The 56,883-nt window shown below is 62.7% G+C and carries 53 protein-coding genes, 1 tRNA gene and 1 riboswitch (2 of these 55 only partly in view); of the genes, 19 read left to right on the top strand and 35 right to left on the bottom strand.

The window, feature by feature from the left end:
* Both PQR53_RS24790 and PQR53_RS24795 read right to left on the bottom strand, forming a co-directional pair.
* Positions 1–111, bottom strand: partial view of an FAD-linked oxidase C-terminal domain-containing protein gene (locus PQR53_RS24790; RefSeq protein ID WP_408459757.1) — the start only. Its footprint begins 1,383 nt before the window's first position; the window shows 111 of its 1,494 coding nt (coding positions 1–111); its start codon is at positions 109–111; its stop codon lies beyond the left edge, outside the window.
* Positions 112–250: 139 nt separating this feature from the next.
* The gene (locus PQR53_RS24795) at positions 251–1,666 is read right to left on the bottom strand and encodes an FAD-linked oxidase C-terminal domain-containing protein (RefSeq protein WP_408459760.1); all 1,416 of its coding nucleotides are present in this window, start codon (positions 1,664–1,666) and stop codon (positions 251–253) included.
* 284 nt (positions 1,667–1,950) lie between these two features.
* Between PQR53_RS24795 and PQR53_RS24800 the strand changes: the two genes are divergently transcribed.
* Both PQR53_RS24800 and hmpA read left to right on the top strand, forming a co-directional pair.
* The gene (locus tag PQR53_RS24800; protein ID WP_408459763.1) at positions 1,951–2,505 is read left to right on the top strand and encodes a cob(I)yrinic acid a,c-diamide adenosyltransferase; all 555 of its coding nucleotides are present in this window, start codon (positions 1,951–1,953) and stop codon (positions 2,503–2,505) included.
* Between the two features lie 98 nt (positions 2,506–2,603).
* On the top strand, positions 2,604–3,809 hold the full coding sequence (gene hmpA / locus PQR53_RS24805; RefSeq protein ID WP_408459766.1) for an NO-inducible flavohemoprotein: 1,206 nt from the start codon (positions 2,604–2,606) through the stop codon (positions 3,807–3,809).
* A gap of 51 nt (positions 3,810–3,860) precedes the next feature.
* Here the strand turns inward: hmpA and PQR53_RS24810 are convergent, their stop codons facing one another.
* From PQR53_RS24810 to PQR53_RS24835, 6 genes are all read right to left on the bottom strand, one after another.
* A complete protein-coding gene (locus PQR53_RS24810) occupies positions 3,861–4,193 on the bottom strand; it encodes a helix-turn-helix domain-containing protein (protein ID WP_408459769.1) in 333 nt (110 codons plus the stop codon).
* Between the two features lie 3 nt (positions 4,194–4,196).
* Positions 4,197–4,535: a type II toxin-antitoxin system RelE/ParE family toxin gene (locus PQR53_RS24815; RefSeq protein ID WP_408459771.1), complete on the bottom strand. Its 339-nt coding sequence runs from the start codon at positions 4,533–4,535 to the stop codon at positions 4,197–4,199.
* Between the two features lie 200 nt (positions 4,536–4,735).
* Entirely contained in the window at positions 4,736–5,809 is a 1,074-nt protein-coding gene (gene aroG / locus PQR53_RS24820; protein ID WP_179736235.1) for a 3-deoxy-7-phosphoheptulonate synthase AroG, read from the bottom strand.
* A gap of 405 nt (positions 5,810–6,214) precedes the next feature.
* Positions 6,215–7,681 carry a metalloprotease TldD gene (gene tldD, locus PQR53_RS24825; RefSeq protein WP_408459774.1) on the bottom strand — a complete coding sequence of 489 codons (1,467 nt, stop codon included), beginning with the start codon at positions 7,679–7,681 and terminating at the stop codon, positions 6,215–6,217.
* A 109-nt stretch (positions 7,682–7,790) separates the two neighbouring features.
* Positions 7,791–8,678 (bottom strand): carbon-nitrogen hydrolase family protein, encoded by an 888-nt coding sequence (locus PQR53_RS24830; protein ID WP_408459777.1) that lies wholly within the window; start codon positions 8,676–8,678, stop codon positions 7,791–7,793.
* Between the two features lie 145 nt (positions 8,679–8,823).
* The gene (locus tag PQR53_RS24835; protein WP_408459780.1) at positions 8,824–13,047 is read right to left on the bottom strand and encodes a YhdP family protein; all 4,224 of its coding nucleotides are present in this window, start codon (positions 13,045–13,047) and stop codon (positions 8,824–8,826) included.
* A gap of 187 nt (positions 13,048–13,234) precedes the next feature.
* Here PQR53_RS24835 and glnE point away from each other — a divergent pair, with 187 nt between their 5' ends.
* A complete protein-coding gene (glnE, locus tag PQR53_RS24840; protein WP_408459783.1) occupies positions 13,235–16,027 on the top strand; it encodes a bifunctional [glutamate--ammonia ligase]-adenylyl-L-tyrosine phosphorylase/[glutamate--ammonia-ligase] adenylyltransferase in 2,793 nt (930 codons plus the stop codon).
* Between the two features lie 100 nt (positions 16,028–16,127).
* Here glnE and recN read toward each other — a convergent pair whose 3' ends face one another.
* Both recN and PQR53_RS24850 read right to left on the bottom strand, forming a co-directional pair.
* On the bottom strand, positions 16,128–17,798 hold the full coding sequence (gene recN, locus PQR53_RS24845; protein WP_408459785.1) for a DNA repair protein RecN: 1,671 nt from the start codon (positions 17,796–17,798) through the stop codon (positions 16,128–16,130).
* Between the two features lie 159 nt (positions 17,799–17,957).
* The gene (locus PQR53_RS24850) at positions 17,958–18,860 is read right to left on the bottom strand and encodes an NAD kinase (protein ID WP_408459788.1); all 903 of its coding nucleotides are present in this window, start codon (positions 18,858–18,860) and stop codon (positions 17,958–17,960) included.
* Positions 18,861–19,163: 303 nt separating this feature from the next.
* On the opposite strand from PQR53_RS24850, the gene hrcA reads away from it, so the two are divergent.
* The 3 genes from hrcA to PQR53_RS24865 all read left to right on the top strand — a co-directional run bounded on the left by hrcA (position 19,164) and on the right by PQR53_RS24865 (position 21,846).
* Positions 19,164–20,183, top strand: a complete 1,020-nt coding sequence (gene hrcA, locus PQR53_RS24855) for a heat-inducible transcriptional repressor HrcA (protein WP_408459791.1) — start codon at positions 19,164–19,166, stop codon at positions 20,181–20,183.
* A 176-nt stretch (positions 20,184–20,359) separates the two neighbouring features.
* Positions 20,360–21,430 (top strand): ferrochelatase, encoded by a 1,071-nt coding sequence (gene hemH / locus PQR53_RS24860; protein ID WP_408459793.1) that lies wholly within the window; start codon positions 20,360–20,362, stop codon positions 21,428–21,430.
* Between the two features lie 8 nt (positions 21,431–21,438).
* A complete protein-coding gene (locus PQR53_RS24865) occupies positions 21,439–21,846 on the top strand; it encodes an RNA-binding S4 domain-containing protein (RefSeq protein ID WP_408459796.1) in 408 nt (135 codons plus the stop codon).
* Here the strand turns inward: PQR53_RS24865 and PQR53_RS24870 are convergent.
* Entirely contained in the window at positions 21,818–21,979 is a 162-nt protein-coding gene (locus PQR53_RS24870) for a hypothetical protein (protein WP_012431795.1), read from the bottom strand. The genes PQR53_RS24865 and PQR53_RS24870 overlap by 29 nt on opposite strands.
* 377 nt (positions 21,980–22,356) lie before the next feature.
* On the opposite strand from PQR53_RS24870, the gene grpE reads away from it, so the two are divergent.
* Positions 22,357–22,941 carry a nucleotide exchange factor GrpE gene (gene grpE, locus PQR53_RS24875; protein WP_408459798.1) on the top strand — a complete coding sequence of 195 codons (585 nt, stop codon included), beginning with the start codon at positions 22,357–22,359 and terminating at the stop codon, positions 22,939–22,941.
* Between the two features lie 41 nt (positions 22,942–22,982).
* Here the strand turns inward: grpE and PQR53_RS24880 are convergent, their stop codons facing one another.
* A complete protein-coding gene (locus PQR53_RS24880; RefSeq protein ID WP_408459801.1) occupies positions 22,983–23,117 on the bottom strand; it encodes a hypothetical protein in 135 nt (44 codons plus the stop codon).
* Between the two features lie 507 nt (positions 23,118–23,624).
* Here PQR53_RS24880 and dnaK point away from each other — a divergent pair.
* From dnaK to PQR53_RS24895, 3 genes are all read left to right on the top strand, one after another.
* A complete protein-coding gene (gene dnaK, locus PQR53_RS24885; RefSeq protein WP_408459804.1) occupies positions 23,625–25,577 on the top strand; it encodes a molecular chaperone DnaK in 1,953 nt (650 codons plus the stop codon).
* A gap of 269 nt (positions 25,578–25,846) precedes the next feature.
* Entirely contained in the window at positions 25,847–26,989 is a 1,143-nt protein-coding gene (gene dnaJ, locus PQR53_RS24890; RefSeq protein ID WP_408459807.1) for a molecular chaperone DnaJ, read from the top strand.
* A gap of 24 nt (positions 26,990–27,013) precedes the next feature.
* A complete protein-coding gene (locus PQR53_RS24895; protein WP_408459810.1) occupies positions 27,014–29,002 on the top strand; it encodes a chorismate-binding protein in 1,989 nt (662 codons plus the stop codon).
* 206 nt (positions 29,003–29,208) lie between these two features.
* Here PQR53_RS24895 and panB read toward each other — a convergent pair whose 3' ends face one another.
* From panB to PQR53_RS24930, 7 genes are all read right to left on the bottom strand, one after another.
* The gene (panB, locus tag PQR53_RS24900; RefSeq protein WP_408459813.1) at positions 29,209–30,024 is read right to left on the bottom strand and encodes a 3-methyl-2-oxobutanoate hydroxymethyltransferase; all 816 of its coding nucleotides are present in this window, start codon (positions 30,022–30,024) and stop codon (positions 29,209–29,211) included.
* A 36-nt stretch (positions 30,025–30,060) separates the two neighbouring features.
* The gene (locus tag PQR53_RS24905; RefSeq protein WP_408459815.1) at positions 30,061–30,741 is read right to left on the bottom strand and encodes a deoxynucleoside kinase; all 681 of its coding nucleotides are present in this window, start codon (positions 30,739–30,741) and stop codon (positions 30,061–30,063) included.
* Complete coding sequence (gene folK / locus PQR53_RS24910) at positions 30,738–31,286, bottom strand: 2-amino-4-hydroxy-6-hydroxymethyldihydropteridine diphosphokinase (protein ID WP_408459817.1); 549 nt, start codon at positions 31,284–31,286, stop codon at positions 30,738–30,740. Before folK ends, PQR53_RS24905 begins: the two co-directional genes overlap by 4 nt.
* Before the next feature lie 48 nt (positions 31,287–31,334).
* Entirely contained in the window at positions 31,335–32,918 is a 1,584-nt protein-coding gene (pcnB, locus tag PQR53_RS24915) for a polynucleotide adenylyltransferase PcnB (RefSeq protein WP_408459819.1), read from the bottom strand.
* Positions 32,915–33,601 carry a histidinol-phosphatase gene (locus PQR53_RS24920; protein ID WP_179736270.1) on the bottom strand — a complete coding sequence of 229 codons (687 nt, stop codon included), beginning with the start codon at positions 33,599–33,601 and terminating at the stop codon, positions 32,915–32,917. Before PQR53_RS24920 ends, pcnB begins: the two co-directional genes overlap by 4 nt.
* Positions 33,594–34,379: a DnaA regulatory inactivator Hda gene (gene hda / locus PQR53_RS24925; protein WP_408459822.1), complete on the bottom strand. Its 786-nt coding sequence runs from the start codon at positions 34,377–34,379 to the stop codon at positions 33,594–33,596. The genes PQR53_RS24920 and hda overlap by 8 nt, the downstream gene beginning before the upstream one ends.
* A gap of 86 nt (positions 34,380–34,465) precedes the next feature.
* A complete protein-coding gene (locus tag PQR53_RS24930) occupies positions 34,466–35,542 on the bottom strand; it encodes an AI-2E family transporter (protein ID WP_408459825.1) in 1,077 nt (358 codons plus the stop codon).
* A 159-nt stretch (positions 35,543–35,701) separates the two neighbouring features.
* On the opposite strand from PQR53_RS24930, the gene purM reads away from it, so the two are divergent.
* The gene (gene purM, locus PQR53_RS24935; RefSeq protein WP_408459828.1) at positions 35,702–36,769 is read left to right on the top strand and encodes a phosphoribosylformylglycinamidine cyclo-ligase; all 1,068 of its coding nucleotides are present in this window, start codon (positions 35,702–35,704) and stop codon (positions 36,767–36,769) included.
* 98 nt (positions 36,770–36,867) lie between these two features.
* On the opposite strand, the gene miaA is transcribed toward purM, so the two are convergent.
* Together miaA and mutL are read right to left on the bottom strand one after the other, a co-directional pair.
* Positions 36,868–37,815 (bottom strand): tRNA (adenosine(37)-N6)-dimethylallyltransferase MiaA, encoded by a 948-nt coding sequence (miaA, locus tag PQR53_RS24940; protein ID WP_408459830.1) that lies wholly within the window; start codon positions 37,813–37,815, stop codon positions 36,868–36,870.
* Between the two features lie 43 nt (positions 37,816–37,858).
* Positions 37,859–39,904: a DNA mismatch repair endonuclease MutL gene (gene mutL / locus PQR53_RS24945; protein ID WP_408459832.1), complete on the bottom strand. Its 2,046-nt coding sequence runs from the start codon at positions 39,902–39,904 to the stop codon at positions 37,859–37,861.
* 275 nt (positions 39,905–40,179) lie between these two features.
* Here mutL and PQR53_RS24950 point away from each other — a divergent pair, with 275 nt between their 5' ends.
* A complete protein-coding gene (locus PQR53_RS24950; protein WP_408459835.1) occupies positions 40,180–40,851 on the top strand; it encodes a DedA family protein in 672 nt (223 codons plus the stop codon).
* Positions 40,852–41,020: 169 nt separating this feature from the next.
* Here PQR53_RS24950 and PQR53_RS24955 read toward each other — a convergent pair whose 3' ends face one another.
* The 12 genes from PQR53_RS24955 to ydfG form a co-directional block, all read right to left on the bottom strand.
* Positions 41,021–41,833 carry a mechanosensitive ion channel family protein gene (locus PQR53_RS24955; RefSeq protein WP_408459838.1) on the bottom strand — a complete coding sequence of 271 codons (813 nt, stop codon included), beginning with the start codon at positions 41,831–41,833 and terminating at the stop codon, positions 41,021–41,023.
* A 193-nt stretch (positions 41,834–42,026) separates the two neighbouring features.
* Entirely contained in the window at positions 42,027–42,491 is a 465-nt protein-coding gene (locus tag PQR53_RS24960; protein ID WP_408459841.1) for a hypothetical protein, read from the bottom strand.
* A 266-nt stretch (positions 42,492–42,757) separates the two neighbouring features.
* The gene (locus PQR53_RS24965; protein WP_408459844.1) at positions 42,758–43,417 is read right to left on the bottom strand and encodes a hypothetical protein; all 660 of its coding nucleotides are present in this window, start codon (positions 43,415–43,417) and stop codon (positions 42,758–42,760) included.
* Positions 43,418–43,647: 230 nt separating this feature from the next.
* Positions 43,648–43,723 (bottom strand) — tRNA-Lys (locus PQR53_RS24970).
* A 232-nt stretch (positions 43,724–43,955) separates the two neighbouring features.
* Complete coding sequence (ybgF, locus tag PQR53_RS24975; RefSeq protein ID WP_408459847.1) at positions 43,956–44,705, bottom strand: tol-pal system protein YbgF; 750 nt, start codon at positions 44,703–44,705, stop codon at positions 43,956–43,958.
* Positions 44,706–44,724: 19 nt separating this feature from the next.
* Entirely contained in the window at positions 44,725–45,234 is a 510-nt protein-coding gene (gene pal, locus PQR53_RS24980; protein WP_408459850.1) for a peptidoglycan-associated lipoprotein Pal, read from the bottom strand.
* A gap of 32 nt (positions 45,235–45,266) precedes the next feature.
* Complete coding sequence (tolB, locus tag PQR53_RS24985) at positions 45,267–46,559, bottom strand: Tol-Pal system beta propeller repeat protein TolB (protein ID WP_169486215.1); 1,293 nt, start codon at positions 46,557–46,559, stop codon at positions 45,267–45,269.
* Between the two features lie 139 nt (positions 46,560–46,698).
* Positions 46,699–47,733 carry a cell envelope integrity protein TolA gene (gene tolA, locus PQR53_RS24990; protein WP_408459853.1) on the bottom strand — a complete coding sequence of 345 codons (1,035 nt, stop codon included), beginning with the start codon at positions 47,731–47,733 and terminating at the stop codon, positions 46,699–46,701.
* Complete coding sequence (tolR, locus tag PQR53_RS24995) at positions 47,730–48,173, bottom strand: protein TolR (RefSeq protein WP_323043750.1); 444 nt, start codon at positions 48,171–48,173, stop codon at positions 47,730–47,732. The genes tolA and tolR overlap by 4 nt, the downstream gene beginning before the upstream one ends.
* A 10-nt stretch (positions 48,174–48,183) precedes the next feature.
* Positions 48,184–48,861 (bottom strand): protein TolQ, encoded by a 678-nt coding sequence (tolQ, locus tag PQR53_RS25000; protein WP_012431821.1) that lies wholly within the window; start codon positions 48,859–48,861, stop codon positions 48,184–48,186.
* Between the two features lie 155 nt (positions 48,862–49,016).
* Entirely contained in the window at positions 49,017–49,496 is a 480-nt protein-coding gene (ybgC, locus tag PQR53_RS25005; protein WP_408459929.1) for a tol-pal system-associated acyl-CoA thioesterase, read from the bottom strand.
* Between the two features lie 104 nt (positions 49,497–49,600).
* Positions 49,601–50,347: a bifunctional NADP-dependent 3-hydroxy acid dehydrogenase/3-hydroxypropionate dehydrogenase YdfG gene (ydfG, locus tag PQR53_RS25010; RefSeq protein ID WP_408459857.1), complete on the bottom strand. Its 747-nt coding sequence runs from the start codon at positions 50,345–50,347 to the stop codon at positions 49,601–49,603.
* A 238-nt stretch (positions 50,348–50,585) separates the two neighbouring features.
* Positions 50,586–50,694, top strand: a riboswitch (ZMP/ZTP riboswitch).
* A gap of 166 nt (positions 50,695–50,860) precedes the next feature.
* Here ydfG and glyA point away from each other — a divergent pair.
* The 7 genes from glyA to PQR53_RS25045 all read left to right on the top strand — a co-directional run bounded on the left by glyA (position 50,861) and on the right by PQR53_RS25045 (position 55,926).
* Positions 50,861–52,108: a serine hydroxymethyltransferase gene (gene glyA / locus PQR53_RS25015; protein WP_408459860.1), complete on the top strand. Its 1,248-nt coding sequence runs from the start codon at positions 50,861–50,863 to the stop codon at positions 52,106–52,108.
* A 6-nt stretch (positions 52,109–52,114) separates the two neighbouring features.
* A complete protein-coding gene (gene nrdR, locus PQR53_RS25020; RefSeq protein ID WP_091796645.1) occupies positions 52,115–52,597 on the top strand; it encodes a transcriptional regulator NrdR in 483 nt (160 codons plus the stop codon).
* Positions 52,598–52,820: 223 nt separating this feature from the next.
* The gene (locus tag PQR53_RS25025) at positions 52,821–53,387 is read left to right on the top strand and encodes a GspH/FimT family pseudopilin (RefSeq protein ID WP_408459863.1); all 567 of its coding nucleotides are present in this window, start codon (positions 52,821–52,823) and stop codon (positions 53,385–53,387) included.
* 95 nt (positions 53,388–53,482) lie between these two features.
* Entirely contained in the window at positions 53,483–53,854 is a 372-nt protein-coding gene (locus tag PQR53_RS25030; protein ID WP_408459866.1) for a hypothetical protein, read from the top strand.
* On the top strand, positions 53,851–54,660 hold the full coding sequence (locus PQR53_RS25035) for a PilW family protein (RefSeq protein WP_408459869.1): 810 nt from the start codon (positions 53,851–53,853) through the stop codon (positions 54,658–54,660). The genes PQR53_RS25030 and PQR53_RS25035 overlap by 4 nt, the downstream gene beginning before the upstream one ends.
* Before the next feature lie 377 nt (positions 54,661–55,037).
* Entirely contained in the window at positions 55,038–55,484 is a 447-nt protein-coding gene (locus PQR53_RS25040) for a pilus assembly PilX family protein (RefSeq protein ID WP_408459872.1), read from the top strand.
* 10 nt (positions 55,485–55,494) lie between these two features.
* Entirely contained in the window at positions 55,495–55,926 is a 432-nt protein-coding gene (locus tag PQR53_RS25045) for a type IV pilin protein (protein ID WP_408459875.1), read from the top strand.
* A gap of 70 nt (positions 55,927–55,996) precedes the next feature.
* On the opposite strand, the gene PQR53_RS25050 is transcribed toward PQR53_RS25045, so the two are convergent.
* Together PQR53_RS25050 and PQR53_RS25055 are read right to left on the bottom strand one after the other, a co-directional pair.
* Complete coding sequence (locus tag PQR53_RS25050) at positions 55,997–56,494, bottom strand: DUF3318 domain-containing protein (protein ID WP_408459877.1); 498 nt, start codon at positions 56,492–56,494, stop codon at positions 55,997–55,999.
* Positions 56,495–56,620: 126 nt separating this feature from the next.
* Positions 56,621–56,883, bottom strand: partial view of a phage holin family protein gene (locus tag PQR53_RS25055; protein WP_179736340.1) — the 3' portion only. 124 nt of this gene lie beyond the right edge of the window; the window shows 263 of its 387 coding nt (coding positions 125–387); its start codon lies beyond the right edge, outside the window — the gene reads right to left on this strand; it ends in the stop codon at positions 56,621–56,623.

Below are 56,883 nucleotides of genomic sequence, written 5' to 3' on the forward strand. Positions count from 1 at the left end.
TTCTTCTCGATACAGCAGACAATGGGTCGGCAGCACGGCCATCAGCGCCTGCACGACTTCGCGCTGGCGCTGGGCGAGAACTTCGGCCGTCAGTTCGACGGGTGCGTTCATATGACTTGTCTCCTCGTGTCTTTCACGCTGCGTGCCCAGTCGAGCCTGGTTGTGCGGCAGCAGGCGTTGCCGTTGCCCGCTGTCCGCGGTTCATTGCCCGCCGCCCGCTGTTGTAACTGCGCTGAGCTTCGATGACGTCTTATGCCGCCCAGGAAAAGATCTTGCCCGGGTTCATCAGATTGCGCGGATCGAGCGCGTGTTTGATGGAGCGCATCGTATCGACGGCGACTTCGCCGTGTTCCTCGAGCAGGAAGTTCATCTTATGCAGACCGACGCCGTGCTCGCCTGTACAGGTGCCGTCCATACGCAGCGCGCGTTGCACGATGCGATGGTTCAGGCGCTCGGCTTCGGCGAGCTCTTCCGGCTTGTTCGGATCGATCAGGATCGCGACGTGAAAGTTGCCGTCGCCGACATGGCCGACGATCGGGCAGGGCAGCGGCGACGCGTTCAGATCCTGCTCCGTTTCAACCACGCATTCGGCGAGGCGCGAGATCGGCACGCAGACATCGGTTGTGACGGCCCGGCAGCCAGGCTTCAGTTGCAGCATCGCGAAATAGGCATTGTGGCGTGCGTTCCACAGGCGGCTGCGGTCTTCCGGGCGGGTCGCCCATTCGAAGCCTTCGCCGGCATTCTGCGCAGCGAGTTCCTGCACCAGTTCGGCTTGCTCTTTGACACCGGCCTCGGTGCCGTGGAATTCGAAAAAGAGCGTGGGCGCCTCACGCAACGTCAGATTCGAGTGCCGATTGATCGAGCGGATCGCGAGTGAGTCGACAAATTCGACACGCGCGATCGGCACGCCCATCTGGATCGTTTCGATGACCGCGCGCACCGCATCGCCCATTGACGGGAACGTGCACACCGCAGCCGAGACCGCTTCGGGCTGCGGATACAGACGCACGGTGATCTCGGTAATTACACCGAGCGTGCCCTCCGAGCCGACGAACAAACGCGTGAGGTCGTAACCCGCCGCCGACTTGCGCGCCCGCGTGCCCGTTTTGATCACACGGCCATCGGCGAGAACCACCGTCAGCCCGAGGACGTTTTCGCGCATCGTGCCGTAGCGCACGGCATTGGTGCCCGAGGCGCGCGTAGCCGACATGCCGCCGATGCTTGCGTCGGCACCCGGGTCGATCGGAAAAAACAGGCCGGTGTCGCGCAGCGCCTCGTTCAACTGCTTGCGCGAGATGCCGGGTTCGACCGTGACGGTCAGGTCTTCGGAATTGATCGACAACACACGGTTCATTTCCGACAGGTCGATCGACACACCACCTTGCACCGCCAGCAGATGCCCTTCGAGCGACGAGCCATTGCCATAAGGGATGATCGGCACGTCGTACTGGCCGCATAGCTTGACGATGGTTTGCACGTCTTCCGTATTGCGTGCGAATACGACGGCGTCGGGAAGTTGGGGGTCGAACGGCGATTCGTCGCGGCCGTGATGGGCACGCACGGCTTCTGCCGTGGACACGCGTTCGCCAAAAACGGCCTTGAGCGCAGTCAGCAACTCGGCGGGAAACGGTCGGCGCAGCGGGGCCGGCGGCACGGGATGGTTCACGCATGTCTCCTGATATTGGGGCGGAACTGTTCTACAGCACGTGCTTCATTTTACGCCGATCGCCTGCGGGTCGGCGTCGAGAACCGCTGCCACTCCTATAATGGCGGCGGTCTTACGATGCGCGCAATATGGATAAACGCGGTGGCTAACGCGGTGGCTAACGCGGTTGCCAATTCGGTGGCCTATCCGGTAGCCAACTTGCGGCTCGCTTACGGATTGGCCGGATGGATTCGCCGCAGCCGCCGACGCCTCGTCACTGAATGAATGAATGGATGGGAGACATCATGGGCAACCGCTTGAGCAAGATCGCCACCCGTACGGGCGACGACGGCACTACCGGCCTTGGCGACGGCCGCCGTGTACGCAAAGACAGCGCGCGCATTGCTGCAATCGGCGATGTCGATGAACTCAATTCGAATCTCGGCGTGTTGCTGTGCGAAACGCTGCCCGTCAACGTGCGAGCGGCGCTGGTCGCGATTCAACACGACCTGTTCGATCTTGGCGGTGAGCTTTGCATCCCCGGCCATACGATGATTACCGACAAACATCTCGGCCAACTCGACGACTGGCTGACCGACTACAACGCGACCTTGCCGCCATTGAAGGAATTTATTCTGCCGGGCGGCTCGCGCGCGGCGGCCCTTGCGCATGTGTGCCGCACGGTGTGCCGACGGGCCGAACGGTCAATCGTCGCGCTGGGCGAAGACGAGGCGGTCAACAAGGCACCGCGCCAGTATGTGAACCGGCTGTCCGACTTGCTGTTCGTGCTGGCGCGCGTGCTCAATCGCGCAGATGGCGGCAGCGACGTGTTATGGCAACACGATCGTAGCGTCGGCTAATACCCCGCTTTTTTCCTTTTGATCGCTGTGACAATCTGTCTCGGGCAAAACTTCTCCTTAAAGATGTATTGTAAATGCATCTTTAAGGAGAAGTAGTTATGACCACCCTCACCGCCGACCAGATCGCCCGCGTCAAAGCCACCGTTCCCGTGCTCGCCGCACACGGCACGACCATTACCAAACGCTTCTACAAGCGCATGTTCGAGCACCATCCTGAGTTGAAAAACGTGTTCAACCAGACGCACCAGAAGAGCGGCAGCCAGCCGGAATCACTGGCCAAGGCGGTGTACGCGTATGCCGCCAATATCGACAACCTCGGCGCGCTGGGCCCGACCGTCTCGCGAATCGCCCATAAGCACGCGAGCATGAACATCCGCCCGGAACAGTATCCGATCGTAGGACGCCACTTGCTGGGCGCGATCGTTGATGTGCTCGGCGACGCCGTCGATCAGGAGACGCTTGGCGCATGGCAAGTCGCTTATGGGCAGCTTGCGGATATCTTCGTCGGTACGGAGGCGAAGCTCTACGAAGGCGCGGCCTGGAGCGGCTTCCGGCCGTTCAAGGTTGCGCGCAAGGAAGTGGAGAGCGACGAGATCACGTCGTTCTATCTGACGCCTGCCGATGGTTCGCCGGTCTGCGGCTTCGAGCCCGGCCAGTATCTGAGCGTGAAGCGTTTCGTGGATGAACTCGGCGTCGATCAGCCGCGGCAATACAGTTTGTCGGATGCGCCGAATGGTAATTGGCTGCGTATTTCGGTGAAGCGCGAGGCTGGTCGCGAAGACACGGCGCCAGGCCATGTATCGAACCTCCTGCACGACGGCGTGGACGCGGGTGCGGTGGTGCATGTCAGCGCGCCAATGGGCGATTTCACGCTGGATCGCAAGAAGACGACACCGGTGGTGCTGATGAGCGGCGGCGTTGGCGTGACGCCAATGACCTCGATGCTCTCAACGTTGCTGGCCGACCAGACTGAGCGCAGCGTGAGCTTTGTGCATGCTTGCCGCAACGGCCGCGTGCACGCGTTCCGGCAGTGGCTTAGTGATACGGTCGCGGCGCATCCCAATGTCACGCGCGCAGTGTTTTACGAGGCCATTGAAGCGTGCGATCGCGCCGGTATCGACTACGATTTCGAAGGCCGCCTGGACCTCGCGAAAATCGCCGACAAGGTGATCGTTCCCGACGCGGATTACTACATCTGCGGGCCGGTACCGTTCATGCGCGCGCAATGCGAGGCATTGGCTGCGCTCGGTGTGGATGCGGCGCGGATTCACACGGAAGTGTTCGGTTCGGGCGTGGTGCAGTGAGGCGCAGGCGCATGGCAACCCGAGCGCGAAAGCACGCAGGGCCCATGCGCATTATCCAACCGCCAGCGTGACCGGCTTGCCAATCCGGCTCATCATTTCGACCAGGGTATCGATAGTGAACTTGGTGGTTTTCTTGTTGACCACGTCTGAGACGCGCGGACGCGACACCATCAGGATCTCGGCCGCCTCGGCCTGTTTCAGATGATGCTGTTCGATCCAGCTGGACAGCTCGGTCATCAATTGTTCCTTGAGAAGCCGCGTGTCGTTGATCTGTTTTTGCGACGCCGCATGCAAACGCTTTGCCTCTTCGGCGGAAAAGCCGAGATCGAGAAACAGGTTTGCGCCGGGTTTTGTTACGTGACGGATTTTCGTGTCGATCGTCATTTGCTAAGTTTTCCTATCATTGATGATGGCGCGGTACCGCGTCTCGGCAATCTTTCTATCGTGCGGGCTTAGCTTCTGCGTTTTCTTCTGGAAGCAATGCAGCACGTAGAGTGCTTCCACGAACTTGGTGATATACATCGCACGGTAAATGCCATCAGCTTCCCTGATGCGAATCTCGCGCGTTCCAGCGCCGATTGAATCAAACGGCGTCCAGTCGTCCGGGTCCAGCCCTGCCTGAATCTTGCCAAGCTGAAACCCTGCGCGGCGACGCGGCTCTTCGGGAAAGGCGAGCAAATCGTGATAGCTGGAGCCCATCCAGCGGATTTCTTTTTCCTGCTGCATAACCGCCTTTCGTGTACAAAATCTTATACATAACACCCACCGAGGTCAAGTCATATCCGACCCGGCAACGAGTTGTTACGGTACAGAGGCGGCTCGTCGAGCACCATTCGTCCGTTCGGCTAACAAAAAACCCGGCTGGATGAGCCGGGTTTTCGTTGAACCAGAACTACAGCAATCGCGCCAAGGCGCGCAGAGACTTTTTAATTGCCGCTGCCGCGCGCCACACGCCGTTGCTTGACTGCTTCGGCGAGACCCTCCAGCACGGCGATGCTTTCATCCCAGCCGATGCACGCATCCGTGATGCTCTGGCCGTACGTCAGCGCGCAGCCTTCCTGCAGATCCTGCCGGCCCGCCACGAGATGCGACTCCACCATGACGCCGACAATCCGTTCGTCACCCGAAGCAATCTGGCGGCCGATATCCGCGCACACAGGAATCTGGTTCTCGTGCTTCTTCGAGCTGTTCGCATGGCTCGCGTCGATCATCAGACGCGCCGCGAGACCCGCCTTGCCGATGTCGGCGCATGCCGCATTGACGCTGTCCGCATCGTAGTTCGGCGTCTTGCCGCCGCGCAGGATGATGTGGCAGTCCTCGTTGCCAGCGGTCGAGACGATCGCCGAGTGGCCGCCCTTCGTGACCGACAGGAAATGGTGCGGCTGCGACGCGGCCTTGATTGCGTCGACGGCGATCTTGACGTTGCCGTCCGTGCCGTTCTTGAAGCCGACCGGGCACGACAGTCCCGAAGCCAGTTCGCGATGCACTTGCGACTCGGTCGTACGTGCGCCGATCGCGCCCCACGAGATCAGATCGGCGATGTACTGCGGGCTGATCATGTCGAGGTATTCGGTGCCGGCCGGCAGACCGAGTTCGTTGATACGCAGCAGCAGCTCGCGCGCGGTGCGCAGGCCGTCATTGATCTTGAAGCTGTTGTCCATGTGCGGGTCGTTGATGAGACCCTTCCAGCCCACCGTCGTACGCGGCTTTTCGAAGTACACCCGCATCACGATTTCGAGTTCGCCGGCGAAGCGCTTGCGCTGCTCGACCAGACGCCCGGCGTATTCCATCGCCGCCTTCGTATCGTGAATCGAGCACGGTCCGATGATGACAATCAGACGGTCTTCCATGCCGTGCAGGATGCGATGCATTGCATTGCGCGAGTTGTAGATCACGTCGGACACCGTTTCGTCGCAAGCGAATTCGCGGATCAGGTGAGCGGGCGGCGTGAGTTCTTTCAACTCGCGGATGCGGACATCGTCGGTGTTATGCGGGGGCATGCTGGTTCTCCTGAATCGGGTCGTAGCGTGTTCGCGCGGGCAACGAAGGCTGGGATCAGACAACAATCAGGCAGCGATGCCAGGGCGGACAACAATCAAAAAAGTTTCAACGGCAAAAGTTTGAAAGACGTGAGGCGAAAAAAAACCGCCAGGCTAGCTGGCGGTTTTCGTGAATTCTGAGTGTCTTGCGTGCACTAACACCCCTCTCGATCCGCCAGCGGTCTGAGATGCCAAAAAAAGTAAAAGTAAAACTTGGCGGACATAGCGGAAATAGGTCGCTGGTCAAAAAGGGTGAGTGACTTTATAACCCGGGCAAGCGCGGCTGACAAGCTACAGGGGGTAAAAATGCGGCAAATCCGCATACTTTGCGCCTTTCATGCACGAAGTATGCGTCTGCATCAAAAATCAGGCGGTACCACCGACCGTCATCCGGTCAATGCGCAGGGTCGGTTGCCCGACACCCACCGGCACGCTCTGGCCTTCCTTGCCACACACGCCGACGCCCGAATCGAGCTTCATGTCGTTGCCGATCATACTGACGTACTTGAGCGATTCCGGGCCGCTACCGATCAGCGTCGCGCCCTTGACGGGGTAGGTGACCTTGCCGTTTTCGATCATGTACGCCTCGGAGGCCGAGAACACGAACTTGCCGTTCGTGATGTCGACCTGGCCGCCGCCAAAGTTCACCGCGTACAAACCGTTCTTCACGGAAGCGAGGATTTCCTGCGGGTCCTTGTCGCCGTTGAGCATGTATGTGTTGGTCATGCGCGGCATCGGCAGCGCGGCGTACGACTCGCGGCGCGCATTGCCCGTAACCGGCATTTTCATCAGGCGCGCGTTCAGCGTGTCCTGGATGTAACCCTTCAGGATGCCGTCTTCGATCAGCGTCGTGCACTGGGTCGGATTGCCTTCGTCGTCGATGTTCAGCGAGCCGCGGCGGTTCGGCAGCGTGCCGTCGTCGACTACCGTCACGCCTTTCGCCGCAACCTGTTCGCCGATGCGACCCGCGAATGCCGACGATCCCTTGCGATTGAAGTCGCCTTCGAGGCCGTGGCCGATCGCTTCGTGCAGCAGCACGCCGGGCCAGCCCGGTCCGAGCACCACGGTCATTGCGCCGGCCGGAGCCGGGCGGGCCTCGAGGTTCACGAGCGCCGCGTGCACGGCGTCGTCGACATAGCCCGACAGCACTTCGTCGGTGAAGTAACCGTAGTCGAAGCGGCCGCCGCCGCCGCCGCTGCCGATTTCGCGGCGGCCGTTCTGTTCGGCGATCACCGTGACCGACACGCGCACGAGCGGACGGATATCGGCCGCAAAGCCGCCGTCGCTGCGCGCGACCAGCACCACGTCGTATTCACCGGCGAGGCCTGCCATTACTTGCTGGATGCGCGGGTCACGGCCGCGCGCCATCTGTTCGATGCGCTCGAGTAGCTTGACCTTGGCGGTTGCGTCGAGTGAATGCAGCGGATCGGACGGCAGGTACAGATCGCGCCCGGCGATGCCGGTCAGCGACGAGGCCACCTTGATCTTCTGCTTACCGCCGCCCACCTTGGCGATCGAACGGGTGGCGAGCGCCGCCTGGCGAATCGCGTCGGGCGAGAGGTCGTCCGAATAGGCGAAAGCCGTGCGGTCGCCCGACACGGCGCGCACACCCACGCCCTGATCGATGCTGAAGCTACCCGACTTCACGATGCCTTCTTCGAGACTCCACGCCTCGCTACGCGTGTACTGGAAGTACAGGTCGGCGTAATCGATCTTGTGCGTGAAGATTTCGGCGAGCGTGCGGGTGAGCAGGGATTCGTCGAGACCGTAGGGCGTCAGGAGGATGTCCTTGGCGGTGGCGAGATTACGGATACCGGGTTCGATGATGTTCATGCGAAGTATGTTCTGCTCGATACGAAGGATTCGGTTAGCGCCGCTGTCACGATCACTATATGAGTGAGCGGCGCCGCAGTTTCAATATGCGGCTTCTGGATTCCGTGGATCAACTCAGCACGCGGTGACGCCAGGCTGGCAGGCTCTGCCGCACTTCGTCGATGCGCGCACGCTCGAGATTGCCGCCCACCACGCCGGCGCCTTCGTCGCGCACCGCGACGATTTCGCCCCACGGGTCGATCAGCATGCTGTGGCCCCATGTCCGGCGGCCGTTTTCATGTTTGCCGCCTTGCGCGGCGGCCAGCACGTAACACTGGTTTTCGACCGCCCGGGCGCGTAGCAGCATTTCCCAATGCGCGCGGCCGGTGGTGTAGGTGAACGCCGACGGGACCACGATCAGCGCGCAGTCGCCCATGCGCCGGTACAGTTCCGGAAAGCGCAGATCGTAGCAGACCGACAGGCCGACCCGACCGAACGGCGCTTCGAAGGTGCGGACTTCGCCGCCGGGGCAGATGGTGCGGGCCTCGTCGAACGATTCCTCGCCCTTTTCGAAATTGAATAGATGGATCTTGTCGTAGCGCGCGGCCTCGTTGCCTTGCGGGTCGAACACCAGCGTGGTGTTCAGCACGCGCGACGGTTCCGGCGACATCAACGGCAAGGTGCCACCGATCACCCACGCCTTGTGGCGGCGCGCGGCATCGGCGAGAAAGCGCTGGATCGGGCCGTCCTGGTAGGGCTCGCGCACGGCTAGCTTGTCCGTGTCCTTGAAGCCCATGAAGCAGAAATACTCGGGCAGCAGGACCAGTTGCGCACCGCCGGCGGTGGCTTGCCCGATCAGGCGTTCCGCTTCGGCCAGATTGCGCTCGCGATCGGGCGTGCTGACCATTTGTAGCGCGGCCACGCGGAAGCTGCTGCCGGAAGACCCGTTGGACGCTACAGCGGATGAGGCCGCGGACGAGGCGGTGGACGAGGATGGAAAGACGTGTGTTTCGCTCATGAGCGTTTCGAAAAACTCCCGGCAAAGGCGGCGGCGCGAGAACTGCTTGTGCCGATACGTCGTTCAAGGCTAGCTGCGGCCTGTGGCGTGGCACTGCGCTTTATTATGATCAACGGCCCTAAGGGTGCCAAAGGGTGCTGAAGGCTCAGTGCGCTTCCACGGTCGAAGCCGGAGCGTCCATCTTACCGCGATCGCCCTTCACCCGCTCAATGTGCGGTTTCGACCACGGACCGGTAATCGCGTACTCGCGCGCAAACGCCGTGGAGACGGACTTGCTGAACGCCAGATCGGCCACCAGCGCACCCAGCCCGAGCAGCGGATTGATCACGGTCGCGGCAATCACGGCGGCGCCGGCGCTGACGGTCGGCACGATCTGCACGTGCAGATCCTGGGTCTCCTGCGCCAGATCCACCGAGCCCTTCATTTCGGCACGGGCCGGCGCCGTCACCATCTCGAAGTTCTCGGTACGGCCAATGCCATTGTGAATTTGAGCCGTGCCGGTGACGCGCTCGAACGGCAGTCCTTCGCCGATCACATCGCGGAAATTGAGGGTGGCAAAGCGCGCGAGGCTTTGCAGGCTGAGTACGCCCAGCAGTTTCGCGACGCCCGGGTCGACCTTGAGAATCTGCCCGTGGCGCAGATCGACGGCCAGATTGCCGTTGAGCGTCGGATAGTCGATCGCGGTCGGGCCGCCGTGCCAGACGACCTTGCCCGACAGTGTGCCGCTGCCGGCCTTGAGCGTGTGCGGCTGGCCGAAACGCTCCAGCAACGCGCCGGTGTCCTTGATGTCGAGTTTGAAATCGAACAGGGTACGGCGCTGTGCCGTTTCGTCGGCGGCGTTGCCGACGCCGCTCGACGTGCGCCAGTTCGCGGTGGCGGTCAGCGTGGCGGCGGGGTTGGTGATATCCAGCTTGTCGAGTTGCCAGACCGGCGCGCCGTCTTCCACGAAGTTGTGCGCGTCGACCTCGAGCCGGCCAATGTTGCGATCGCGCACGATCAACTCGTTGACCACCAGATCGATTGACGGCATGTTCTGCGCCGGCGCCGAGATCGCCTGGCCGAGCAGGTCCTTGTCAGTGGCCGACGGGATCACCACACGGGCAAAGCGCGCCTGCAGCGTGCCGGGCGATTCCTTGCTGGCGCCCGGCAGCCAGGAAACGTGCCCCGACACCTGGTTCGACGCGATGTTCGCCTGCCATTTGCCGTCCGCGTGCGACGCGCCGACGATCACGTTGTCCCAGTGCCGCTTGAGCAGGGTCAGCGTCTCGACGTGCAGCGCGAAGCGGCTCGGCAGGAATTGCGTGACAGGCGGATTCGGCACAGTCGGCGCGGCGGCGGGAGCGGCTGCGCCAGCCGGAGCAGGCGTGGGCGCTTCCTTGTTGCGCATCTGCGTGACGAGCGCACGCCAGGCGTCGGCGTCGAACGCTTCGAGGTCGACCGCGGCGACCACGCCGTTGGACGGCAAGTCGGCGGGCTTGTTGACGCCGATCGCGCCGCGCACGACCGTCGGCGGCGTTTTCGGTTGCGCTTTCGGTTCGTAACGCAGCAAATAGGTCGCGGCGAGCGGGCCGAAGGTGAGGTCGGCGCGTTCCAGACCGGCTTCGCTCGCGTCGCCGGCGGGGCTGAGCGCGAAGTGCAGCGGCATCGGGGTGCCAACCGGTTTGTTGAACGGCGCGGGGAAGTCGAGCCCGAGGCCGGTCAGATCGGAGTTCGCCGTGACTTCCGGCAAGCGTCCTTTGGCGCCGCGCACCTTGAGTGCGTAGGGCGCGCTGCCGCTCATGCGCGTCAGCACCTGGGTGGCCGGGCCATGCAGATTCAGGCCACGCGCGGCGTCGACGGCGATGTGGCCGCCAAGGTCGAGTGCATACGTGCCGTCCTGTTTCAGGCCGCCATTCGCGTGCACGTCGCCGCCGAGGAACTGGCCCGAGAGCCGGTCGACCTGCGCCGTGTGTTCGGTGAAGCGCACCTTGCCGTTCAGTTGCGACAGCGGCGGCACGTTTTCGACAGTCAGGCGATTGTTCTGAAAACCGACCGCGCCTTCCACGCCGATATGCGGCTTCGGCGTGCGCGGCACGGTCAGTTTGAGCGCCAGCGACGCGGACCCTTCGGCGTGCACCTTCTCGGTCTCATGTTTGGCCATGATGCCGAGCGAGCTTGCGTTGACGTAGTCGAGCATGTCGGCGAGCGGCCCACGGCCGTTGCCGTCGATCACGAGGTTGGACGCTCGGGTGCCGAGATCGTCGATCTTGCCATTGACACGCGTCAGGGCGACCTGCTTGTAATGGGCGCGGTCGATATCGAAGCGCAGCACGTTCTGGCTGAGTTCGAACACGCCGTCGATGCCGTCCAGCGGCGGCCACACGTTCGGCGTGCCGTTCCTCATCCTGCGCGGCGGGTATGGCGAAGGGTCGAACTTGCCGCCCTTGAACGGCGCGACGATATGGAAAATCCCGGCTTCCGGGGCGCGCGAGTAGGGGAATTTGGTCAGATCGCCGTGTATTTCGATCGTCGCACCGCGCGATGTGCCGGCTTGCAGCCCGTGGCCCAGGTAGTTGCGGAGCTTTTCGCTGATGCTGGTCGGCAGATAGCGCACGATGCGCGTGACCTGGGCGCGCTGGAAGTCGGCTTTCAGGTCGAGCGAACCGCGCCCGTGGCCTGGATTGCTGTAGTTGGCGGTGGCAGTGGCATCGACGTCCGTGTTCGAGACGCCGAAGTTGGCCAGCTTGACGGTGAAGGCCGGGTGATTTTCCCCGGGCGCCTTCGGCGTGATGGTCCAGTCTGCCTCGCCACGCAGACGGTCGAATTTCAGGCGCGGGTCATCGAACACGCCGGGCAGTGTGATCGCGACGTTGGAGGTGTCGAGCATCGCCGTGCCGTGGTTTTCGTCGGCGTCGACGCTGCCCCACAGGTTTTCGATCCCGGGAATGCCCGCGCGCGGGTGATTCAGCGGCGTGAGCCCCGGCGGCGGTTCCTGCGCGGCGACGCTGATGCCCTGCAGATCGCCCTTGAAACGATAGCGCTCGATCGGCTCGGCGCCACTCGGCGGATGCTCGACGCCCGCTTCGCCCGACTCCGGTTTGCCGCGCTCGACCTCGATCAGATAGTTCGCCACCAGCCCGCGTGGATTGAAGCGCACGAGATTGTTCAGGAGACGCCGCGGCAAAGGCAGGGCGCGGCTGAATTCGGCGAGGATGCCCAGGTCGACACGGTCGCCGCTGACACTGACGAGCTGCCCATGCTGCTGCGAAGCGGTCCGGTAGCGGCCGTTCAGCGTGGATAGCGTAAGGGTGCGGGTGAGCGGCGTGCCGTCGTCGAGCGGTGGCTGGCCCAGTTCCGCGTGCAGTTCGTTCAATTGCAGCCTGTAGTCGCCCTGATCGACCTCGAGGCCCCACGCGAAACGGGCCACCGGCACGTCCAGCTTGGGCTGGGTCGGGCGCACCCGCATCGACACGTTCGTGCCGGCTAGTTGGCCGCCGGCGGACTTCATCCGGCCATCGGCGAAGTCAGCCCAGATCGCATTGTCGATGCGGCCGGCGAACATCTCGATCGGGAAATTGATGTAGCGCGCAAGGGTCGGCAGATCGACCGGGCCGGTTGACATATAGACCTGGCCTGTCCAGTTGATCGGTTTGCCGATCGCGGAGAGCCGCGCATGCTTGAAATGCGTGCGGAAGTCGAGCGGACCGTGCAGGACCTGGCCGTCGGCAGGCGCCTGCAACGCGAGCCGGTGATCGTAGCCGTCGTTGAGAATGGCAATGCGGATGTCGCGCAGGGCCAGTTCCGGCGCGTCATGCTCGGCGTCGCGCCAGCGCAGCGCACCGCCGCGCACCACGATCGCCTGTTGTCGCAATAGCCATGTGGACAGGGTGTCGTTGCCGCTGTGGCGGGTCGGCACCGGCACGCCCGCCACCGAAATCACGCCGTCGCTGCTGCGCGACACCAGCACGTCGGGCTGATCGACGATCAGGCTGGAAAGTGCGGGATGGAACTGCCAGAGCGACTTCCACGAGAGCGAGGCGGTGGCGTGCGGAATGGTCAGCGCCGCTTTGCCCTCAGCGTCGCGAATGACGATATCGGTAACGTCGAGGCCCGGCTGAAAGCCGCTCCAATGCGGCGCCAGCTTGCCGATCGTGAACTGCGCGTGGAGCTTCTCGGAGACGGCGGCTTCGATGCGCGGCCGGAACGAGTCGATGCGCGGCAGCACCACATAACGCAAGCCGAGAAAGAGACCCGTCGCGATGAAATAGAGGACGAGTGCGAGCGCGAGGACGACGTGAAAGGTCCGACGCAGCACGATGTGGTCGCTTCCGCTCGCAGGCCGGACCTGCCCGGTTTCGTGCGGGTCGGCGGATTCGTTTCGCTCGGACATGCTGCGGCGGGTGGGCGTATGGTAGTTTTGCGAATTAACGACGAAATGTAACACACGGGAAAGCCTCGGCGGACTTCCGGCAAACCCTTTGTACATGCCGCCTTGCGACCTGCGCGAGGCGCGCCGTACCCCTGTGTTACAGCGAACTGAACCACGCTGATAAAGCAACGAGCGAGCCAGACCTTTGATGACTGACGCCACTCTCCTGAGTTCCAGCTATTCACATTACGCGGCGCGCGCCGCGGCGGCGCGTCCACAAATCGTGGCGCACGTGGCGGCACTGGCGTCCGCGCCCCTCAGCCGTGAACGGATCGACGCGCGCTTTGACGCGCTGTGCGCCGAGGCGGTCGGCGCGAGCGGCGGTCCATTGAGTGAGGATGCACTCAAACGGGCCTTGCGTCAGTTGCGTACCGAGGTGTTTTGCGCCGTGATGGAGCGCGATCTGGCGGGTGAGGCCGATGTTGCCGAAGTCACCGGCGCCATGACCGATCTGGCGGAGACGACAATCCAGCGTGCGTTGGCCGTTGTGTCCGCCGAGCTCGAAACGCTCTATGGCGAACCGCGCGGACCGCAGGGCGAGCGCCTCACGCTCGGCGTGGTCGGAATGGGCAAGCTGGGCGGGCGTGAGCTGAACGTGTCGTCGGATATCGACCTGATCTTCGTCTATGAAGAGGACGGCGAGACCACGGGCGCTCAGCGTGCGCCGATCGCGACACAGGACTTTTTTACACGACTGGGTAAGCGCCTGATCGCCGCATTGGCCGAGGTGACCGCTGACGGTTATGTGTTCCGGGTCGATATGCGGCTGCGGCCGAATGGCGATTCGGGGCCGCTCGTGTGCAGCCTTGGCATGCTCGAAGAGTATTTCTACGTGCAGGGTCGCGAGTGGGAGCGCTATGCGTGGATCAAGGGCCGGCTCGTGTCCGAAGGCGCGAGCGACGCCGCCGGGCGGCTGCAGAAGCAGCTCGACGCGATCGTCACGCCGTTCGTCTATCGGCGTTATCTCGACTTCGGCGTAATCAGCGCGATTCGCGCGCTGCATCTGCAGATTCGCCAGGAAGCGCAGCGGCGCGCCTCGATGCGGCCCGACAAGGCCGACGACATCAAGCTCGGCCGTGGCGGCATCCGCGAAATCGAGTTCAGTGCGCAGGTGTTCCAGCTAATTCGCGGCGGCCAGGATGCCGGCTTCCGCGTGCGGCCGACGCTGGCCGTTTTGCGGCACGCGGCCACGCACGGGTTGATCGATACCTCGGTCTGCGTGAAGCTTTCCCAGGCATACCGCTTCTTGCGCGAACTCGAGCACCGTCTGCAATACCGCAACGACGCGCAGACCCACGCGATGCCGGTCGATCCCGAGGAGCGCGTAGCGCTCGCGCACGCCATGGGTTGCGACGACTACGCCGAGCTGATGCTCAAGCTCGACACGCACCGCGAGTTCGTCGAGCAGCAGTTCGACCAGATTTTCGCCGACAAGGTGAGCGGTCGCGACGGCTGCGGCGCACCGGAAGACGGCGCGGCGGCGTGGGTGTGGAGTAGCGCGCTCGCCGACGACAGCGCCGGCGAAGCGCTTCAGGCGCGCCTCATCGAGCTCGGCGTGCCGGAGCCGGGCGAGCTGCTGGCGCGGCTGCGCGCCGTGTGGCAGTCGTCGCGTTATGCGGGGCTCGCCGAGCGCAGCCGACAACGCTTCGACATTGTCGCGCAGCGTGCGCTGGAGGCCGCGCGTACGCTGGAGCCGCCCGAACGGCGCGGCGACACGGTGGCGCGTCTTTTCGATCTGCTCGAAGCGGTGAGCCGGCGCGGCGCGTACCTCGCGCTGCTGACCGAATATCCGCAGGCGCTGCATCGGGTGCTGTCGGTGCTGGGTGCTTCGCGCTGGGCCGCCGGCTATCTGATCCGCCACCCGCAATTGCTCGACGAACTCCTCGACGACGAGGCGATGGACAGTCCGTTCGACTGGCCTGAATTCAAGCGCACGCTGCGCCTGCGCCTCGCCGCCGCCGACGGCGTCGAACAGCAGATGGATCTGCTGCGCCACGCGCACCACGCCGAGGTATTCCGCATCCTGCTGATCGATCTGGCAGGGCGGCTGAGTGTCGAACATGTGAGCGACCGTTTGTCCGAACTCGCCGACGCCGTGCTCGATGTCACGCTCGAAGCGGTCTGGAAGCAACTGGCCAAACGCCACTGCGAAGTGCCTAAGTTTGCGGTGATCGCCTACGGCAAGCTGGGCGGCAAGGAACTGGGCTACGCGTCCGACCTGGACGTGATCTTTCTCTACGACGATCCGGACGATGCCGCCGCCGACGTCTACGCCACCTACACCCGCCGACTCATCAGTTGGCTGACGACGGCGACCGGCGCGGGCACCTTGTTCGATGTCGACTTGCGGCTGCGGCCGAACGGCGAGTCGGGCCTGCTCGTCACCGATCTGGATGCGTTCCGCCGGTATCAACTGCGCGAGGGCGATGCCGCCAATACGGCGTGGGTGTGGGAGCATCAGGCATTGAGCCGGGCGCGTTACTGCGCGGGCGACGCCGAAATCGGCGCGAAATTCGAGCAGATCCGCGAACAGGTGCTGACCACGCCGCGCGAAGCCGCGCCGCTCGCGAAGGAAATCGTCGAGATGCGCGAGCGCGTCGAGGCGGGGCACCCGAACCATACGGCGCTGTTCGATCTGAAGCACGATCGCGGCGGGATGGTCGATATCGAATTCACCGTGCAGTACTGGGTGCTGCTGCATGCGGCGAGCGATCCTGAGCTGATCCGCAATACCGGCAACATCGCGTTGCTGCGCGAAGTGTCGCGCTTCGGCTTGATGAGCGAGGCGGAAGCCGAGACGGTCGGCGCGGCGTACCGGACCTACCGGAAGTTGCAGCACAAGCTGCGGCTGGACGGGATGGAGAAGGCGCGGGTCAATCCGGCGCTGGTGGTGACCGAGTGTGAGGCCGTGTTGGGGCTTTGGAAGCGGGTATTTGGTTGACGGCTGAGGGGACGAGGTGTGAGCGGCGTCGCGCAAGTCACGCTGCCCGCCGAGCTTGCCTGGCGTTCCCAGATGGCCGCGACAATTCCCGGCCTGAGTTCTACGCTGCCAGCATTTCCTTTGCGTGCTTGCGGGTCGTCGCGGTGATCTCCAGTCCGCCGAGCATCCGCGCGACTTCTTCGACGCGGCTCGCGCGGTCCAGCGAAGTCACGCTGCTCACCGTGCCACCCTTGCCGTTGCCCGCCTTCGCCACCTGGAAATGATGGTCGCCGCGCGCGGCGACTTGCGGCAAGTGTGTGACGCACAGCACCTGACGCGCCTGTCCCAGTTGATGCAGCAGTCGCCCGACTACTTCGGCGACGCCGCCGCCGATCCCCGTGTCCACTTCGTCGAAGATGAGCGTTGGGATGGGACTCGCGGCGCTCGCAATGACCGCCAATGCGAGACTGATCCGCGCCAGTTCCCCGCCTGAGGCGACCTTCGCGAGCGGCCGCAACGGCACGCCGGCATGACCGGCGACGCGGAATTCGACCTGTTCGAGCCCGTGCGCGCCACCGTCCGGCAATGGCACCAGCGCGACTTCGAAGCTGCCGCCTTTCATCGACAGTTCCTGCATACCGGTGGTCACCGCGGCACCCAACGCCTTACCGGCCTTGGCGCGCGCCTTCGACAGTTTTTTTGCTTCGGTGAGGAAGGCTTCTTTGGCTTTGGCAACGGCCGCGTGCAGGCTGTCGAGATCGGCTGCGGCGTCGAGCGCGGCAAGTTGTACGCGCCGTGCTTCGTGTTCTTCCGGCAGCGTCTGTGGCTGCAGGCGAAATTTGCGCGCGGCTGAATGCAACGCGTCGAGACGTTTTTCGACCTGGGCGAGCCGGTCCGGATCGAGGTCGAGCTTCTGCGCGTAGTGACTGAGCGAGTAGGCCGCTTCCTGCAACTGGATCTCGGCCGGTTCCAGCGCTGCCAGCACGTCGTTCAACGCCGGGTCGATCTCAGCGAGGTCGCGCACCTTCGACACGATCGAGGCGAGATGCGTGATCATTGCTTCGTCCGATTCGGACAACGCGTTGAGCGCCCCTTGAACGCCGTCGATCAGATTCGCCGAATGCGACAGGCGCCGGTGCTCGGCGTTGACCTCTTCCCATTCGCCCGGTTGCGGCGAAAGTTTGTCCAGTTCGGTGAGCTGCCAGGCGAGCCGCTCGCGCTCCAGTTGCAGTTCCCGGTCGCGCGTTTGCGCATGCTCGACGGCCTGAACTTTTTCGCGCCACGTGCGCCAGTTCCGCGTGACCGTTGCAGCGGTTTCGGTCAGACCGGCGTGGGTGTCGAACAACTCGCGTTGTGCGTCCGGACGCATCAGCAATTGGTGTGCATGCTGGCCGTGAATATCCACCAGCATCTCGCCGACTTCGCGCAACTGCGCAAGCGTCGCCGCTGTGCCGTTGATGAACGCCCGCGAGCGGCCGTTCGCGTCCACCACGCGCCGCATCATCACCGTGGCGCCGTGATGGCCGTCGTCGCCGGTCGTGCCGAGCGCCTGCTCGTCGAGCCATTGCTCGACTTGCGCATGCGTCTCGAACTCCGCGGTGATGTCGGCGCGGCTCTCGCCGGTGCGCACCACGCTCGCATCGGCGCGGGCACCGAGTGCGAGGGCCAGCGCGTCGATCAGGATCGACTTGCCGGCGCCTGTTTCGCCCGAGAAAACGGTAAAGCCGCTGTCGAATTCGAGATCGAGCGCGGCGACGATGACGAAGTCGCGTATCGAGAGGTGGCGAAGCATGGAGGTCGTCTGATGAGCTTGAGATTCAGGGTTCGGCAGCGGTGGCGTTCGCGTTCGGGCGATCCGGTGTTCGAGTGTTCTGGAGATCCGGCGATCCGGCGATCCGGCGATCCGGGGCTCCGGTGCGCTGGCATTCCAGCGTTCCGGTGTTCCGGCCGCTCAAGGCTTGGGATCTTCTTCGTGCGACGGATATTCGTTCCAGTGGAGCTTCTTGCGCAGCGTGGCGTAGTAACTGTAGCCGACCGGATGCAGCATCGGCACCGTATGACGCGAGCGGCGCACTTCGATCGTGTCGCTCAATTCCAGCGACGTGAACGACTGCATGTCGAAATTGACGTTCACCTCGCGCCCCGAGACGATCTGGATGCTCACCTTCGAGTCGTCCGGCAGCACGATTGGCCGGTTCGACAGCGCGTGCGGCGCGATCGGCACCAGCACGATGCCCTGCAATTGCGGATGCAGGATCGGCCCCTGCGAGGACAGCGAGTAGGCGGTCGAACCCGTAGGCGTGGCGACGATCAGGCCGTCCGAGCGCTGGTTATACATGAAGCGGCCATCCACCGAGACATGCAGCTCCGCCATCCCGGAGAAACCGCTGCGGTTGACCACCACGTCGTTGAATGCCAGCGCGTGATAGATCGCGTTGCCGCCGCGCATGATGCGCGCCTCGAGCAGCACACGCTCTTCGCGCTCAAAGTTGCCGGAGAGCATTTGCGGCACGATCTCGCGCATGTCGGAGATCGGAATGTCGGTAATAAAGCCGAGCCGCCCGTGGTTGATGCCGATGAGTGGCGTGCGATAGGGCGCAAGCTGGCGGCCAATGCCTAGCATCGTGCCGTCGCCGCCTAGCACCACGGCAACGTCGGCGCGCGCGCCGATCTCGGCGGGACGTAGCGCCGGGTAGTCGGTCACGCCGATTTCGGCGGCGGTCTCTGCTTCGAACACGACGTCGAAGCCACGCTTTGCGATGCACGAGGCGAGCGCGGTCAGCGGCTCGCCGATGCCCGGCGTATTGTTGCGCCCGACGAGCGCGACGGTCTTGAACTGGCTGGTCACTTGCATGCCGGCATTACACCATAGGTAGGGCCTGAAAAGAACCGCAGACAGACCCGGTAGCGGGCCGGCACACGCGGGCTGCCAGTGCATTGCGCGATTATCGTTAGAATGGTGAAGCCTTGATGACATACGCGCCGGTTATAGTCCGGCGGCGCGCCGCCGGCGGACTCGCCGAATCGGCGGTCGGCGAGGCGCTGGGCCCGAAGCACAGAATAACAGGCGCCGCCCCGCCAACCGGCGGCGCGATAGTCAGGGGTTGGCGCCGTTAGCGCTCGCTGTAGACGCGTCATTGAGCTAAAATTTTCCGTCATGCTAGATCCCCGCGCACAAACCCTCCTCAAAACGCTGATCGAGCGCTACATCGCCGAAGGTCAGCCGGTCGGCTCGCGCACGTTGTCACGTTATTCCGGCCTCGAACTGAGCCCGGCCACGATCCGCAACGTGATGTCCGATCTGGAGGACCTGGGGCTCGTGATCAGTCCGCATACTTCAGCGGGCCGGATCCCGACGCCGCGCGGCTACCGGTTGTTCGTCGATACCATGCTGACCGTGGAATCGGCCGCGGACGAAGAAGCGGTAATGCGCACCGTCAAGACTACGCTGCAGGCGGGCGAGCCACAGAAAATCGTCGCCGCGGCGGCCAGCGTGCTGTCCAGTCTGTCGCAGTTCGCCGGTGTGGTGCTGACGCCGCGCCGCAGCCACGTGTTCAAGCAGATCGAATTCATGCGCCTGTCGGACAAGCGCATCCTGCTGATCATCGTGACGCCCGAGGGCGACGTGCAGAATCGCATCATGGCCACCCAGCGCGACTTCTCGCCGTCGCAGCTGGTGGAAGCCTCCAATTACATCAACGCGCATTTCGCCGGCCTCTCGTTCGACGACGTGCGCCGCCGCCTGCGCGAAGAAATCGACGAACTGCGTGGCGACATGACCACGCTGATGCATGCCGCAGTCACGGCCAGCACGGATGAATCCGATACCGGCGAGACCGTGCTGATTTCCGGCGAGCGTAACCTGCTCGAAGTCGCCGACCTTTCGTCGGACATGGCGCGCTTGCGCAAGCTGTTCGATGTGTTCGACCAAAAGACCAGTCTCCTTCAATTGCTCGATGTGTCGAGTCACGCCGCGGGCGTGCAGATTTTCATCGGCGGCGAGTCGAATCTCGTGCCGATCGAAGAGATGAGCGTAGTGACCGCACCTTATGAGGTGAACGGCAAGATCGTCGGCACGCTCGGCGTGATCGGGCCGACCCGCATGGCCTATAACCGCGTGATTCCGATTGTGGATATCACCGCGCGGCTGCTCTCCCTGACCCTCAGCCAGCAGTAACACCTGCGGTCATTGCGGGCTGCGGCCGCTGAAGTTGCAAATGATGCGCGACGGCGCGCGGCTTGCCAATTGGCCGAATGGCCAGGGGTCCCTGGCGGACCTCGCAATGGACCACGCCGCTATAATGATTCCACCTTGAATCGACATTCCGCCTGAAGCGGTTACGCCTGCTGCCTATGCACTTTGACCTCGAGCGGCCCTCGCAGAACGCCACGTCACACCGTGTCGCGGTGCTGCTGATCAATCTCGGCACGCCCGACGCGCCGACGCCGCGCGCGGTCCGTCGCTATCTCGCGCAGTTTCTGTCCGATCCTCGCGTGGTCGAAATTCCAGCGCTGCTCTGGCAGGTGATCCTGCGTCTGGCGATTTTGCCGTTCCGGGGCCGCGCGTCAGCGAAGAAATACGCGGCCGTGTGGATGCCGGAAGGCTCGCCGCTGCGCGTCTTCACGGAGAAGCAGGTAGAAGGCTTGCGCCATCTGCTGCAGTTGAACGACTACACGGTGCTGGTCGACTACGCGATGCGCTATGGCACACCCGGCATTCCGGCCATGCTGAACCAGCTCAAGCTGGCGGGCGCCGAGCGTGTGCTGCTGATGCCCATGTATCCGCAATATTCTTCTTCAACCACGGCGACGGCCTTCGACGATGCCTTTTCGGCCCTCAAGCGCATGCGCAATCAGCCGGAAATCCGCACGGTGCGCCAGTACGCGGATCATCCGGCGTACATCGCCGCGCTCGCTGCCCAAGTGCATCAGTACTGGCATCAGCACGGCAAGCCGGATTTTGCAGCGGGCGACAAGCTGGTGCTCAGTTTTCACGGTGTGCCCAAGCGCACTCTGGATCTGGGCGACCCGTACCACGAGCAATGCCAGCAAACCGGTGCGTTGTTGACGCAGGCGCTGGGATTGACGCAGGTGGAATGCCGCGTCACGTTTCAGTCGCGCTTCGGCAAGGCCGAATGGTTGCAGCCGTACACCGCTCCCACGCTGAAGGAACTTGGCGCGGCGGGGGTGCGGCGTGCCGACGTGTTCTGCCCGGGCTTTACCGCCGATTGCCTTGAAACGATTGAAGAAATCGGCATGGAAGTGCGTGACGAGTTCCTGCATGCGGGCGGCAAGGAGTTTCACCGGATTCCCTGCTTGAACGCCTCGCAGCCGTGGATCGCCGCGCTAGGGGAAATCGTCGCGCAGAATCTGCAGGGCTGGCCCGTGCAAGCGGTGTCGGTGCCGCACACGAGCGGGGCTTAAGCAGGCTTATGAATTACAGGATTGCAACGGAACCGGGCGCGAAGCTGCGCATCGACAAGTGGCTTTGGGCCGCGCGTTTCTTCAAGACCCGCTCGCTCGCTGCGGATGCGGTCGAGAAAGGCCATGTGCGCATTGGGGGCGCCAGCGTCAAGCCGGCGAAAGATGTGCGCGTCGGCGACCTGGTCGAGATCGAGATCGAGCGGATTGTGTGGCAGGTGGAAGTGCTGGGTGTGTGCGACGTGCGTGGCCCAGCCACCGTCGCGCAGACGCTTTATGCGGAAACCGAAGAGAGCAAGGTGAAGCGGCAGGTCGAGCAGGAACGGCGCAAAACGTACCGGGAACCGGCTGCCGCTTTACACGGCAGGCCGACCAAGCGCGACCGGCGCACTATCGACAAACTTTCAGGTGGGGATTGAACAACTGTTCCATCGTCGCGTGCACACCGCCGTACTCGGTGGTGTGATCGTTGACGGCCCCGGACATGCAGATGGTCGTGGTGCCCGCGATCAGTACCAATGCGACCACCGATATTGCAAAGGTCAGTTTCACGGTACTCCCCTCGGGAAGGATTCAGGACGGAAACAGGCTAATCAGGTGGAATTGAAAAGTGTCGGTAAGGCTTACGTCAGATTAGGGTTAACGTGTCTTTTCCGATGCTTTATTGGAGCATAGGCCACTTGTGATAAGCACTCAATCTCAATCTGATTGCGACGCAATAATGGTTGTAACCGGGCATTTCTGCCGCCCGTCCGCAGCATGAAAAGTTCCGGGAGAGGCGCTTGAAATGGGTGTTCCCGGCCCCATCTGCCATTTCGATACGCATTAAGCACCGAGTTGTCTGTCGCAATTTTGCAACGCACAAATTGCGAGCGCCTTGATGCGTTGCCGCCACCGTTAGCTTCAACTTTTTAACGACTTTCAGCGACATGGAAAACACGCAAGAGAACCCGACGAGCCCGAATCCCACGCCCGCCGACGAAACCGCGCGCCAGGCCGCAGAGGCCGCAGCACCCCAGCAGGAAGCGGCTGCAAACGCTGCTCCTGAAGCGCCGGTATCGGACGCGCAAGCCGCACTGGCCGAAGCAGAAGCGAAGCTCGCCGAGCTGCAGGAGAGCTTCCTGCGGGCGAAGGCTGAGACCGAGAACGTGCGCCGCCGCGCCCAGGAGGATGTCACCAAGGCCCACAAGTTCGCGATCGAAAGCTTCGCGGAGCATTTGCTGCCGGTGATCGACAGCCTCGAAGCAGCGGTTGCTCACTCGTCCGACGATCTGCAGAAGGTGCGCGAAGGCGTCGAACTCACGCTGCGTCAACTCACCGGCGCGCTGGAAAAGGGCCGCGTCGTCGCACTGAATCCGGTTGGCGAAAAGTTCGACCCGCACCGTCACCAGGCTATTTCGATGGTGCCGGCGGAACAGGAACCGAACACCGTCGTCGCTGTGCTGCAAAAAGGCTTTGTGATCGCCGACCGCGTGCTGCGTCCGGCCCTCGTGACCGTCGCGGCGCCGAAGTAAGCGGCACAGCAGTATTTAGAAAGAAGCCGCTTATCGGCCGCTTATCGGTCGTTCGTCAGCCGTTCCAGCTGACAGGCATCGTCGTCGTGGCCAATATTGCCCGTCGACGCTGCCGCGTTTGCCGTCTTCGGCGGGCAGGCGCTCAGCGCCGAGTCGTTCGGCACGGTGCCGGCCACGGTGTTTTTCTGCCGGTCAGCTGCTTCAACCGCGCGATCGCCCGGAAGAAGGCGACGCTGGCTCCGGCCGGACGCGATCCGCGCGCTCGGTTTCAGATGGTTTCACTGCAACGTCGACGCGCATCGCAAACCAGGCCTGCGTTTCGTGTCTCACGGCGTTGCCACCTGGATCTTCTTCGCCGTCGCGAGTGGCACCGTGACAAGTGGCTGAACCGGTAACCGGTCGGTATGACGCTGAGTGGTTCGAGGCGGTGGTAGCAGCCGCGCGAGCAAAGATTCGGGGTGATCCGGGCGGCCAATGCGACCGGCATCGCGACGAACAGTGAAAAAAGCGGCAAAAGTTCGGCTGATTGAAAAAAATTAAAGACCGCATCGTAAAAGAGGTCTTGAAAACGATGCGGATGCACTTATGTTGAGTGCAGGTAGGAATTGAGAGCGGATCGCCGTACCGCCAGATTGGCAAAAACGGCGATTCCCGCAGCGATCAAAGTCAGGAGATTAGTAAAAATGGGCAAAATCATCGGCATCGACCTCGGCACGACGAACTCGTGCGTGGCGATCATGGAAGGCAATTCGGTCAAGGTGATCGAGAACTCGGAAGGCGCGCGTACCACGCCGTCGATCATCGCTTACATGGAAGACGGCGAGATTCTCGTCGGCGCGCCTGCGAAGCGTCAGTCGGTTACGAACCCGAAGAACACGCTGTACGCGGTCAAGCGCCTGATCGGCCGCCGCTTCGAAGAAAAGGAAGTGCAGAAAGACATCGCTCTGATGCCGTACAAGATCATGAAAGCCGACAACGGCGACGCATGGATCGAAGTGCGTGACCAGAAGCTCGCGCCGCCGCAAATCTCTGCGGAAACGTTGCGCAAGATGAAGAAAACCGCTGAAGACTACCTCGGCGAGCCGGTCACGGAAGCGGTGATTACGGTTCCCGCGTACTTCAACGACAGCCAGCGCCAGGCTACCAAAGACGCAGGCCGCATCGCCGGTCTGGAAGTGAAGCGGATCATCAACGAACCGACCGCAGCCGCTTTGGCATTCGGTCTGGACAAGGCCGAAAAGGGCGACCGCAAGATCGCGGTCTACGACCTGGGCGGCGGTACGTTCGACGTGTCGATCATCGAAATCGCCGATGTTGACGGTGAAATGCAGTTTGAAGTGCTGTCCACGAACGGCGACACGTTCCTTGGCGGTGAAGACTTCGACCAACGCATCATCGATTACATCATCGGCGAGTTCAAGAAGGAACAAGGCGTCGATCTGTCGAAAGACGTGCTCGCGCTGCAACGCCTGAAGGAATCGGCTGAAAAGGCCAAGATCGAATTGTCGTCGAGCCAGCAAACCGAAATCAACCTGCCGTACATCACGGCCGACGCGTCGGGTCCGAAGCACTTGAACCTGAAAATCACGCGCGCCAAGCTGGAAGCACTGGTTGAAGAGCTGATCGAGCGCACGATCGAACCGTGCCGCACGGCGATCAAGGACGCAGGCGTGAAGGTCGGCGAAATCGACGACGTCATTCTGGTCGGCGGTATGACCCGCATGCCGAAGGTGCAGGACAAGGTCAAGGAGTTCTTCGGCAAGGAGCCGCGCCGTGACGTGAACCCGGACGAAGCCGTGGCCGTGGGCGCCGCGATTCAAGGCCAGGTTCTGTCGGGCGACCGCAAGGACGTTCTGCTGCTCGACGTGACCCCGCTGTCGCTCGGCATCGAGACGCTCGGCGGCGTGATGACGAAGATGATCAACAAGAACACCACGATCCCGACCAAGCACGCACAGGTCTACTCGACGGCTGACGACAATCAGGGCGCCGTGACGATCAAGGTGTTCCAGGGCGAACGCGAAATGGCAGCGGGCAACAAGCTGCTGGGCGAGTTCAACCTCGAAGGCATCCCGCCGGCACCGCGCGGCACGCCGCAGATCGAAGTGAGCTTCGACATCGACGCGAACGGCATTCTGCACGTCGGCGCGAAAGACAAGGCAACCGGCAAGGAAAACCGCATCACGATCAAGGCCAACTCGGGTCTGTCCGAAGCCGAAATCGAAAAGATGGTGAAGGACGCCGAAGCGAACGCGGAAGAAGATCACAAGCTGCGCGAGTTGGCCGATGCCCGCAATCAGGGCGATGCGCTGGTCCACAGCACGAAGAAGGCGCTCACCGAATACGGCGACAAGCTGGAAGCCGCTGAGAAGGAAGCGATCGAAACCGCGCTGAAGGACCTGGAAGAAACGCTGAAGAGCGGTTCGAGCGACAAGGCCGCGATCGAAGCCAAGATCGAAGTGGTGGCCACGGCCTCGCAGAAGATGGGCGAAAAGATGTACGCCGACATGCAGGCTGCGCAAGGTGCCGAAGCTGCGGCAGCGGGTGCGGCAGGTGCGGGTGCTTCCGCGGGTGGCGCAAGCCAGCAGCAGGACGACGTGGTCGACGCCGATTTCAAGGAAGTGAAGAAAGACTAAAGCCAGGTCGCAATCTGACCGTAAAGCCGCACACAGCGATGTGTGCGGCTTGGCTGCAAAACGGTTTTGCTCCCGTCCGGGTGCTTGAACCTGCAAAGCGGTTATCGCGCCTGGTGAGCCTGTTTGGGCTCTCCGGGCACATTTGTTTTATGGAGGGCGTTGTTTTGAGTCGCGTGAAAGCGGTGGGAAACAACGGCCGGACGAGTCGCAAGACTCCAGCATTCAAGAGGAGCCACCGCGCCCCATTGCGCGAGTGGCGTTGAACCGATATGGCGAAACGGGATTACTACGAGGTTCTGGGCGTCGCAAAGAACGCGAGCGACGACGAAATCAAGAAGGCTTATCGCAAGCTTGCGATGAAGCATCACCCCGACCGCAATCCGGGCAACAAGGATGCGGAAGAGCATTTCAAAGAGGTGAAGGAAGCCTATGAAATGCTGTCGGACGCGCAAAAGCGCGCCGCGTACGATCAGTACGGCCACGCGGGCGTCGATCCGAACATGGGCGGAGCCGGTGCGCAAGGCTTCGGCGGATTTGCCGATGCGTTCGGCGATATTTTCGGCGACATCTTCGGCCAGGCGGCCGGCGGTGCCGCACGCGGCGGTGGCGGCCGTGCCGGCCCGCAGGTGTATCGCGGCGCCGATCTGCGCTACAGCATGGAGATCACACTGGAACAGGCCGCACACGGCTACGACACGCAGATTCGCGTGCCGAGCTGGGTGTCGTGCGAAGTCTGTCACGGTTCGGGTGCCAAGCCCGGTACCAAGCCGGAAACTTGCCCGACCTGTAGCGGTTCGGGTTCGGTGCGGATGTCGCAAGGCTTTTTCAGCATCCAGCAAACCTGCCCGAAGTGCCACGGCACCGGCACCTATATTCCTGAGCCGTGTGGCCATTGCCATGGCGCGGGCAAGGTGAAGGAAACCAAGACGCTGGAAGTGAAGATCCCGGCAGGTATCGACGACGGCATGCGCATCCGCTCGGCCGGCAACGGTGAACCGGGTATCAATGGCGGTCCGTCGGGCGATCTGTACGTCGAGATTCATATCAAGCAGCACTCGGTGTTCGAACGCGACGGCGACGACCTGCATTGCCAGATGCCGATTCCGTTCACCACGGCGGCACTCGGCGGTGAAATCGAAGTGCCGACCCTCGCGGGCCGCGCGAGCTTCACGGTGCCGGAAGGCACGCAGTCGGGCAAGACGTTCCGTCTGCGTGGCAAGGGCATCAAGGGGCTGCGTTCGAGCATTGCCGGCGATCTCTATGTGCACGTGCAAGTCGAAACGCCGGTCAAGCTCACTGAGCCGCAGCGCGATCTGCTCAAGCAGTTCGAAAAGGCGCTGGTCGAAGGCGGCGCGCGGCATAGCCCACAGAGCAAGAGCTGGTTCGATCGGGTGAAGAGCTTCTTCGATTAATAGCGGTTTGATCTGGCGGTAATCATGACGGCGGATGAGCGCGACGCAGTGTTCGCGTTACTCGACGATTGCGACGCGACCGCGGCGCGCCGTTCGAGTCGTCTGTACACGCGCTTTGTGCAGGAACGGGTTTGCGCGGACGCTGCGCAACTCGAAGTCGTGTGCGAGACCGTGGCCGCGGACACGCGGCTGGGTTTGCATGCCGTCGTGCTCGCCGACTACGAGTTTGGCCGGAGACTTCTCGACAGCGGCCTGACTCACCGGGCATTGAAAGAAACGCAGCGTGGCAATGCCACGCTGCGTTTTTTATTGTTTGAACGTTGCGAGAAACTGTCGCGTGACGAGGTAGATACGTGGCTCGTGGAGCGCGACGGCGGCGCGCCCGAGGCGTCGGTGGCGGGCACGGCGAACGTGCGCGCGAGCGTCGATCTCAAGCAATTCAACGAAGCGATCGAGGCGATCCATGCCGCCCTGTGCGCGGGCGATTCCTACCAGGTCAACTTCACGTATCGGCTGGGTTTCGACGTGTTCGGTTCGCCGACGGCGCTTTATCGACGCCTGCGGGCGCGTCAGCCGGTGCGGTACGGTGCGCTGATCGCGCTGCCGGACGACGAATGGGTGCTGTCGTGCTCGCCCGAATTGTTCATTCAGAAAGAGGGCGCCACCTTGCGCGCCCGGCCAATGAAAGGCACGGCGCCGCGCTCGGCCGATCCTGTGGCCGATCGCCATGCCGCTGAATTTCTTGCAAACGACCCGAAGAATCGCGCCGAGAACGTGATGATCGTCGATCTGTTGCGCAACGATTTGTCGCGCGTGGCGCAAACAGGCTCGGTCAATGTGCCGGCGCTGTTTTCGGTCGAGCCGTATGTGTCGGTGTGGCAGATGACGTCGACGGTGCATTCGACGCTGCGCGCCGGCACGTCTTTCGCCGGGATCATGCGTGCGTTATTTCCGTGCGGGTCGATCACCGGCGCGCCGAAGCATCGCACAATGCAATTGATCGACGAGCTCGAAAGCACGCCGCGGGGACTTTATACCGGCGCGATCGGCTGGCTCGATGCGCCCGTTGCGACTGCCACAGCCGCTCCCGCGTCCACACCCAACGACACACCCAACGACACACCCAACGACACACCCAACGACACACCCAACGACACACCCAATGACACACCCAACGACACGGCCTGTGGCGACTTCTGCCTGTCGGTCGCGATCCGCACGTTAACCTTGAGCCCACCCGCGCAGCCAGGCGGTGAGCGGCAAGGCAAGATGGGCGTTGGCGGGGGCATCGTGCTCGACAGTATTGCCGCTGACGAATATGCGGAGTGTCAATGGAAGGCCACCTTTCTAACCGGAGCCGCGCCGGGTTTCGAGCTTTTCGAAACGATGTATGCGACGCGGGAAGAGGGCGTGCGGCATCTGTCGCGGCATCTCGCACGACTCTCAGTCAGTGCCGCGACATTCGGTTTCAAACTCGACGACGAAAACGAAATTCGTGCGCAAATCGCAGAGAAATGTGCGGCATTGCCAGCGCAAAGCCCGCATCGTATGCGCGTCACGTTGAGCAAAAATGGCACGGTGCAAATAACCGCGGCAGTGCTGACGCCGCTGATCGACTCAAGCATCGGTGTCCTGCTCGGACCTGACCACGGTTTCCCCGCGACGGATGCCAATGATCCGCTGCTGCGACACAAAACCACGCACCGCGCCGAATATGATCGCGGCTGGCGCGAAGCGGAAGCAAAAGGTGCTTTCGACACGTTGTTCTTTAACGAGCGCGGCGAGTTGACCGAAGGCGGCCGGTCGAACGTGTTTGTGAAGCTGGCGGGACGGTGGTGGACGCCGCCATTAAAGTCGGGCGTACTGCCCGGGATCATGCGGGGCGTGCTGCTGGAGGATACCGACCTTCACGCCGCTGAACGCGTGCTGACGCGAGTCGATGTGCAGAATGCCGAAGCGCTTCTCGTGTGCAACGCATTGCGAGGCGCGGTACAGGCGCACGTGCTGGGCTAAGCCAGGCTAAAAGGCCAAGGGAGCCGCGCTGCGGGCTTTGGGCATCGCGTGCCGCGGCCGCGCGGTTGCTCAACTGTGGCGAACGTGCAGCAAGCGGGCCATCCATCCGGACAGCCGCACATGCCATGTGGATCCCCGCACGTCATGCGGGTCCCAAACAGGCGCAACTGCGCCTCGTCAAGATAATCCGCTATCAGACCGTGCGTTCAGAACGTATGCTCCGGCCCAGGGAAAGAGCCGTCCTTCACCGCGCGCACATACGCTTCAACCGCAGCCTGAATGTTCGGCTGCCCTTGCATGAAATCCTTCACGAAGCGCGGCCGCTTGCCGGGGAAAATCCCCAGCATATCGTGCAGCACCAGCACCTGCCCCGAGCAGTCGAGGCCTGCGCCGATACCGATCGTCGGAATCCGCAATTGCTTCGTCACTTCAGTCCCGAGCAGCGTTGGAATCGCTTCGATCACGATCAGCTGGGCGCCCCCGTTCTGCACGGCAAGCGAGTCGCGCAGTACCTGGCTCGCGCCGGCGTCGGTCTTGCCCTGCACCTTGAAGCCGCCAAACGCATGCACCGATTGCGGCGTCAGACCGACGTGCGCGCACACCGGAATCGACCGTTCGACCAGAAAGCGCACCGTGTCCGCGAGCCACACCCCACCCTCGAGCTTCACCATCTGCGCGCCGGCACGCATGAGCTCCACCGAGCTTCTGAAGGCGTCCTCCGGCGTGCCGTACGTGCCGAACGGCAGGTCGGCCACCACCAGCGCCGAAGGCCGCGCCCGCGCGACGCTCGCCGTGTGATACGCGATCTCCGCGAGCGTCACCGGCAGCGTGGTCGTCTGGCCTTGCAGCACGTTGCCAAGCGAGTCGCCGATCAGCAACACATCGACACCCGCGCGATCCAGCAGCGCGGCGAAGCTCGCGTCGTAGCAGGTCAGCATGGCGATCTTTTCGCCGGCGTCGCGCATCGCCTGCAGTTTCGGCACGGTGATGGCGTTCCGGCTCGCTTCCTGCAAATAGGTCATGAGGAAATCCGTTGCAAAAGAGAGGAGGCGCGCCGCTTAGAGCGACGTGCCTTTGACAAAGAATTCCTTGCGGCCACGCATGGTTTCGATGCGTTCGGCGAGTAGCGCAAGGTCCGCGTCCGAGTCGAGCGGATTCAGATGTTCAGCGTTGACCGTCAGCACGGGCGTACGGTCGTAGTGATAGAAAAACTCGTTGTAAGCGTCGCAGAGTGCGCGCAGATACGCATCGGAAATCTGCAGCTCCATGGGCACGGCGCGCTTCTGGATGCGCGCGAACAGCACCTCAGGACTGGCTTGCAGGTAGACCACGAAATCCGGCGCGGGCGCGCTCACGTCAAGTCGCGCGGCGAGGGCGCGATACAGCTGCCACTCGTCTTCCTGCAGCGTCAAACGCGCGAAGATGTCGTTCTTCTGCGTCATGAAATCGGCGATCAGCGGTGTGCCCGCCACATGCGCGGCCACCACTTCCTGGGCCTGCTGCGCGCGCTGCAACGCGAAGTGCAATTGGGCGGGCAGCGCATAACGCGCGGTGTCGCGATAAAAGCGTTCGAGAAAGGGATTGTCCTGCGGCCGCTCGAACAGTTCCTGCATCGACCAGCGTTGCGCGAGCCGCCGCGCGAGTGAGGTCTTGCCGACGCCGATCGGCCCTTCGATCGCGAGATAGCCGAAGGGCGGCCTTAATTGCGGCGCGGTGACGGTCAGCGGCGGCGAATTCATTCGCAACGACCCTTGTCTCCAGCAGCGGCGCCGACAGTCAATGCATTCAGCATGGGGCACTGGCAGGGCCCCTTCACCTTTTCGATACGCTGATCGCTTACGCGGTCGAGCAGCGCCTCGGCACGGCCGTGTTGCGGGATGATCAACGCTGGGTCGATCTCGACGAGCGGCACGAGTGCAAAGGCACGCTCGATCAAACGTGGATGCGGCACGATCAGATCGGCTTCGTCGATCGATTGATCGCCGAACAGCAGAATGTCCAGATCGAGCGTGCGCGGTGCGTTGCGAAACGGCCGTTCACGGCCGAACTGATGCTCGATCTTGTGGCATAGCGAGAGCAGATGCCGCACGGGGAGCGTCGTATCGACCTTCACGACGCAGTTGAAATAGTCATCGCCGCCCGCGTCGATCGGGGCGGTGCGATACAGGCTCGACTTGGCGAGCACGTTGATGGTGTGCTGTTGTGCGAGGCACACCACTGCGTCTTTCAGGGTCTGGCGCGCGTCCCCGAGATTCGCGCCGAGGCCGAGATAAGCAACCGTCATGGCATAACTTCCTACGACTATCGTTCGACGACTTCAGCGAACGCCGCGTCAGTCTTCGTGCGAGCCATCATGGCCCACGTCGTTGGCTGTGCGTTCGGCTGGCGTGCCGCCCTCCATTCCGTCGCCCGGTTTGCGGTTTCTGGCGCCACTGCTGCGCCGCCGTCGTTTTCTGGGGCTCCGGTCCTTCCCGCCTTGCGTAAGCAGTGTCTCGCGCGCAGCGATGTCTCCTTCGATGAACTCCGTCCACCACGCACCGACCGACTCATCGAGTTCGCCCGATTCGCAGCGCAACAGGAGGAAATCATACCCCGCTCTAAATCTTTGGTGTTCCAGCAGCTTCAGCGCACTTCTTCCCGAGCGTTTCTCGAGGCGCAACTGCAGGCCCCAGATCTCGCGCATATCTGACGAAAAGCGCTTGTGGATCGCGAGTTTCTCGGTTTGCATGTCGAGGACTTCGTCCATCGCGCGATGCAGCGCCGGCACCGGATATTCACCGTTCGCCTCGAATTGTTGCCAGCGCGTCTGGACGTCGTGCCATAGCAGCGTGGCGAATAGAAAGCCCGGCGAAACCGGCTTGCCGGCGCGCACGCGGGCGTCTGTGTTGGTCAGCGCGAGCGTGATGAATTTCTCGCCGATCGGCTGTTCCAGCACCACGTCGAGCAGCGGCAACAGACCGTGATGCAGGCCTTCCTGACGCAGACGTTTCAAACAGGCGAGCGCGTGGCCGGACAGCATCAGCTTGAGCATCTCGTCGAACAGACGCGCGGCCGGCACGTTGTTGATCAGATCGGCCATGTTGGCGATCGGCGCGCGAGTCGTGTCTTCGATCTCGAAGTCGAGCTTGGCGGCAAAACGCACCACGCGCAGCATGCGCACCGGATCCTCGCGATAACGCGTGGCCGGGTCGCCGATCATGCGCAACAGACGGGCGCGCATGTCGGCCATGCCGTTGTGATAGTCCAGCACGGTTTGCGTGGCCGGATCGTAGTACATCGCGTTGATCGTGAAGTCGCGCCGCGTGGCGTCTTCGTGCTGCTCGCCCCACACGTTGTCGCGCAGCACGCGGCCGCTTGCGTCCACCGCGTGGGTGCGGCGATCGAGCTCGTCGCGCTTCAGACGGCGCGGCGGCGCGGCGTCGGCGGCGGGCGGATCGACCAGCGCGCGGAAGGTCGAGGTTTCGATGATTTCCTGGCCGAACTGCACATGCACGATCTGAAACCGGCGGCCGATGATGCGGGCGCGGCGGAACAACTTCTGCACCTGTTCGGGCGTGGCGTCGGTCGCGACGTCGAAGTCTTTCGGCTTGATGCCGAGCAGCAGATCGCGCACCGCGCCGCCGACGATGAACGCGCGATGCCCCGCTTCCTGCAGGCCTTCGGTGACGCGAATCGCGTTTCTCGAGATCAGCGACTGATCGATGCCATGCACGTCGTGCGGAATGATGACCGGCACGTCGGGGTCCCGCACGGGTTTGGCCGCCGGGCGTGCCGGTTTGCGGCGCGCTTTGCCGGCGCTGGACGCGGTGCGTGCCGATGCCTCGTCGGCTACGTCTGCTTCGGCCTCGGCGGGCGGGGTGTCGTCAGCGGGCGCTGGATCTTGGCCGAATAGCTTGCGAATAAGTTTTTTGATCACGAGGGTTGAAAGAGTTCGAGGATGCGCCAGCCTTTGGCCTGCGCATGGGCGCGCAATGTGTCGTCGGGATTGGTCGCGATCGGATCGGTGACCTTTTCGAGCAGCGGGATGTCGTTGTGCGAGTCGCTATAGAAATAGCTGCGCCCGAAATCGGTCCAGGTCTTGCCGAGCGAAGCCAGCCATGCCTCGGTACGGACGATCTTGCCTTCCTTGTAGCTCGGCGTGCCGGTGGGGCGGCCGGTGTACGGCGAATGCGGCTGGCCGTCGACGGTTTCCGCTTCGCAGGCGATCAGCGCATCGACGCCGAACGCCTGGGCGATCGGGCGCGTGATGAATTCGTTGGTGGCGGTGACCACGCAGCAGAGGTCGCCGGCTTCGCGATGCTCTCTGACCAGTTCCAGCGCGACCGGAAAGATCGCCGGCGTGATGACTTCATGCATGTACTGCGCGTGAAGGTCGGCCAGCTGGGCGCGCGAATATTTTGCGAGCGGCGTGAGCATGGCGATCAGATAAGCGTGAATGTCCAGCTTGCCGGCCTTGTAGTCGGCGAAAAAGCGGTCGTTTTCACGGGCGAAATTTTCGGCGTCCACCATGCCTTGTTTCACCATGAAGCGGCCCCATTCGTGGTCGCTGTCGGTGGGAATGAGCGTGTGGTCGAGATCGAAGAGTGCGAGGTTAGCCATGGGGGCCTATTTTACTTGAAGCGGGGGCGGGGGACGCAGATGAAGCGGCCGGCGACGCTGAGGAGGTGGGCGCCGTGCGCCGTTCCTCGGCGTCGGGCGAGTTCAGCATGATGCGCAGAAGTGGCAGCGTGACCGCGCGTTTCTGTTCGAGCGAGAAGCGGTCGAGCGCGTCGAGCAGCCCCATCAGGCTCGGCATATCGCGGCGAAAATGCGTGAGCAGGTAAGCGGGGACATCGTCGGCGAGCATGATGCCGCGCTCGCGTGCCGCGTGTTTCAGCACCGCGGCCTTGCCTTCGTCCGGCAGCGGCGCGAGGTGAAACACGAGGCCCCAGCCGAGGCGCGTGCGCAGATCCTCGCGCACCGTCATGCCGATGGGCGGCGCATTGCCGGCGGCGACGAGCGCGCTGGTGGGATGCGCGCGCACTTCGTTGAACAGGTTGAATACGGCGATCTGCTGCGCGGCGGACAGGCTGTCGCAATCGTCGATCGCATACAGCGCGACGCGCGGGTCGAACGTGAAGGCGGCGAGGCTGCTCTGCGGACCGGCAAAACGTGCATGCCCGGGCGGCGCTTCGTGGACCAGCGCCTGCAGCAGATGCGTGCGGCCGCTGCCGGCCTCGCCCCAGATGTAGAAGGTGCGATCGGCCACTGGCCCGGCCGCGAGCGCGTTGTCGAGCTCGCGCAGCCGCGTGACCAGCTCGGCATTGGCGCCGGCGAAGAAATTGTCGAATGTCGATGGCGGCGGGGTGCCGAGATCGAGCGTCAGTTGACGAAGCACAGTAGGTTAATGCCGAAAATGAAGCTTGGGCCGCAGATGGCCCGAACCTCGGGCCGTAAAAATTCGATGAGCGGTCCGATGAGCGGTCAATTGTTGTAAAGCGTGCTCGCCAGATAGCTTTGGCGCAACTCGCGCATCGCCACCGAGAGAATCGCGCTGACCGGCAGCGCCAGCAACACACCGAAAAAGCCGAACAGCTGACCGAACGCGAGCAACGCGAAGATGACCGCGAGGGGGTGCAGTCCGATCCGTTCGCCGACGAGGCGCGGCGTGAGATAAAAGCTCTCGACGATCTGGCCGACGCCGTAAATCAGCGCGACCGCGCCGAAGCCGTACCAGTCGCCGAACTGCAGCAGTGCCGCGAGCAGCGCCAGCGCGAGACCGGTGGCAAACCCAATGTACGGGATGAACACAGCAAGGCCCGTGAAAATACCCACCGGCAGCGCGATTTCAAAGCCGGCGACGGTCAGCGCAAGCGCATAGTAGACCGCCAGCACGCCCATCACGAGCAGCTGGCCGCGCAGGTATTGCGACAGCATCTGGTCCATGTCGCGCGCGAGCTGCAGCGTCTTGTCGAGCCAGCGGCGCGGCACCACGCTCTGCACGCGGGTGAGCATGCGGTTCCAGTCGTACAGCAGATAGAACAGCACGAGCGGCACCAGCACGGCATTGCCGACCACCGTCATCATCACGTTGCCGCTGGTGCGAATGTAGGCCCATGCATACGCCGCCACGGTCTGCGCGCTGCCTTCCAGCTGGCCCATCACGAGATCGCGGATGCTGGCGAAATCGAGCGAATCAGCGAGACCCAGCAGCGCGAGCTTGGGGTGCAGCCAGCCGCTGACATGGGTGAAAAACACCGGCACCTGTTGCCTGAGTTGCGGGCCCTCTTTCTGGATCACGGCCAGCACCAGCAGCACGAGCAGCGTTATTAGCAGCGAGAACAGCAGCATCATCAGCAAGGCGGCCAGTGCGCGTGGCACACGCCGACGCACCATCCACGCGACGCCCGGTTGCAGAATGTACGCGAGAATCGCGCCCAGCAGGAACGGCGTCAGCACCGGGCTCAGGAGCCAGAGCAGAATGCCGACGCCCAGCGCGATCGCCAGCCAGGTAAAGGCGCGGCGCTGCACAGGGGTCAGGATCGAGGAGTTCTGTTGCAAAGTTGTTTCCCTGGTCTCGTCGCGACCGGATCATTCAGGATGATTCAAATTCCAGCCAGCCGGCCGGCAACTCTGTATGGGACCAGAGTAAGCGCTGAAGCGCCAACTCTGGTCGGCATCGGGTAAAATCGCATTTTACCGACCTTCGAGCTCTTCCCCATGAATCAACCGAAATCCGCCCCGAATTCAACTGATTCGGCCCAAGGTTTGTCGTATCGCGACGCCGGCGTGGACATCGACGCGGGCGACGCCCTTGTCGACGCGATCAAGCCCTTTGCCAAAAAGACGATGCGCGACGGCGTGCTGGGCGGCATCGGCGGGTTTGGCGCGCTGTTTGAAGTGCCGAAGAAATACAAGGAGCCGGTGCTGGTGTCGGGCACGGATGGGGTCGGCACCAAGCTGCGCCTCGCGTTTCAACTGAACAAGCATGACACGGTCGGCCAGGATCTGGTCGCAATGAGCGTCAACGACATTCTGGTGCAAGGCGCCGAGCCGCTGTTTTTCCTCGATTATTTCGCTTGCGGCAAGTTGGACGTCAGTACTGCGGCCACGGTCGTGAAGGGGATCGCGCAGGGTTGCGAACTGGCGGGTTGCGCGTTGATCGGCGGCGAGACGGCTGAAATGCCGGGCATGTATCCGGACGGTGAATACGATCTCGCCGGCTTTGCGGTCGGCGCGGTGGAAAAGAGCAAGATTATCGACGGCAGCACGATCGCCCCGGGCGATGTGGTGCTGGGTTTGGCTTCCAGCGGCATCCATTCGAATGGTTTCTCGCTGGTGCGCAAGATCATCGAGCGTGCGCAGCCTGATCTGAATGCGGACTTCGATGGCCGCTCGCTGGCCGATGCGTTGATGGCGCCTACGCATATTTACGTGAAGCCCTTGCTGGCATTGATGCAGCAGATCGCTGTGAAGGGCATGGCGCACATCACGGGCGGCGGCCTCGTCGAAAACATTCCGCGCGTTTTGCGTGAAGGTCTGACGGCTGAACTCGATCATCGCGGCTGGCCGATGCCGCCGCTGTTCGCGTGGCTGCAGAAGCACGGCGGCGTGGCGGATGCGGAAATGCACCGCGTGTTCAATTGCGGGATCGGGATGGCAGTGGTTGTGTCTGCCGCTGATGCCGATGCGGCGATCGGGCTGTTGTCGGCTGCCGGCGAGCAGGTCTGGAAAATCGGCGTGATTCGCGAAAGCGCGGCCGGTGAAGCTCAGACGGTTGTGGTTTAAACAGAACAGCTTAAACGACCAGCCTGAGCAGCCAGCTTAAACAACGGCTGCTTTGCCTGCGCGGTGTACAGAAAGAAAACGCCGCGCGGGCGAACACCTCAAATCAATTCTTCAATCAAGCCGACCACCTGCGCAGTCGCGCCGGGATCGCAGCAATCAACCACAACGCGCTCTGTCATGCCGCGCAGCCACGTGAGCTGCCGCTTGCACAATTGCCGGGTGGCAAAGACCCCCTTGTCCCGCATGGTCGAATAGTCGACCGCCCCATCGAGATATTCCCAGACCTGCCGGTATCCCACGCAGCGCATGGACGGCATCTCGGGCAACAAATCCCCGCGCTCGCGCAATTTCACCACTTCGTCGATGAAGCCTTCAGCCAGCATCGCATCGAAGCGCTTTTCGATGCGTCCATGCAGCACGCTCCGCTCGGATGGCTCAAGCGCAATCGGCACGAAGCGCCAGGCTTGCGCAGCGCTATCGACGCGAGCGGGCGCGGCCAGCAACGCGGACATCGCTTGTCCGGTCAGCATGAACACTTCGAGCGCCCGCTGAATCCGCTGCGAATCGTTCGGCGCGAGGCGCGCGGCCGTAACAGGGTCGACAGCGGCAAGCCGCGCATGCAGAGCTGGCCAGCCGTCGCGTGCGGCGTCGGTATCGAGCGCTGCGCGCGTGTCGGCATTGGCGGCGGGCAGGTCGTTCAGGCCTTGCGTGAGGGCCTTGTAATACAGCATCGTCCCGCCGACCAATAACGGCAGCCGCCCGCGTGCGCTGATCTCGCCGATCAGGCGCAACGCGTCGCTACGAAATTCCGCGGCCGAGTATGCGTCCGCCGGATCGACGATGTCGATCAGATGATGCGGCGCCACCGCGCGCTCTTCGGGCGTCGGCTTGGCCGTGCCGATGTCCATCTCGCGATACACCAACGCCGAATCGACGCTGATGATTTCCACCGGCCGCCGGGCGGCCAATGCCAGCGCGGCAGCGGTCTTGCCGGATGCGGTCGGGCCCAGCAGGCAAGGGATCGGCGTGGACGTCGGTGAGGTCATAGGCAAAACGGCGCGCGCTGAAGAACCGTAATCAGGTGCATCATCATTGCCCACGCATGAACAGCCGATCGAGATCGGACAGCGTCAACTGGTACCACGTCGGACGGCCGTGGTTGCACTGGTCGGCGCGCTCGGTCGCTTCCATCTGGCGCAGCAGCGCGTTCATCTCATCGAGCGTCAAACGCCGGTTCGCGCGCACCGCGTGATGGCACGCGAGCGTGCCGAGCAGTTCGTGCTGACGCTCGGTCAACACACGTGAGCCGCCGAACGCATGCAGGTCGGAAAGGACCGCGCGAGCCAGCGCCTGCAGATCGGCGTCTTTCAGCAACGCCGGCACGGCGCGGATCGCAAGCGTGGTGGGCGACAGCACGGCGAGGTCGAAACCGAGTGCGTCGAGCGTGTCGCGCTCTTCTTCGACCGTGCCGATTTCGACCGGATCGGCCTGCATGGTCTGCGGGATCAGGAGCGGCTGCACGGCAATCGTGCGATCGGACAGGGCGTTCTTGAACTGCTCATACAGGATGCGCTCGTGCGCGGCATGCATATCGACAATCACGAGTCCATGCGCGTTCTGCGCGAGCACATAGATGCCGTGAATCTGGCCGAGGGCGAAGCCGAGCGGTTGCTCATCGGTCGCATTGAAAACGGGCGACGCGTAGGGTGCGGAGGTGTTGTATGGCGAGGGCGCCTCGGCGGCCGAGTCGCGCGCTTCGAAGAGCGTCGCGCCTTCGACTGTGCCGGTGTTGGTGTCTCTACGGCCGAAGAGGGCGTCGTAGAAGGCGAGCGGTTGGGCAACCGGCAGCGTGCCTTGCGTCATACGCGCCTGGCGCATCCACGTATTGCCGGGCTGCGAGGATCCGAATCCGCTACTCATCCCGCTACCGAGGCCGCCTGCGCCCGCGGCTCCATTCGCGCCAATGCCAAAGCTGCCGCCCGCACCACCCAGCGGCGTAGCGCCGAACGAGGCCGGCCCACCTGCCGATGCTTGCAGATGCGCGGCATGGCCGCCGGCGGTCGTTTCCGGCGACGCGCCCGCGTGCCGCGCCAGCGCGCGCTGCACGGCGTGAAACACGAACTGGTGAATCGAACGTGAATCGCGAAACCGCACTTCGATTTTCGACGGGTGCACGTTCACGTCGACCGCTTCTGGCGGCAGATCGAGAAACAGCACGTAGGACGGATAGCGGTCGCCGTGCAGCACGTCTTCGTAAGCGGCGCGCACCGCGTGCGTGAGCAGCTTGTCGCGCACGAACCGGCCATTGACGAAGAAATACTGCTGATCGGCGCGCCCGCGGCTCGCGGTCGGCAGACCCGCGCAACCGTAGACGGCGAGCGGTCCGGCGGATTCGTCGAGCGGCAAATGAGCCGTCGCAAAGGTTTCGCCCAGAATCTTCGCGACTCGCGCAGGCGGCTCGCTGGCGTTCCAGTGTTCGACCGCCTTGCCGTTATGCAGGACCGAAATCGCCACATCCGGCCGTGCCAACGCGGCGCGGCGAATCTGTTCAAGGCAGTGACCGAGTTCGGTCTGCTCGCTTTTCAGGAATTTGCGGCGCGCGGGCGTGTTGAAGTACAGCTCGCGGACTTCGATCGTGGTGCCCTGGGTGCCGGCGGCGGGACTGAGCACACCGGTTTGCGCATCGACGCGCACGGCATGCGGCGCCTCGGCGGTGCGGCTCGTGATGCTCATCTGTGCGACCGACGCAATCGACGCCAGCGCCTCACCGCGAAACCCGAGCGTTGCGACCGCTTCCAGTTCGGCCAGCGAGCGAATCTTGCTGGTCGCGTGTCGCATCAGTGCGAGCGCGAGTTCGTTTTCGGGGATGCCGCAACCGTCGTCGGTGATCGAAATGCGTTTGACGCCGCCTTCGTCGAGCAGGATACGCAGTGTCTGCGCGCCGGCGTCGAGCGCATTCTCCAGCAATTCCTTGACCACTGAGGCCGGCCGCTCGACCACTTCTCCGGCGGCAATCTGGCTGATCAGCTGGTCGGGAAGGGGCTGGATCGCCCGCAACGGGCGTGGGACGGGCGCGGCGGCGGAAACCGCGGCGGCGTCGGCGGTGCCGGCAGGCGTTTCGGAGAATTCTGACATGGCGAAATTATAGCGATTCGGCGCGAGCCGGCTCGATGTAGGGCGATGCAATGGATCGGCGCACGCTTGCGGCCGGCGACGGTCGGACGGCGGAAGCGTCGCATGACGCCGGAATAATGTTCGCGCACGCCAGATTTTTAATCGTGCCCGGGCACTTTCGGTATCATGACTCGGTCAATTTCCGGCGGCGAGTACGAACTCGCCGGCCGTCGCCTGCAAGGCTGCTAACGCGGCCACTCCCGCCACGCTCACATTCGCTCAATAAAGGACGCTTTTTGGACACGTTGCTACACTTCGTCAACCTTGTCTTGCACATCGACAAGTTCCTGGGTGACTTCATTCACGTGTACGGCACCTGGGTCTACGCGGTCCTGTTTCTGATCGTGTTCTGCGAAACCGGGCTGGTCGTCCTGCCGTTTCTTCCGGGCGATTCCCTGCTGTTCATCGGCGGCGCCTTTTGCGCGAGCGGTGAAATGAATCTCGGTCTCCTGATCTTGCTGTTGCTCGTTGCGGCGGTCGCCGGCAACACGGTCAATTACATGATCGGGCGGGCCATCGGGCCACGGGTGTTCAATTCGCATATTCCTTTTCTTGAGCGCTTCCTCGACCGCGCCGCGCTGCAGAAGACCCACAACTTCTATGAAAAGCATGGCGGCAAGACCATCGTGCTGGCGCGTTTCATTCCGGTGGTGCGTACCTTCGCGCCGTTCGTTGCCGGTGCGTCGGAGATGACGGTGAGCCGATTCCAGCTTTTCAACATCCTCGGTGCGCTGTTGTGGGTGTTGCTGCTGGTGTTGCTCGGCTACTTCTTCGGCAACATTCCGTTCATCCGGCAGTATCTGAATGTAATTGTGCTGGTGGGTATCGGCGCGGCCGTGGTACCGGTTGTGTTAGGCGCGTTATGGAAGATGACGCGCAAGAACGCGTCCAAGGCGGGCACCCGCTGACGCTTTACGTTGCATGGAGCAGACGAACAAACGGCGTCGCGAATCTCGCGCCGCCGTTTTCATTTCGCGGTCCTGATTCCGCTGAGCCGGATCGCGGAAGTTGTGAGCCAACCTGTCAACCTGGCGAGCCATGACCCTGGTCAGTCATGGGCCTAAGCTTCGGTCGCGTTCACGTCACCGCGCGCGGCGCAAGCGGCGTTTCCGGTGTCGGATAGCCGGCTTCCTTGAAGGTCTGAACGATCGCGCGATTGGTGTCGAAGTAGACTTGCCAATAATGCTCATTGTTCGTATAGGGCCGCACGCATAACAACGGTCCCTCCGGCGTGAAGCTCAGCAATTCGATATCCGGCGCGGGGCTTTCGGCCACGTTCGGAATCTGCGTGACGGCCGCCTTCAGCCGGTTCATTGCATCCGTAGGGTCGACGCCGTTGGCGATCTTCGCTGTCAATTCGACACGCCGTACCGGCAGTATGCTGTAGTTCGAGATCGTGTCGGAGAAGATCTTGTTGTTGCCGACGATGGTTGTCACGTTGTCCGGCGTCACGATGGTCGTGCCGAACAGTCCCAGCTCGGAGACCGTGCCGGTCACACCGCCGGCAGTGACAAAATCGCCCACCTTGAACGGCCGTAGCACCTGCATGAAGATGCCCGCCGCGAAGTGGGCGAGCAGGCCGCCCCACGCAGTGCCGATCGCGAGACCGAGACCGGCGAGCAATGCGGCGAACGAGGTAGTCTGGACGCCGAACACCTGCAGGATCGCGAGGATGAGCAGCAGATTCAGCAATGCACCGAGGATCGAACCGAGGTAATGCGCGAGTGTTGGATCGACGCGGCCGTTTTTCGACAGCAGTTTGCGAAGCAAGCCGGTGATCAGGCCAATGACCCAACGGCCGACGATCCACAACACGATCGCGCCGAGTACCTTGGTGCCGAGGTCGATGCCTCGGGTCATGATGAACACGCGTACGGTTTCGAGATCCAAGATGTTCCTCGTTGGGTAAGTTGCCTTCGACTGATTGAACGGCGGTAGTGCAATACAGCGGCAAATGCCCGATAACGGGCGCAAACGGTAACTCTCGGTCTTCGGAAGTTATAGGCGACCGGCCGCCCATACGCAAGGTCCGTTCCTGGCGATGATGCGCAATGCGTGACAGGGGAAAATGGGCCGCGTGCGGTTACATCGGCAGATGTGATTCGGAATACGGTGACGTGGGAATGACTAGCGTGCTGTTGTCCGGTTTGGCGGCACGCGTGCGACGTGTGGCGTACCGCCACGCCAATGCGGCAATGGCGGCCAGCAGATACGTGCTAGCGCGTTCGAAGAATGCGCTCGACTCGCTGAACTTGCCGTAGCGGTTCTGTGCGTCGGCGAACACGAGAAAGGTCAACGCCGCGTCGAGCAGTAGGGCGGTCGAAGCTAGTGCAACGAAAATGTGCACGCCATTGAGCGTGGCGCCGGGCACAAGCCGGTTGCACAGATGACACGCGAACAGCACGATAGCCAGCAAGGCAAGGTTCGCGACGAGGTCGAACAGAAAATTAGTCATGTTGACGGAATGAAAGCGCAGAGATTTGCGGCGTTGCCAAAGCGTCTGCTCACGCAGCATTGCAGCGTGATGCGCAGAATCGGCGGCGATCATTGCACGTCTTTACGTCTCAATAAATGTCAATGTTCGGAGTCCGTTGTATTGATTCCGTATTGAAGAGACGTGATGTAAGAGGGCCCTCATGGTTGTGTGGGTCATGATGACTTGCGCTGTGAGAAACTTTCGCGTCCATGCACAAGATCGAGGCGATATCGATCTGATTCCGTCGATGCCTCACGTCCAAAGCGATGCCGATGCCGTCGCAACGAGCCTGCGCGAGTCGCTTGTGCGCCAGCGTTTGCCGGCACTTTGCCTGCTGATCAGAAGTGGTACGAAAGACCAATTTGCAGCGTCGGATACCATCGATAGGGCGAGGCTTTGTCCCTCAGTTGTTGCAAGCCCGTCGTGGCGATCTCCTGGCTCATGGCAGGACCCGCGGCCTGAGCCAGGGCCGGTGACAATGTATAGGACGAGCGCGGTATGCCGTAAGCGACGCCGAGATCGACCACCAGGCCAAATCCCTTGGCCGCGGGTCGCAAGCCATAGCCCACGCCCAGATAAGGCATGACGGTCGGGTACTTGACGGTGGCGGTCGCATACTCGCCCGGAAAGGCCGGCGTTCTCTGGCCTTTGAATATGTAGCTGCCGTTCGTGGGAACGGATTGGCCGCTTACTTCGTCGTCTGTGAAGCGAAGGCCGGCGGTGATGCGAAAGCCGCTGTTCGACCACGGGAACAGATCGCCGTAGATGCCTCCCTGGCGAAGCTTCACGTCGTCGGCATAACGATTTCCGCCCACCGTAAAGTCATGCGAAAAAGTGATCGCGTTGAAGTCCGCGTGCACGCCGAACCAGGACGTGACGTTCAGTGCCGCGCCAATGCCGACACCGAGCGTTCCGCCCTCCAGAAATATTTCCTGAGCGTGCGCCGTTTCGATTGAGATCGCCAAACCTACTACCCAGATTACTTTTGCAGTGTTCATGGGCGCCCCCCTGGGCGGGTTGGGCAGCGGGATCGTGTCTCCCCTGGCAGCCCTGTTTTGTGGTCTTTTTTGCGGCGCTCTTATGGCGTCGTGAAGCGATCATGCTTGCGCAAGACGGGGGCGGTCTGTGGGGTGTCGAACTATTTGGGGGATCGAGCGAAGAGGGCGGCGCGAGGGCCAGAAAAAGAAAAGGGCTTGCGACGCTGACGCGTGCAAGCCCTTGAATCTTTTGGTAGGCCGTACGGGATTCGAACCTGTGACCAACGGATTAAAAGTCCGCTGCTCTACCAGCTGAGCTAACGACCCAAAAGAGAAGCGAGATTATAGCGATAGCACCTGTGGGCTGTCAACCCATGGTGATAAGCCGGGCTATCCCTACTTCAGATAGTGAAAAGCCCGGGGTATTGCTACCCAGGGCTTTCCAGCGAGAGGCGCGCGTGGCTGCTTAATGTTGGAGCCGCGGTTTGAGCCGCGGTTCGAGCCACGATGAGAACTGCGTGGCCACTGCGCGTGACACCAACTGCTAAAGCTTATACGACTACTTGATCTGCGACAGCTTGCTCTGAGCCGACTGCGCGACGTCCGAGCCGCTGTACTGCGCGACGATCTGCTCCAGCGTCTTCTTGGCCGCAGCCTTCTGACCTTGCTCGAGCTGATTGTTCGCAATCGCGAGCAGCGCTTCCGGTGCACGCGGATGCTGCGGGTAGTTCTTCACCACACCTTGCCAGGTCGCCGTCGAGCCCTTGTAATCACGCAGCGCATACAGCGCGTTGCCGAGCCAGTATTGCGCGGTTGGCTGGTAAGGGCTGTTCGGATACTTGGAGATGAACGTGCGGAACGACACCGCCGCATTCTTGAAGTCGCCGCTGCGGAATTGCTGTGAGGCCGCATTGAACGAATCGGTTTCACCCGGCTGTACCTCGCCCTGGACGCCGTCCACGGTCTGTTGCTGCGGTTCGAATTTCTTCAGCCGCGTGTCCAGATCCGTGTAGTAGTCCTTCTGCTGCTTTTGCAGCGTGGTGAGCTGGTTGCCCATATCTTCGTTCTGCCCACGCAACGTCGCGACCTGCTGATTCAGCTGATCGAGGCGATTGGACTGATCGAGGATCGTGCGCTGTGCGGCCGACAGTTGGCTCGACAGGCTATCGGTCTTCGAACGCAGATCGAGAATGGCCTGACGGGCCTGATCGTCGTCGAACATACCCGCGTGCGCGGGCACAGCCGCGAAGGCCGTGCCTGCGACGCAGGCCGCTGCGGCAAACCGCAGCCAGGAGAAACGATGCGTCATTCGGCTCATCACCCGTTACTTACTGTTGGTACACGAGGTCGGCGCGGCGGTTCTGTGCCCACGACGATTCATCATGACCGTCGGCTTGCGGCTTTTCCTTGCCGAGGCTCACGGCTTCCATTTGCGAGTCCGTCACGCCCATCAGCGACAGCGAACGGCGCACAGCTTCAGCACGCTTCTGGCCGAGTGCCAGGTTGTACTCGCTGGTGCCGCGTTCGTCGGTATTGCCCTGGATCAGGACGTGACGTTGCGGATGGCTCTTCAGGTATTGCGCGTGTTGTTGCAGCAGCGATTGGTAGTCGTCCTTGACCGAGTAGCTGTCGAAGTCGAAGTAGATGCTGCGCTTGGCAAGCGGGCTGTTCGGATCGTTCAGCGGATCGACGTTGACCTGAGCGACATCGGTCGGGTTCGGTTGCGTCGAAACAGCGCCGCCCTTGTTAGCGTTTTCGTCGAGCTTGACGCCCGAGTGACACGCGGCCAGCAAACCAACCATCAGTACGGCAAATACGAAACGAAGTTTTGAAATCATTTGGTAACTCTCCTTGTGTTATTGCATGAACGTTATTGCATAAATGGGCCCCAGGACGGCTCGCGTACGCTGCCGCCCTGAACGGACAGGACCTGCCGAGTGCGACCGTCGGTCGATACTGCGGCCAACACGCCACGGCCGTTCACCTGTGTGGCGTAAAGAATGTACTGACCGTTCGCCGCGAAGCTCGGCGATTCGTCATGTGTGGTGTCCGTCAGGCCCGTGGCTGTATTGCCTTGCAGGTCCTGAATGTACAGCTTGAACCCGCCGCCGACGCGCGAGATATAGGCGAGCTGCTTGCCATCCGGGCTCACCCGCGGGCTGGTGTTGTAGCTGCCCGTGAAGGTCACGCGTTGTGCGGCGCCGGCGTTCTCGCCCTGGGCCGACATTTTGTAGATCTGCGGTTGGCCGCCACGGTCGCTGGTGAAATAGATCGACTGACCGTCAGGAGAGAAGCACGGTTCAGTGTCGATCGAGCTGCCTTGCGTGAGGCGCCGCAGACCGCTGCCGTCCGCATTGACGGCGAAGATCTGCGTGTTGCCGGTGCGCGAGAGCGCGACGGCCAGCGTGCGCCCATCCGGCGACCAGGCCGGCGCGCTGTTGTTACCCTTCTGGTCCGATACGACCACGCGACGGCCCGTAGGCAGGTCGTGGATATAGACGATCGGCTTTTTCTTTTCGAACGAAACGTAAGCGACCTTGGTGCCGTCAGGCGACCATGCCGGCGAGATGATCGGCTCGGGGCTCGACAGCGCGATGTGCGCGTCCTGGCCGTCCGAATCGGAAATCTGCAACTGATAACGGCCGCCCGTCTTGATCACATACGACAGGCGCGTGGCGAATACGCCGCGGCCGCCCATCAGTTTCGCGTAGATGTAGTCCGCGACCTTGTGCGCACTCATGCGCAAGCCGCTTTCCGGGCTCACGAGTACGAGGCCGCCGAGGCTTTCGCCCTTGACGGTGTCGTACAGCTTGAAGCGCACTTCATACTGGCCGTTCGGCAGACGGTTCACGCTGCCCGATACGAATGCGTTGGCGCCCTTGGCCTTCCAGCTGCCGAGGTCGACGGAATCCGTTTCGGAGACTGGCGTGCTGCCCGCGTCGATATTGGTGAATTTGCCACTGCGTTGCAAATCCTGACGCACGATCGTGCTGACCTGCTGCGGCGAATTCGCTTCATTGGCGAAGTTCGCCGTTGCGATCGGAAACTGGGTGGACCCGACGCCTGTCACGAGGACGTTGAGTTGTGCGTTGGCGGCGCCGCCGACGGCGATCAGGCACGACGCTACAAGTGTCCGCAGGCCTAGCTTGGTCATCAAACTCATGCTGTATGGTTTCCCCAAAAACGGTTTTACTAACACTTCACGACAGCAGACAGACCCGCAAACCACTAATTCGTTCCCGGGCGCGCCACGCTGGGCGGGGCGCTGCGTCTGCAGTCAACTGACTGTCAAACTGTTGCAATCACCCTGCAGGGCGCAACGTAATCTTGAAGCTGGTGGGCGTTTTCCCGTCGATATCCTGAGGCATCGGATTCGAACGCTGGACCGCCCGCAGTGCCGCATCGTCCCACGCGGAATTGCCGCTGCTGCGCGCGATCTGCGCATCCAGCAGTGTGCCCGTCGGCGAGCAGCGCACGGAGATGACCGTTTCCAGACCATCCGTTTCGCCGCCCCACGAGATGTTCGGACGCACCACGCGACGCACCTTGTCCGCGTAGCCCGGCGATGTCGCCGTGCCACCCGAACCACTACCCGTGCCGCTCTTCGCAAGCCCATTGCCGGTCGACCCTTCGGCGCCCGCCGAACCTTGCAGCTGGGCAAGCCGCGCACGACGCTCCGCGTCCAGCTTCTTTGCTTGTGCTGCAGCATCGGCTTGCGCCTTGGCCTTCGCTGCTTTCTGCGCGTCGGCCTTCTTCTGCGCGTCAGCCTCGGCCTGTTTCTGCTGCTCCTGCTGCTGTTCCTTCAACTGCTGCTGCTTTTGCTGGTCGGCCAATTGCTGCTGTTTCAGCTTGTCGGCCTGCTGCTGCTGCTGCTGCTGTTGCTGTTGCTGCAACTGTTTCTGCTTGAGCGCCGCTGCTTTTTGCGCGGCCAGTTGGGCTGCCTGATCAGCCGCCAGTTGCTGCTGACGCTTCGCCTCGGCCTCCTGCTGGGCTTGCAGCTTCTGCTGACGCTGCTGCTCGGCCAGTTGCGCCTGACGGGCCGCTTCCTGTTGCTGGCGTTTCTTTTCCTGCAGCGCGATGTCGGCCTGTTCGTCCGGCAGCGGCGGAGCAGGGGCGACGGGAACCGGCGGCGGCGGAGGTGGGCGCGGAATCGCTGAATCCGGCACTTCGGTCCACAGTTCTGCCTCCGCTCCTGCTGGCGTGCTGTTCTGCCATTGAATGCCGTGATACAGGAAGAACCCCAGCAGCGCGTGCATGACCAGGGCGAACACAAAGGCTCGCCAGGTGCCGCGTTCACGCGGCGGCTGAAGCGGGTATTCGGAATTCTTGCGGATCATTGTGATTTGACGAGCAATCCAACGCGCTTGACGCCCTGAGCTTTCAGTTCGGACATCACGTTCATCACGACTTCGTACTTCACGGTCTTGTCGGCGGCGATCACGACAGGCTGATCAGGGTGTGACTGCGCGCGGTCGGCGATGAACCCGTGCAGATCGGCCTTGCTCATGTTTTCCTGTTGCTGCGCGCCGGAATCGTCCTTGTATTTGACGCTCATATTGCCGTCCGCACGGATGTTCACGATCACGGGCGGAGTTTGCTGCTGCGGCGCGGCGCCGCCCACGGTCGGCAGATTGACGATCGACGGGGCGACGAGCGGCGCGGTCACCATGAAGATCACGAGCAACACGAGCATCACGTCGATGTACGGCACGACGTTGATGTCGGCCATCGCGCGGCGCTGACGGGAACCGCGCATGCTGGAGGAAGAGCCTGCCATCGTGGACTCCTTACTGTGCCTGGCGCTGCAAGATGTTCGAGAACTCTTCGATGAAGGTCTCGAAGCGGATCGCCAGACGGTCGATGTCGTGCGCGTAGCGGTTGTAGGCAACCACGGCCGGAATTGCGGCGAACAGGCCGATTGCGGTGGCGGTCAGCGCTTCCGCAATGCCCGGCGCGACGTTCGCAAGCGTTGCCTGCTGCACGTTGGCGAGGCCGCGGAACGCATTCATGATCCCCCACACCGTGCCGAACAGACCGATATACGGGCTGACCGAACCGACCGACGCGAGAAACGCCAGATTTGCTTCGAGCACGTCCATTTCACGCTGGAACGCGGCGCGCATGGCACGGCGCGCGCCGTCGAGAATCGCGCCGGAATCGTTCAGGCGCTTTTCCTTGCCCTTCAGAAATTCGCGCATGCCGGATTCGAAAATCCGTTCCAGTGCGCCGATCGTGTGGCGGTTGTTGGCGGCGCTCTGATACAGCGCCTGCAGGTCGCCGCCCGACCAGAAATCGCGTTCGAAGCGTTCAGTTTGCGCGCGTGCCCGGCGGATCGCAAACCACTTGCGGAAGATGAAAGTCCACGACAACAGCGACAGCAGAAGCAGCAGCGCCATGACGGCCTGCGCCAGCAGGCTCGCATTGAGTACGAGAGAAACGATCGACAGATCTTGTGTAGTGTTCATAAAGGTTCGTTTTAACGTCCCGGAAGGGGGCGTCCGGCTGCAAGGCCACTCGAAGCTTGCCGTGAGCAAAACGGAAGCATCGGCGATATTGCAAGCCGAACCATGCTTTGTGTTGCTTGATCGTTACGAGTTCACTGGCCCCGTAACAACGGGGTTCAGTCGTTGTTCGTTGACACGCCGCCGTCGTTCGCGTTCGGCCCGCGCCGCAACGCGGCGAGAACCGGCGGAGGAATCGCGGCCGGACGCAGCGCAATGCGGTCGACACAGCCGACCCGGATGGAACCGGTAGCAAGCAACGTGCCGTCACGCCACGCTTCTTGTGCAAAATCGACGGAAGCGCGGCCAAGACGCTCGATTCGGCTCACTACCTTGACGACATCGTCGAGGCGAGCCGGCGCCCGATAATCGACTGCGGTGCTGCGCACGATGAAAATGGCGCCCGCCTGGTCGGCGAGCCGGTTCTGGTCGACGCCGCATGCGCGCAGCCATTCGGTGCGCGCCCGCTCGAAAAACTTCAGGTAATTCGCGTAAAACACGATGCCGCCGGCGTCGGTATCTTCGTAGTACACGCGGATTGGCCACGTGAAGCCGATTTCCGTACCGGTCTGGATGGTCGACAGATTCATGCCGCGCATTTTACCGGAACGCATACCCCGAGGTCTGTTTCAAGATGTGCGCCCCGCCTGGCTTGCCTGAGCCGGAATTTCAGCCGGATTTCAGCCGGATTTCAGCCGGAATTTCAACCGCGATGAACCGACAAAGCGGAGAAGGATTGGGCCACCGGCATCAGCTCGATCGTGTTGACGTTGACGTGCGCAGGCCGGGTGGCGATCCAGTAGATCGAGTCGGCGATATCCTCGGGCGTCAGCGGTTGGACGTTCTCATACATTTTGGCCGCTTTTTCGTCGTTCCCGCGAAAGCGCACGTTCGAGAACTCGGTGCCGCCGCACAGGCCTGGCTCGATGTCGGTCACGCGCAAGGCTGTGCCGGCCAGATCGGCGCGCAGATTCAGGCTGAACTGACGTACGAACGCCTTGGTGGCGCCATATACGTTGCCGCCCGCGTACGGCCAGCTGCCGGCCGCCGACCCCAGATTGAAAATATGCCCTCGGTTACGCTCCACCATTCCGGGCAGAAGCGCATGCGTGACCTGCACGAGGCCCGTGCAGTTGGTGTCGATCATGGTGTTCCATTCGTCCAGATTCGCCTTTTGCGCCGGCTCGATGCCGAGCGCGAGGCCGGCGTTATTGACGAGCACGTCGAGCGCGGCGAAATCGGCGGGCAGCGAGGCCGGCACGGCTTCGACGGCGGCGCGGTCACGCACGTCGAGCTCAAACGGCAGGAGGGCGTCGCCGAGTTCGTCGGCGAGTGCCTGCAGGCGGTCTTTGCGGCGCGCGGTGGCGACGACCCGATGGCCGCCCTTGACGAAGGCGCGAGCGATAGCGGCGCCGAATCCCGCGGACGCTCCGGTGACGAACACGATCATTGCAGTTCCCTGGCTGGTAGAGGAGAAAGGTCCCAAGCCTACTTCCAATGCGGCGCTGCGGCAAGGATGAACCAGGCGTACAAGTGGCCGCGGCAAGGATGCGGAGCGGGTTGCGGGCGCGTTTTCATCAGATGTTTGGACGCCTTTTGCGGCGCTGCCGTAGCCGGCCTGAGGAGCGCCCGCCGGCCCGGCGGGAAGCCGGTTGCCTATTCGATCCTCTTCCAATAAACTAACGCGCTCATCCCTGCGTGACTGGCGATAGAACCGGTTCAAGCAATCGGATTCAAGGTGGAACAACCCACCGTGAAGCGCAGGGTGCCGTTTTGCCGTTCGCCTGGGCAGCCGTGATCCGCGCGCATTGATCTGCGCTGTCGGTGGCTGTCCTGCCTCGCGTGTGCGGCGACTCTCCATCCGCCACGTCAGGGCTGGCTCAGCCGCCAGCAGCGCTGCGTACCCTCTACGCAAGATTCGGCGCGCGATCCGGTCAACCTGAACACACTCAACGGAATCCGTATGTTTGACAGAGCCCAAAGCACCATCGCCAACGTCGATCCTGAACTCTGGAAGGTCATCGAGCAGGAAAACCGCCGTCAGGAAGAGCACATCGAACTGATCGCGTCGGAAAACTACACGAGCCCGGCCGTGATGGCTGCGCAAGGCTCGCAACTCACCAACAAATACGCCGAAGGGTATCCGGGCAAGCGCTACTACGGCGGCTGCGAATATGTCGACGTTGCCGAGCAACTGGCGATCGACCGCGTGAAGCAACTGTTCGGCGCCGAAGCCGCCAACGTGCAGCCGAACTCCGGCTCGCAGGCGAACCAGGGCGTGTTCTTCGCCATGCTCAAGCCGGGCGACACGATCATGGGCATGAGCCTCGCGCACGGCGGTCACCTGACTCACGGCTCGCCGGTCAACATGTCGGGCAAGTGGTTCAACGTGGTGAGCTATGGCCTGAACGAAGCCGAAGATATCGACTACGACGCGGCTGAAAAGCTCGCACAGGAACACAAGCCGAAGCTGATCGTGGCCGGCGCGTCTGCGTTCTCGCTGCGCATCGACTTCGAACGGATGTCGAAGATCGCGAAGTCGGTGGGTGCGTATTTCATGGTCGACATGGCGCACTACGCCGGCCTCGTCGCCGCGGGCGTCTATCCGAACCCGGTGCCGCACGCCGATTTTGTCACCACCACCACGCATAAGAGCCTGCGCGGCCCGCGCGGCGGCGTGATCCTGATGAAAGCCGAGTTCGAAAAGCAAATCAACTCGGCCATTTTCCCGGGCATTCAGGGTGGTCCGCTGATGCACGTGATCGCCGGCAAGGCAGTCGCGTTCAAGGAAGCTCTGTCGCCGGAGTTCAAGACGTATCAGCAGCAAGTCGTCGAGAACGCGCGCGTGCTGGCTGAAACGCTCGTCAAGCGTGGCCTGCGCATCGTCTCGGGCCGTACGGAAAGCCATGTGATGCTGGTCGACTTGCGGGCCAAGAAGATCACCGGCAAGGCAGCGGAAGCTGCGCTCGGCGCGGCGCATATCACGGTCAACAAGAACGCAATCCCGAACGACCCGGAAAAGCCGTTCGTCACGAGCGGTGTGCGTCTTGGCTCGCCGGCCATGACCACGCGTGGTTTCGGCGTCAAGGAAGCGGAGCAGGTGGGCAACCTGATCGCCGACGTGCTGGACAACCCGGAAGACGCCGCCACGATCGAACGTGTGCGCGCGCAGGTCGCCGAGTTGACCCAGCGCTTCCCGGTTTACCGCTAAGCCGCCATGCATTGCCCCTTCTGCCGTCACGCCGATACGCAAGTTGTGGATTCTCGCGTATCCGAAGACGGCGCGACGATACGCCGGCGCCGCCGCTGCCCGGCCTGCGACAAACGTTTTACGACGTATGAGCGGGTTGAGCTGGCGTTGCCGTCGGTCGTCAAGAAGGACGGCAGCCGCACGGAATTCGATCGCCGCAAGATCGTTGCGAGCATGCAACTGGCGCTGCGCAAGCGCCCGGTGGCAGCTGACGCGATCGACGCGGCGGTCGCTCGCATCGAGTATCAACTGCTCGGCAGCGGCGAGCGCGAGGTGCGCAGCGAGCGGCTCGGCGAACTCGTGATGAACGAGCTGCGTGCGCTCGATACCATTGCCTATGTGCGTTTCGCCTCTGTCTACCGGCGCTTCGAAGACGTCTCCGAATTCGAGGACGTGATCGAAGAATTCCGTCGCGCCTCTTCTCCTCCCAAGCCGCCCCGCAAGCGCTGATTGCCGTTGCGCCTGAAGCTGCGCTCCAGCTCCAGCTCCAGCTCCAGCTCCAGGTTCTGTTCTCTTCTGCATCGGTTCGCGCATCCGCATCTCCGCTCCCGTTATGGTTCGTCACGCGTGCATTTTTGCGCGGGATAGCGTCTGAGTGCCACCTGGCCGTTCGGCCGATTGTCGACCCGTTTGCGAATCGCTAGATTGGCTGCATTCTTTGAAACGATCAGGTATGCAGATGAAATGGGAAGCAGTCTATTTGCGGCCGCACCGCGGCTTTACGCTTGTCGAAACATTGGCCGTCGTCGCGCTGCTGGCGATAATCGCGGTGATGGCGACGCCGTCGTTCGTTGCATGGCACCTGCGGGACCAGGTCGACGCACGCGCGAAAGCGCTTGCCTCAACGCTCGCCTATGCGCGCAGTGAAGCAATGCGCCGCGGTGCTCGCGTCACGGTATGCCGAATCGATGCGGCACGGCATTGTCTTGCAGCGGGACAAGCGTGCGGCAACGGGGTGACGGACTGGTCGTGCGGCTGGGCAGTCCTGGCCGAGCGCGGTGGCGCGCTCTCGCTACTGCGCGCGCATCCTCTACTGGCAGCAGTCAGTGTCACTGGAACACAGACGAATCTCACGTTTACGCCGCCGGCGGGGCAGTTGATCGGCACCTTTCGCAGCTTCGATATCGCACCACGCGTGCCGTCGAAAGCGACCCAGGGCGACAAGTGGCGGCGCTGCATCCACATCGCCGCGGGCGGGCGGGCGCGGATTGTCGAGGGCGCGTGTGGAGCAGCATCGTGAGCCCACGTCCATCGCATCCGCAGCCGCGAAAATGCCCGGCAAGTCGCTCAACAAGGCCCAGCGCAAGGCACGGAGGCAGTTCGCTGATCGAAGTGATGCTGGCCGTTGCCCTGATGGCAGTGACAGCGCTCGGGTTGGTCGCCGGCCAATTGTGGACCGCGCGCGAAGCCCGTGCGATGGCGATGCGCGAGCACGCTGCATGGATAGCCGATTCCGTCGCCGAAGCGATGCGCGAGCCCCCGGCCGGCGACGCTGCCATCAGACAATGGAGCGCGCGTGCAATGGCCTTGCTGCCGCACGGCGAGGCTTCGGTAACGGAACGCAGCGGCGTGTCCACCGCAAGCGTCACGTGGAGGGCCCTGCGCGACATGCCGCGCGCCGACGATGTCATCGACAAGCCCGAGTCGTGCGGTGGTGCGGATGTTCCCGCCGGCGCCTCATGCGTTGCACTGGCGTTCGCAAAATGACGCAACGTATCCATATCGCGCGTGGCCATACGCTCGTCGAGTTCGTGATCGCAATTGCGTTGGGGCTGGTAGTGACCGCCGGTGCGGTCTCGCTTTATACAACGCAGCGTAAGGTGTTTGAGCGTTCGAATGACGCAATGCGGATCCGCGAAGCTGGCCTGACCGCACTTACGCTGATGGGCCAGCAACTTCAAATGGCCGGCTTCGTGCCTGCGGACGTCGTGGGGTTCACTAGTTCGCCGCCGTTGTTTGGTTGTTCAGGCGGTCGCCCGACCGGTGCGGACAAGAGCCTTGCCTGCGAGGTATTGCCGAGCCATTCTGACGGTATCGCGGTGCGTTACGTCGGTGACAACGTCTCGACGTGGCCGTCGGCGACCGGCCAATCAACGGACTGCCTCGGCCAGGCCGTAACGAACAACGATGCAGCACTCGGCGGGCAGGGCGTGTTGGTTGTCAATCGATACTTCGCGAGGGTCAGCGGGTCGACGGGCGAGCCGGAACTTTACTGCGAGGGCAATGGCAAGACGGGGTCCGCTCAACCGCTGGTCGAAGGCGTCGAACGTGTGCGACTCAAGTACTGGCTAGCCGGCGGGCTGAGTGCAATAGACGCGTCGGCGATAACGGCTGATCAATGGGCAAGGGTCGTCGCCGTCGATCTTTGTGTGCTCGTTCGCGGGGCCCCGCAAGGACGGAGCACGCGCTATGCCGATTGCGAGGGCGTCAGTGCTGTGGGAACTGACATGCGAGCGCGGCAGGTTTTCTGGCGGCGGGTGGCGATACGCAATCACGCGGAGGATTCCTTGTGACAGACGGACCTTGGAATATAACGAACTGTGTGGAATGGGGTCGGCGAAATCCCGATAGTCATGCTGCGACAGTGGACAGACGCGGAGAGCACATCGCCCAGCCGGAGTGCCCAGACTTGTCGAATACACAGCGCCGGCCGGAACATCTAAGTGCATTGAATACACAGCGCCAGCCAGAAGACCCAAGCGTAGTGAATACGCAGCGCCGTCTCGAACGACTCACTCAGCATGCGCCCTGGGGTCGCTCTGTGCGCAAGGACCGCTCGCAGCGCTGCGAGCAGCCATCAAAATATCGGGCACGTCTCATCCATACCGTTCGGAGACCACGCGTTCACAACAGCGGTACCGTCCTGCCGATCGTCCTGCTGATTTCCGCGATGATGTTGACCACTTCCGCGGCATGGTTCGAAACATCGCTTGCGGCGGCGCGGGGCGCCAACAATGTGCGCGACTATTTGCAGGCATTTCATGCTGCGGATTCGGCGCTGACCCTGTGCGCGCGCAGCGTGGTCGCCGCGGCAACTGTCGAGCCGGCGCCAGCGGCGTCGCTGCCGCCCGGTGAGCCCACGCAGTGGAAGCTCGAAAGCGCGTTCGAAGCCGGCGCTGTCGCACCTATCGCGCAATGGCCTGGATCGTTACGCCCGCCGCAATGTTTGATCGAAGCGTGGCGTTTTGCCACGCGCGCCGATGCCCGAGCCTATTTACTGACTGCTCGCGGCTTCGGCCGGACGAAAGAATCGCAGGTGTGGTTGCAGATGGAACTTGTGATCACAGGTGAACAGATTGAGCGTCACTGGCGTCGCATTGCCGCACGCCCTTTTTGACGGGAGGTTCATGACGAGATCGCACACATCCGCATTTACGCTACTCGAACTGATGATCGCGTTGGCGATAACCGCCACGCTGCTCGTGTTTGCAGTGCCTTCGTACCGGAGCCAAGTCGCGCGAACACACAGAGTCGACGCGGCGTCCGCCCTTTATCGGGCAGCGCAATTTGTCGAGGGAGCGGCAAGCGATGGCACCGCGACCTTGCCGCCGGGTCTGGATCAGGCGCCGCAATTCGGCACGCCGATGTACCGGCTGCACGTGCTGCCGGCGGACGACGCAAACGGCGGCTATTCGGTAGAGGCAGCGCCGACCGAAACCGGCCCCATGCGCGACGACGCTTGCGGCGTGTTCACCCTGGATGCGACAGGGCTGCGAGGGAATAGAACCAGCGCAAACGGCATGGCGCCGGCAAATGGCGAGTGCTGGAACACAAGCTAGGGAGCGCTGTTCAACATCGCGCAACAATGGCAGACGATGAACCTGATACGCGAGCGCGTACTACCGCCCCTCAGTACCCGCTATCAACCGCCTCTTCCTTTCTGGCAGCGGAAGCGGAAGCGGAAGAGGAGGCAGCGGAATCATTCTTCATCTGCTGCCAGATTCGATACGCTTCCCAGCCGGCAAGCGCAAGGCTGCCCCATTTGAGCGCGGGCTTCGCACCCGCTGCAATGGTCGCGCGCAGTGGCTTGGCCAACACCAGCGAAGCGATCGAACTGATGAGCGGATATTGTTTGAGGAGCGCCCCGATGCTGCCTGCGTTGACAAAACTCGCTTTCGAGCCCCTCCCCACGCGCATGCCGCCGAAGCCAGGCAGAATGAATTTGAGCCAGCTGAAGTGCGTGACTGCCTGCCGCAATTCGATCGTCGCCTGAGCGAGTTCCATGCGCTCGACATCCGCGCGTACCAGCAGCAATTCCTTGCGCAGCGCTCGCAGGTGAGGCGTACTCAGATCTTTGGCCTGGTGGCGCTTGTTGCGGAATGCGGTATCGGAATGGATTGAGCTCATGGCGTGTCGGCGGCAGTGGAGGTGGGGCAGTAAAACCAGGCTGAAAATCGGTCGAAGTGTTTGCGAGGACTTACCGAGGCAGCGGGCGTTTGAGGCACGCCCATGACCCGGGTTACGCGCGCCGTATTACGGTTTGCGGAACACGTCGCGATCTTTTTCGAACTCGGCAATCGTGGCTTCGAACACCATTGGCGCATTGCGCAAACCGCTGCGCGCTTTTAGCGCACAGGCTATTCCCGCAATTGCGTACACCGCCGTAATGCCGGCGAGCGCTTGCCACCGGTAGGTGTCCCAGAACGCGATGGCGATCAGCGCCGTCAATGCGATCAAGGCCATCGTTGCGAGCATCATGGCCGCGAGGCCGAGAAACAGCACGCCGAGCAGACGGT

The organism is Paraburkholderia fungorum (genome assembly GCF_046027605.1).
Classification (GTDB): Bacteria; Pseudomonadota; Gammaproteobacteria; order Burkholderiales; family Burkholderiaceae; genus Paraburkholderia; species Paraburkholderia fungorum_F.

Bases quoted from the DNA above. Each gene is read 5' to 3' on its own strand.
- folK (WP_408459817.1), bottom strand. From the start codon at position 31,286: ATGACGGTTGCTTATCTCGGCCTCGGCGCGAATCTCGGGGACGCGCGC.
- panB (WP_408459813.1), bottom strand. From the start codon at position 30,024: ATGACCTATTTGCAGGAAGCGAGCCGGAACGCCATCACCGTGCCGAAA.
- recN (WP_408459785.1), bottom strand. From the start codon at position 17,798: ATGCTTCGCCACCTCTCGATACGCGACTTCGTCATCGTCGCCGCGCTC.
- tolQ (WP_012431821.1), bottom strand. From the start codon at position 48,861: ATGAACACTACACAAGATCTGTCGATCGTTTCTCTCGTACTCAATGCG.
- PQR53_RS25045 (WP_408459875.1), top strand. From the start codon at position 55,495: ATGACGAGATCGCACACATCCGCATTTACGCTACTCGAACTGATGATC.
- tolR (WP_323043750.1), bottom strand. From the start codon at position 48,173: ATGGCAGGCTCTTCCTCCAGCATGCGCGGTTCCCGTCAGCGCCGCGCG.
- tolA (WP_408459853.1), bottom strand. From the start codon at position 47,733: ATGATCCGCAAGAATTCCGAATACCCGCTTCAGCCGCCGCGTGAACGC.
- PQR53_RS24920 (WP_179736270.1), bottom strand. From the start codon at position 33,601: ATGGCTAACCTCGCACTCTTCGATCTCGACCACACGCTCATTCCCACC.
- PQR53_RS25025 (WP_408459863.1), top strand. From the start codon at position 52,821: ATGCAGATGAAATGGGAAGCAGTCTATTTGCGGCCGCACCGCGGCTTT.
- PQR53_RS24905 (WP_408459815.1), bottom strand. From the start codon at position 30,741: ATGAATTCGCCGCCGCTGACCGTCACCGCGCCGCAATTAAGGCCGCCC.
- glnE (WP_408459783.1), top strand. From the start codon at position 13,235: ATGACTGACGCCACTCTCCTGAGTTCCAGCTATTCACATTACGCGGCG.
- PQR53_RS24850 (WP_408459788.1), bottom strand. From the start codon at position 18,860: ATGCAAGTGACCAGCCAGTTCAAGACCGTCGCGCTCGTCGGGCGCAAC.
- dnaK (WP_408459804.1), top strand. From the start codon at position 23,625: ATGGGCAAAATCATCGGCATCGACCTCGGCACGACGAACTCGTGCGTG.
- tolB (WP_169486215.1), bottom strand. From the start codon at position 46,559: ATGAGTTTGATGACCAAGCTAGGCCTGCGGACACTTGTAGCGTCGTGC.
- PQR53_RS24960 (WP_408459841.1), bottom strand. From the start codon at position 42,491: ATGATCGCCGCCGATTCTGCGCATCACGCTGCAATGCTGCGTGAGCAG.
- PQR53_RS24800 (WP_408459763.1), top strand. From the start codon at position 1,951: ATGGGCAACCGCTTGAGCAAGATCGCCACCCGTACGGGCGACGACGGC.
- PQR53_RS24810 (WP_408459769.1), bottom strand. From the start codon at position 4,193: ATGACGATCGACACGAAAATCCGTCACGTAACAAAACCCGGCGCAAAC.
- ydfG (WP_408459857.1), bottom strand. From the start codon at position 50,347: ATGATCGTGTTCGTCACCGGAGCGTCCGCGGGATTCGGCGCCGCTATC.
- PQR53_RS25030 (WP_408459866.1), top strand. From the start codon at position 53,483: ATGCTGGCCGTTGCCCTGATGGCAGTGACAGCGCTCGGGTTGGTCGCC.
- hmpA (WP_408459766.1), top strand. From the start codon at position 2,604: ATGACCACCCTCACCGCCGACCAGATCGCCCGCGTCAAAGCCACCGTT.
- aroG (WP_179736235.1), bottom strand. From the start codon at position 5,809: ATGCCCCCGCATAACACCGACGATGTCCGCATCCGCGAGTTGAAAGAA.
- ybgF (WP_408459847.1), bottom strand. From the start codon at position 44,705: ATGACGCATCGTTTCTCCTGGCTGCGGTTTGCCGCAGCGGCCTGCGTC.
- grpE (WP_408459798.1), top strand. From the start codon at position 22,357: ATGGAAAACACGCAAGAGAACCCGACGAGCCCGAATCCCACGCCCGCC.
- tldD (WP_408459774.1), bottom strand. From the start codon at position 7,681: ATGAACATCATCGAACCCGGTATCCGTAATCTCGCCACCGCCAAGGAC.
- PQR53_RS24830 (WP_408459777.1), bottom strand. From the start codon at position 8,678: ATGAGCGAAACACACGTCTTTCCATCCTCGTCCACCGCCTCGTCCGCG.
- pal (WP_408459850.1), bottom strand. From the start codon at position 45,234: ATGATTTCAAAACTTCGTTTCGTATTTGCCGTACTGATGGTTGGTTTG.
- nrdR (WP_091796645.1), top strand. From the start codon at position 52,115: ATGCATTGCCCCTTCTGCCGTCACGCCGATACGCAAGTTGTGGATTCT.
- dnaJ (WP_408459807.1), top strand. From the start codon at position 25,847: ATGGCGAAACGGGATTACTACGAGGTTCTGGGCGTCGCAAAGAACGCG.
- purM (WP_408459828.1), top strand. From the start codon at position 35,702: ATGAATCAACCGAAATCCGCCCCGAATTCAACTGATTCGGCCCAAGGT.
- glyA (WP_408459860.1), top strand. From the start codon at position 50,861: ATGTTTGACAGAGCCCAAAGCACCATCGCCAACGTCGATCCTGAACTC.
- PQR53_RS24815 (WP_408459771.1), bottom strand. From the start codon at position 4,535: ATGCAGCAGGAAAAAGAAATCCGCTGGATGGGCTCCAGCTATCACGAT.
- PQR53_RS25040 (WP_408459872.1), top strand. From the start codon at position 55,038: ATGATGTTGACCACTTCCGCGGCATGGTTCGAAACATCGCTTGCGGCG.
- PQR53_RS24965 (WP_408459844.1), bottom strand. From the start codon at position 43,417: ATGAACACTGCAAAAGTAATCTGGGTAGTAGGTTTGGCGATCTCAATC.
- PQR53_RS25035 (WP_408459869.1), top strand. From the start codon at position 53,851: ATGACGCAACGTATCCATATCGCGCGTGGCCATACGCTCGTCGAGTTC.
- hrcA (WP_408459791.1), top strand. From the start codon at position 19,164: ATGCTAGATCCCCGCGCACAAACCCTCCTCAAAACGCTGATCGAGCGC.
- PQR53_RS25050 (WP_408459877.1), bottom strand. From the start codon at position 56,494: ATGAGCTCAATCCATTCCGATACCGCATTCCGCAACAAGCGCCACCAG.
- hemH (WP_408459793.1), top strand. From the start codon at position 20,360: ATGCACTTTGACCTCGAGCGGCCCTCGCAGAACGCCACGTCACACCGT.
- miaA (WP_408459830.1), bottom strand. From the start codon at position 37,815: ATGACCTCACCGACGTCCACGCCGATCCCTTGCCTGCTGGGCCCGACC.
- mutL (WP_408459832.1), bottom strand. From the start codon at position 39,904: ATGTCAGAATTCTCCGAAACGCCTGCCGGCACCGCCGACGCCGCCGCG.
- PQR53_RS24895 (WP_408459810.1), top strand. From the start codon at position 27,014: ATGACGGCGGATGAGCGCGACGCAGTGTTCGCGTTACTCGACGATTGC.
- PQR53_RS24865 (WP_408459796.1), top strand. From the start codon at position 21,439: ATGAATTACAGGATTGCAACGGAACCGGGCGCGAAGCTGCGCATCGAC.
- PQR53_RS24835 (WP_408459780.1), bottom strand. From the start codon at position 13,047: ATGTCCGAGCGAAACGAATCCGCCGACCCGCACGAAACCGGGCAGGTC.
- ybgC (WP_408459929.1), bottom strand. From the start codon at position 49,496: ATGCGCGGCATGAATCTGTCGACCATCCAGACCGGTACGGAAATCGGC.